51 protein-coding genes (2 of these 51 running past the window's edge) are annotated in these 57552 nt (G+C 72.1%); 25 read left to right on the top strand and 26 right to left on the bottom strand.

Annotated elements, in window-relative coordinates; genetic code table 11:
• From ACIA8F_RS05535 to glgB, 4 genes are all read left to right on the top strand, one after another.
• Positions 1-385: the 3' end of a maltotransferase domain-containing protein gene (locus ACIA8F_RS05535; RefSeq protein ID WP_399376894.1), read on the top strand. The gene continues 1610 nt to the left of window position 1, outside the view; the window shows 385 of its 1995 coding nt (coding positions 1611-1995); its start codon lies beyond the left edge, outside the window; the stop codon is at positions 383-385.
• Positions 382-2076: a maltose alpha-D-glucosyltransferase gene (gene treS / locus ACIA8F_RS05530; protein WP_399376893.1), complete on the top strand. Its 1695-nt coding sequence runs from the start codon at positions 382-384 to the stop codon at positions 2074-2076. The genes ACIA8F_RS05535 and treS overlap by 4 nt, the downstream gene beginning before the upstream one ends.
• A 152-nt stretch (positions 2077-2228) precedes the next feature.
• The gene (locus tag ACIA8F_RS05525; protein WP_399376892.1) at positions 2229-3695 is read left to right on the top strand and encodes a maltokinase; all 1467 of its coding nucleotides are present in this window, start codon (positions 2229-2231) and stop codon (positions 3693-3695) included.
• Entirely contained in the window at positions 3692-6022 is a 2331-nt protein-coding gene (gene glgB, locus ACIA8F_RS05520; protein WP_399376891.1) for a 1,4-alpha-glucan branching enzyme, read from the top strand. The genes ACIA8F_RS05525 and glgB overlap by 4 nt, the downstream gene beginning before the upstream one ends.
• On the opposite strand, the gene ACIA8F_RS05515 is transcribed toward glgB, so the two are convergent.
• Positions 6000-6359 carry a thioredoxin family protein gene (locus tag ACIA8F_RS05515; protein ID WP_399376890.1) on the bottom strand — a complete coding sequence of 120 codons (360 nt, stop codon included), beginning with the start codon at positions 6357-6359 and terminating at the stop codon, positions 6000-6002. The two genes, glgB and ACIA8F_RS05515, sit on opposite strands and share 23 nt — an antisense overlap.
• A gap of 26 nt (positions 6360-6385) precedes the next feature.
• Positions 6386-6811 carry a MerR family transcriptional regulator gene (locus ACIA8F_RS05510; protein ID WP_399376889.1) on the bottom strand — a complete coding sequence of 142 codons (426 nt, stop codon included), beginning with the start codon at positions 6809-6811 and terminating at the stop codon, positions 6386-6388.
• Positions 6812-7223: 412 nt separating this feature from the next.
• Here ACIA8F_RS05510 and ACIA8F_RS05505 point away from each other — a divergent pair, with 412 nt between their 5' ends.
• Entirely contained in the window at positions 7224-7847 is a 624-nt protein-coding gene (locus ACIA8F_RS05505) for a helix-turn-helix domain-containing protein (protein ID WP_399376997.1), read from the top strand.
• A gap of 153 nt (positions 7848-8000) precedes the next feature.
• Here the strand turns inward: ACIA8F_RS05505 and ACIA8F_RS05500 are convergent, their stop codons facing one another.
• Both ACIA8F_RS05500 and ACIA8F_RS05495 read right to left on the bottom strand, forming a co-directional pair.
• A complete protein-coding gene (locus ACIA8F_RS05500) occupies positions 8001-10073 on the bottom strand; it encodes a hypothetical protein (RefSeq protein ID WP_399376888.1) in 2073 nt (690 codons plus the stop codon).
• Between the two features lie 280 nt (positions 10074-10353).
• Positions 10354-11379: an ATP-dependent 6-phosphofructokinase gene (locus ACIA8F_RS05495; RefSeq protein WP_399376887.1), complete on the bottom strand. Its 1026-nt coding sequence runs from the start codon at positions 11377-11379 to the stop codon at positions 10354-10356.
• A 299-nt stretch (positions 11380-11678) separates the two neighbouring features.
• Between ACIA8F_RS05495 and pta the strand changes: the two genes are divergently transcribed.
• From pta to pyk, 3 genes are all read left to right on the top strand, one after another.
• The gene (pta, locus tag ACIA8F_RS05490; protein WP_399376886.1) at positions 11679-13763 is read left to right on the top strand and encodes a phosphate acetyltransferase; all 2085 of its coding nucleotides are present in this window, start codon (positions 11679-11681) and stop codon (positions 13761-13763) included.
• A gap of 43 nt (positions 13764-13806) precedes the next feature.
• The gene (locus tag ACIA8F_RS05485; RefSeq protein ID WP_399376885.1) at positions 13807-15021 is read left to right on the top strand and encodes an acetate/propionate family kinase; all 1215 of its coding nucleotides are present in this window, start codon (positions 13807-13809) and stop codon (positions 15019-15021) included.
• Positions 15022-15084: 63 nt separating this feature from the next.
• On the top strand, positions 15085-16515 hold the full coding sequence (pyk, locus tag ACIA8F_RS05480) for a pyruvate kinase (RefSeq protein ID WP_399376884.1): 1431 nt from the start codon (positions 15085-15087) through the stop codon (positions 16513-16515).
• 135 nt (positions 16516-16650) lie between these two features.
• Here pyk and ACIA8F_RS05475 read toward each other — a convergent pair whose 3' ends face one another.
• The 4 genes from ACIA8F_RS05475 to ACIA8F_RS05460 all read right to left on the bottom strand — a co-directional run bounded on the left by ACIA8F_RS05475 (position 16651) and on the right by ACIA8F_RS05460 (position 20867).
• On the bottom strand, positions 16651-17937 hold the full coding sequence (locus tag ACIA8F_RS05475; protein ID WP_399376883.1) for a hypothetical protein: 1287 nt from the start codon (positions 17935-17937) through the stop codon (positions 16651-16653).
• Entirely contained in the window at positions 17927-18511 is a 585-nt protein-coding gene (locus tag ACIA8F_RS05470) for a DUF6114 domain-containing protein (protein ID WP_399376882.1), read from the bottom strand. Before ACIA8F_RS05470 ends, ACIA8F_RS05475 begins: the two co-directional genes overlap by 11 nt.
• A 115-nt stretch (positions 18512-18626) precedes the next feature.
• Positions 18627-19268 carry a DUF6230 family protein gene (locus ACIA8F_RS05465; protein WP_328300864.1) on the bottom strand — a complete coding sequence of 214 codons (642 nt, stop codon included), beginning with the start codon at positions 19266-19268 and terminating at the stop codon, positions 18627-18629.
• A 591-nt stretch (positions 19269-19859) separates the two neighbouring features.
• Positions 19860-20867, bottom strand: a complete 1008-nt coding sequence (locus ACIA8F_RS05460; RefSeq protein ID WP_399376881.1) for a tetratricopeptide repeat protein — start codon at positions 20865-20867, stop codon at positions 19860-19862.
• Between the two features lie 238 nt (positions 20868-21105).
• Here ACIA8F_RS05460 and ACIA8F_RS05455 point away from each other — a divergent pair, with 238 nt between their 5' ends.
• On the top strand, positions 21106-21768 hold the full coding sequence (locus ACIA8F_RS05455) for a TetR/AcrR family transcriptional regulator (RefSeq protein ID WP_399376880.1): 663 nt from the start codon (positions 21106-21108) through the stop codon (positions 21766-21768).
• Here ACIA8F_RS05455 and ACIA8F_RS05450 read toward each other — a convergent pair.
• The 6 genes from ACIA8F_RS05450 to ACIA8F_RS05425 form a co-directional block, all read right to left on the bottom strand.
• Positions 21710-22261 carry a hypothetical protein gene (locus tag ACIA8F_RS05450; protein ID WP_399376879.1) on the bottom strand — a complete coding sequence of 184 codons (552 nt, stop codon included), beginning with the start codon at positions 22259-22261 and terminating at the stop codon, positions 21710-21712. The genes ACIA8F_RS05455 and ACIA8F_RS05450 overlap by 59 nt on opposite strands.
• 58 nt (positions 22262-22319) lie before the next feature.
• Positions 22320-24020: a methylmalonyl-CoA mutase gene (locus tag ACIA8F_RS05445; protein WP_399376878.1), complete on the bottom strand. Its 1701-nt coding sequence runs from the start codon at positions 24018-24020 to the stop codon at positions 22320-22322.
• Positions 24021-24141: 121 nt separating this feature from the next.
• Positions 24142-24471 carry a DUF3817 domain-containing protein gene (locus tag ACIA8F_RS05440; RefSeq protein WP_399376877.1) on the bottom strand — a complete coding sequence of 110 codons (330 nt, stop codon included), beginning with the start codon at positions 24469-24471 and terminating at the stop codon, positions 24142-24144.
• Positions 24472-24519: 48 nt separating this feature from the next.
• Positions 24520-25581, bottom strand: a complete 1062-nt coding sequence (locus ACIA8F_RS05435) for an MBL fold metallo-hydrolase (protein ID WP_399376876.1) — start codon at positions 25579-25581, stop codon at positions 24520-24522.
• Positions 25582-25732: 151 nt separating this feature from the next.
• Positions 25733-26242 (bottom strand): MarR family winged helix-turn-helix transcriptional regulator, encoded by a 510-nt coding sequence (locus ACIA8F_RS05430; protein ID WP_399376874.1) that lies wholly within the window; start codon positions 26240-26242, stop codon positions 25733-25735.
• Positions 26243-26263: 21 nt separating this feature from the next.
• On the bottom strand, positions 26264-27619 hold the full coding sequence (locus tag ACIA8F_RS05425; protein WP_399376996.1) for an MFS transporter: 1356 nt from the start codon (positions 27617-27619) through the stop codon (positions 26264-26266).
• Positions 27620-28095: 476 nt separating this feature from the next.
• On the opposite strand from ACIA8F_RS05425, the gene ACIA8F_RS05420 reads away from it, so the two are divergent.
• Both ACIA8F_RS05420 and ACIA8F_RS05415 read left to right on the top strand, forming a co-directional pair.
• Positions 28096-29112 (top strand): DUF5937 family protein, encoded by a 1017-nt coding sequence (locus ACIA8F_RS05420; protein ID WP_399376873.1) that lies wholly within the window; start codon positions 28096-28098, stop codon positions 29110-29112.
• Between the two features lie 453 nt (positions 29113-29565).
• On the top strand, positions 29566-30639 hold the full coding sequence (locus tag ACIA8F_RS05415) for a glycoside hydrolase family 6 protein (RefSeq protein WP_399376872.1): 1074 nt from the start codon (positions 29566-29568) through the stop codon (positions 30637-30639).
• Here ACIA8F_RS05415 and ACIA8F_RS05410 read toward each other — a convergent pair.
• The 6 genes from ACIA8F_RS05410 to ACIA8F_RS05385 form a co-directional block, all read right to left on the bottom strand.
• Entirely contained in the window at positions 30636-30764 is a 129-nt protein-coding gene (locus tag ACIA8F_RS05410) for a hypothetical protein (RefSeq protein ID WP_399376871.1), read from the bottom strand. The genes ACIA8F_RS05415 and ACIA8F_RS05410 overlap by 4 nt on opposite strands.
• A 618-nt stretch (positions 30765-31382) precedes the next feature.
• Complete coding sequence (locus ACIA8F_RS05405; RefSeq protein ID WP_399376870.1) at positions 31383-33389, bottom strand: galactose oxidase-like domain-containing protein; 2007 nt, start codon at positions 33387-33389, stop codon at positions 31383-31385.
• A 3-nt stretch (positions 33390-33392) separates the two neighbouring features.
• Positions 33393-35156: a glycosyltransferase family 2 protein gene (locus ACIA8F_RS05400; RefSeq protein ID WP_399376869.1), complete on the bottom strand. Its 1764-nt coding sequence runs from the start codon at positions 35154-35156 to the stop codon at positions 33393-33395.
• Between the two features lie 158 nt (positions 35157-35314).
• Complete coding sequence (locus ACIA8F_RS05395) at positions 35315-35941, bottom strand: C39 family peptidase (protein ID WP_399376868.1); 627 nt, start codon at positions 35939-35941, stop codon at positions 35315-35317.
• A 78-nt stretch (positions 35942-36019) separates the two neighbouring features.
• Positions 36020-36316 (bottom strand): MTH1187 family thiamine-binding protein, encoded by a 297-nt coding sequence (locus ACIA8F_RS05390; RefSeq protein WP_383952579.1) that lies wholly within the window; start codon positions 36314-36316, stop codon positions 36020-36022.
• Positions 36313-36657 (bottom strand): DUF3817 domain-containing protein, encoded by a 345-nt coding sequence (locus tag ACIA8F_RS05385; RefSeq protein ID WP_399376867.1) that lies wholly within the window; start codon positions 36655-36657, stop codon positions 36313-36315. Before ACIA8F_RS05385 ends, ACIA8F_RS05390 begins: the two co-directional genes overlap by 4 nt.
• Before the next feature lie 182 nt (positions 36658-36839).
• Between ACIA8F_RS05385 and ACIA8F_RS05380 the strand changes: the two genes are divergently transcribed.
• From ACIA8F_RS05380 to ACIA8F_RS05360, 5 genes are all read left to right on the top strand, one after another.
• On the top strand, positions 36840-37478 hold the full coding sequence (locus tag ACIA8F_RS05380) for an AIM24 family protein (protein WP_383952575.1): 639 nt from the start codon (positions 36840-36842) through the stop codon (positions 37476-37478).
• On the top strand, positions 37478-38128 hold the full coding sequence (locus tag ACIA8F_RS05375; protein ID WP_399376866.1) for an AIM24 family protein: 651 nt from the start codon (positions 37478-37480) through the stop codon (positions 38126-38128). The genes ACIA8F_RS05380 and ACIA8F_RS05375 overlap by 1 nt, the downstream gene beginning before the upstream one ends.
• A complete protein-coding gene (locus ACIA8F_RS05370) occupies positions 38125-38946 on the top strand; it encodes an AIM24 family protein (protein ID WP_399376865.1) in 822 nt (273 codons plus the stop codon). Before ACIA8F_RS05375 ends, ACIA8F_RS05370 begins: the two co-directional genes overlap by 4 nt.
• Positions 38947-39029: 83 nt before the next feature.
• Complete coding sequence (locus ACIA8F_RS05365) at positions 39030-39506, top strand: MarR family winged helix-turn-helix transcriptional regulator (protein WP_399376995.1); 477 nt, start codon at positions 39030-39032, stop codon at positions 39504-39506.
• Between the two features lie 153 nt (positions 39507-39659).
• On the top strand, positions 39660-40229 hold the full coding sequence (locus ACIA8F_RS05360) for a PepSY domain-containing protein (protein WP_399376864.1): 570 nt from the start codon (positions 39660-39662) through the stop codon (positions 40227-40229).
• A gap of 98 nt (positions 40230-40327) precedes the next feature.
• Here ACIA8F_RS05360 and ACIA8F_RS05355 read toward each other — a convergent pair whose 3' ends face one another.
• The 3 genes from ACIA8F_RS05355 to ACIA8F_RS05345 form a co-directional block, all read right to left on the bottom strand.
• Positions 40328-40402: a 50S ribosomal protein bL37 gene (locus tag ACIA8F_RS05355; RefSeq protein WP_099895366.1), complete on the bottom strand. Its 75-nt coding sequence runs from the start codon at positions 40400-40402 to the stop codon at positions 40328-40330.
• 40 nt (positions 40403-40442) lie between these two features.
• A complete protein-coding gene (meaB, locus tag ACIA8F_RS05350; RefSeq protein ID WP_399376863.1) occupies positions 40443-41438 on the bottom strand; it encodes a methylmalonyl Co-A mutase-associated GTPase MeaB in 996 nt (331 codons plus the stop codon).
• A gap of 88 nt (positions 41439-41526) precedes the next feature.
• A complete protein-coding gene (locus ACIA8F_RS05345; RefSeq protein WP_399376862.1) occupies positions 41527-42723 on the bottom strand; it encodes an acetyl-CoA C-acetyltransferase in 1197 nt (398 codons plus the stop codon).
• Between the two features lie 137 nt (positions 42724-42860).
• Between ACIA8F_RS05345 and mce the strand changes: the two genes are divergently transcribed.
• The 7 genes from mce to ACIA8F_RS05310 all read left to right on the top strand — a co-directional run bounded on the left by mce (position 42861) and on the right by ACIA8F_RS05310 (position 53349).
• Positions 42861-43289: a methylmalonyl-CoA epimerase gene (gene mce / locus ACIA8F_RS05340; RefSeq protein ID WP_274549601.1), complete on the top strand. Its 429-nt coding sequence runs from the start codon at positions 42861-42863 to the stop codon at positions 43287-43289.
• Between the two features lie 181 nt (positions 43290-43470).
• On the top strand, positions 43471-48126 hold the full coding sequence (gene scy / locus ACIA8F_RS05335; protein ID WP_399376861.1) for a polarized growth protein Scy: 4656 nt from the start codon (positions 43471-43473) through the stop codon (positions 48124-48126).
• Between the two features lie 202 nt (positions 48127-48328).
• Positions 48329-49267: a cellulose-binding protein gene (locus tag ACIA8F_RS05330; RefSeq protein WP_399376860.1), complete on the top strand. Its 939-nt coding sequence runs from the start codon at positions 48329-48331 to the stop codon at positions 49265-49267.
• A 116-nt stretch (positions 49268-49383) separates the two neighbouring features.
• A complete protein-coding gene (locus ACIA8F_RS05325; protein WP_399376858.1) occupies positions 49384-50406 on the top strand; it encodes an ABC transporter ATP-binding protein in 1023 nt (340 codons plus the stop codon).
• A gap of 1 nt (position 50407) precedes the next feature.
• A complete protein-coding gene (locus ACIA8F_RS05320) occupies positions 50408-51187 on the top strand; it encodes an ABC transporter permease (protein ID WP_399376856.1) in 780 nt (259 codons plus the stop codon).
• A 135-nt stretch (positions 51188-51322) separates the two neighbouring features.
• On the top strand, positions 51323-52489 hold the full coding sequence (locus tag ACIA8F_RS05315) for an ABC transporter ATP-binding protein (RefSeq protein WP_399376855.1): 1167 nt from the start codon (positions 51323-51325) through the stop codon (positions 52487-52489).
• A complete protein-coding gene (locus ACIA8F_RS05310; RefSeq protein WP_399376854.1) occupies positions 52486-53349 on the top strand; it encodes an ABC transporter permease in 864 nt (287 codons plus the stop codon). The genes ACIA8F_RS05315 and ACIA8F_RS05310 overlap by 4 nt, the downstream gene beginning before the upstream one ends.
• Positions 53350-53373: 24 nt before the next feature.
• On the opposite strand, the gene ACIA8F_RS05305 is transcribed toward ACIA8F_RS05310, so the two are convergent.
• The gene (locus ACIA8F_RS05305; protein ID WP_382970656.1) at positions 53374-53715 is read right to left on the bottom strand and encodes an ATP/GTP-binding protein; all 342 of its coding nucleotides are present in this window, start codon (positions 53713-53715) and stop codon (positions 53374-53376) included.
• A gap of 242 nt (positions 53716-53957) precedes the next feature.
• Here ACIA8F_RS05305 and ACIA8F_RS05300 point away from each other — a divergent pair, with 242 nt between their 5' ends.
• A complete protein-coding gene (locus tag ACIA8F_RS05300) occupies positions 53958-54989 on the top strand; it encodes an LLM class flavin-dependent oxidoreductase (protein WP_399376853.1) in 1032 nt (343 codons plus the stop codon).
• Positions 54990-55140: 151 nt separating this feature from the next.
• Here the strand turns inward: ACIA8F_RS05300 and ACIA8F_RS05295 are convergent, their stop codons facing one another.
• A complete protein-coding gene (locus ACIA8F_RS05295) occupies positions 55141-55533 on the bottom strand; it encodes an SCO5389 family protein (protein ID WP_399376852.1) in 393 nt (130 codons plus the stop codon).
• Between the two features lie 220 nt (positions 55534-55753).
• On the opposite strand from ACIA8F_RS05295, the gene nucS reads away from it, so the two are divergent.
• Positions 55754-56425 (top strand): endonuclease NucS, encoded by a 672-nt coding sequence (gene nucS, locus ACIA8F_RS05290; RefSeq protein ID WP_330298612.1) that lies wholly within the window; start codon positions 55754-55756, stop codon positions 56423-56425.
• A gap of 51 nt (positions 56426-56476) precedes the next feature.
• Here nucS and ACIA8F_RS05285 read toward each other — a convergent pair whose 3' ends face one another.
• On the bottom strand, positions 56477-57552 hold the end of the coding sequence (locus ACIA8F_RS05285) for an ATP-binding protein (protein WP_399376851.1). The gene runs 1987 nt beyond the window's last position; 1076 of the gene's 3063 nt are visible here — the last part of the coding sequence; its start codon lies beyond the right edge, outside the window — the gene reads right to left on this strand; it ends in the stop codon at positions 56477-56479.

Raw genomic sequence — 57552 nt, 5'->3', positions numbered from 1 at the left:
CGAGGGCCGCTCCATCGCCCCGCTGATCACCTCCCTGAACCGGCTGCGCCGGCGCAATCCGGCCCTCCAGCAGTTGCGCGACATCCATTTCCACCCGACCGACAACGAACAGGTGATCGCCTATTCGAAGCACGCGGGGAGCAATTCCGTACTGGTGGTCGTCAACCTCGATCCGCACCACACCCAGGAGGCGACGGTCTCGTTGGACATGCCGGTACTCGGCCTCGACTGGCACGGGTCCCTCGCGGTGCGCGACGAGCTCACCGGCGAGACCTATCACTGGGGCAGGGCCAACTACGTGCGCCTGGAACCGGGCCGCACGCCCGCGCACGTTCTGGCGGCTCTGCGACCGTCCCCGCCCACCGGAGGGTCACCCATCTCATGATGATCAACGATCCCGTCCCCGACACGTTCGAGGACACCCCCGCCAAGGACCGCGACCCCGACTGGTTCAAGCGGGCGGTCTTCTACGAGGTCCTCGTACGGTCCTTCCACGACAGCAACGGCGACGGCGTGGGGGACCTCAAGGGGCTCACCGCCAAGCTGGACTACCTCCAGTGGCTCGGCGTCGACTGCCTGTGGCTGCCGCCGTTCTTCGCCTCCCCCCTGCGCGACGGGGGCTACGACGTCGCCGACTACACCTCAGTGCTGCCCGAATTCGGCGACCTCGCCGACTTCGTGGAGTTCGTGGACGCGGCGCACACCCGCGGCATGCGGGTGATCATCGACTTCGTGATGAACCACACGAGCGATCAGCACGAGTGGTTCCAGCAGTCCCGCAAGGACCCCGACGGGCCCTACGGCGACTACTACATGTGGGCCGACAACGACAAGCAGTTCCAGGACGCCCGCATCATCTTCGTCGACACCGAGACCTCGAACTGGACGTACGACCCGGTCCGCAAGCAGTACTACTGGCACCGGTTCTTCTCCCACCAGCCGGACCTCAACTACGAGAACCCGGCCGTCGTCGAGGAGATCGTCTCCGCGCTCCGCTTCTGGCTCGACCTCGGCATCGACGGCTTCCGCCTCGACGCCGTGCCCTACCTGTACGCCGAGGAGGGCACCAACTGCGAGAACCTGCCGCGCACCCACACCCTCCTGAAGGCGGTCCGCGCCGAGATCGACGCGCACTACCCGGACACCGTGCTGCTCGCCGAGGCCAACCAGTGGCCCGAGGACGTCGTCGACTACTTCGGGGACTTCGAGAAGGGCGGGGACGAGTGCCACATGGCCTTCCACTTCCCCGTCATGCCGCGCATCTTCATGGCGGTGCGAAGAGAGTCCCGCTACCCGGTCTCCGAAATCCTGGCCAAGACCCCGGCGATCCCGGACCGCTGCCAGTGGGGCATCTTCCTGCGCAACCACGACGAGCTCACCCTCGAAATGGTCACGGACGAAGAGCGCGACTACATGTACGCCGAGTACGCCAAGGACCCGCGGATGCGGGCCAACATCGGCATCCGGCGCCGGCTCGCCCCCCTGCTGGACAACGACCGCAACCAGATGGAGCTGTTCACCGCCCTGCTGCTGTCGCTGCCCGGTTCGCCGGTGCTGTACTACGGCGACGAGATCGGCATGGGCGACAACATCTGGCTCGGTGACCGCGACGGCGTGCGCACCCCGATGCAGTGGACCCCGGACCGCAACGCCGGTTTCTCCTCGTGCGATCCGGGCAGGCTGAACCTGCCGGTCATCATGGACCCGGTCCACGGGTACCAGGTGACCAATGTGGAAGCGGCGATGGCCTCACCGTCCTCGCTGCTCCACTGGACCCGCCGGATGATCGAGGTCCGCAAGGCCAATCCGGCCTTCGGACTGGGCTCGTACACCGAACTGCCCTCGACGAACCCGGCGGTACTGGCCTTCCTCCGTGAATACGGGGACGACCTGGTGCTGTGCGTGCACAACTTCTCGCGCTTCGCGCAGCCCACCGAGCTGGACCTGCAGTCGTTCAACGGTCGGGTCCCGGTGGAACTCACCGGCGACGTCCGCTTCCCGCCGATCGGCGAATGGCCGTACCTGCTGACCCTGGCGGGCCACGGCTTCTACTGGTTCCGCCTGCGCGCGGAGTAGGCACCGGCCCGGGGCGGGCGCGGCGAATGGGTCAACCGCCCGCCCCTGTACGGATCATCCTGACCCGACACTCGCACATACCGGAGAAGCAACCAGCGTAATCCGGGACACAATGCGCATTCTTTGACGGCCCGGGGAAAGGACGCGACGCCATGTCGGAGGCTGCATCCGCCCGGGATCGGCTCACCGCCGACCGGGCCACCGGGCTCGGACTCGGAACCGGGTTCGGGCTCGGCCCACTGGAACCGATGCTGCGGGCCTGGCTGCCCGCCCAGCGCTGGTTCGCGGGCAAGGGCCGGGCCATCGGTCGGCTCAGGGCCATCTCGGCGGCCGAACTGCTGCCGCCCGGATCCGCCCCCGGGCTGCTGCACCTGCTGCTGGACGTGGACGGGGACTGCTACCAGCTGCTCCTGGGCATCCGCCCGAGCCCGCTGCCACCGGCCCTCGCACCCGCCCTGATCGGCCGGGCCGAGCAGGGCCCGTACGCCGGCCAGTCGGTCTACGAGGGCCTGGGCGATCCGCGGCTCGCCTCGCTGCTGCTGGAGCGGCTGCGCTCCCCCGGCACCCTCGGCCCGCTCCGCTTCGACCGGGATCCGGCCGCCGTGATCCCCGAGGCGCCCACCCCCCGGCCGCTGTCCGGGGAACAGACCAACTCCTCGCTGATCTACGGGGATTCGTACATCCTGAAGATCTTCAGAAGGGTCGGCCCCGGGGTCAATCCCGACCTGGAGCTGCCCCGGGCCCTGGCCCTGGCCGGCTGTGCCCGGGTGCCCGCGCCGGTCGCCTGGTACGAGGCCGAGCTGCCCGGCTCCGAACCGCTGACCCTGGGGGTGCTCCAGCCCTACCTGCGCGGCTCCGACGACGGCTGGCAGCTCGCGCTGCACCGGCTGCGCACCGGCGCCGACTTCACCGCCGAGGCGCACGCGCTGGGCCGGGCCACCGCCGAGGTGCACGACGCGCTGGCCGCGGCCCTGCCCACCGTCGCCCTGGGCCCGGAGCAGACGGCCCGGCTGGCGGCCGGGATGACGGCCAGGCTCGCCGCCACCGCCCGCGAGGTACCGGCCCTGCGCCCCTACGAGGCGGGGCTGCGCGGAGCCTTCGACGCACTGGCCGCCTCCCGCGGGACCGGGGTGTCCGCCCAGCGGATCCACGGGGACCTGCACCTGGGCCAGACCCTGCGCACCGTCGACGGCAGCTGGGCACTGATCGACTTCGAGGGCGAGCCGGCCCGGCCGCTGGCCGACCGGCGCCGCCCCGAACCGGCGGTGCGGGACATCGCCGGGATACTGCGTTCCTTCGACTACGCGGCCCGCTCCCACCGGCCGTTCGCCCCCGCCTGGGCGGACGACTGCCGGGCGGCGTTCTGCGAGGGCTACGCCCGCACGTCCGGCCGGGACCCGCGCGAGGACCCCGTGCTCCTGCGCGCCTACGAAACCGACAAGGCCGTGTACGAGGCCCGCTACGAGTCCCGGCACCGGCCCGACTGGCTGCACGTGCCGATGGCGGCGATCCGGCGGCTGTCGGAGCCGCAGCGTCCACCCTCCCACCGCACGCATCCCCCCGTCCCCGGACCCGCCACCCCCCACCATCCGAAGCCCCCGAGGAGGCCGCTCGCGTGAGCGCCGCACGACAGCCGTCACCGACCGTCCACGACGAAGCCAAGCCCGTCGTCGACGCTGTCGACACCCCCGCCGCCCCCGCCGAACCGAGTGCGAAGAAGCCCCGGGCCCCCAGGGCCCGGCGGGCGGCCCCGCCGCGCGGGGTCCGGCCGGTGCCTGCGCTGGACGCGGAGGAGCGGGCCCGGCTGCTGGAGGGCCGCCACCACGACCCGCACGGGGTGCTCGGGGCCCGGGCCCAGCGCGGCGGGGTGGCCTTCCGGGTGCTGCGTCCGTACGCGAAAGCGGTCACCATCGTCGCCAAGGGGCTGCGGGCCGAGCTCCTCGACGACGGGGACGGCCTGTTCTCGGGGCTGCTGCCGCTGAGCGGGGTGCCGGACTACCGGCTGCTGGTCACGTACGACAGCGACGAGGTGGAGGTCCACGACCCCTACCGGTTCCTGCCCGCGCTCGGCGAGCTCGACCTGCACCTGATCGGCGAGGGCCGGCACGAGGAGCTGTGGACGGCGCTCGGCTCGGAGCCGATGGTCCACCAGGGCGTGGCGGGCACCCGGTTCACGGTGTGGGCGCCGAACGCGCAGGGGGTGCGGGTCAGCGGGGACTTCTCGTACTGGGACTCCGTCGCCCACCCGATGCGCTCGCTCGGGGCGACCGGCGTGTGGGAGCTGTTCCTGCCCGGCGTCGGCGAGGGCGCCCTGTACAAGTACGACATCACCCGCCCGGACGGCTCGCACACCCTGCGCGCCGACCCGATGGCGAAGCACGCCGAGGTCCCGCCGGCCAACGCCTCGGTGGTGACGGCCTCCTCCTACGTCTGGCAGGACGCGGAGTGGATGGCGAAGCGCGGGGAGCGCCCGCCCCACCAGGCCCCCTTCTCCGTGTACGAGCTGCACCTGGCGTCCTGGCGGCCCGGGCTCTCCTACCGCCAGCTGGCCGAGCAGCTGCCGGCCTACGTGACGGAGCTCGGCTTCACGCACGTGGAGCTGATGCCGGTCGCCGAGCACCCCTTCGGCGGCTCCTGGGGCTACCAGGTCACCGGCTTCTACGCACCGACCTCCCGGATGGGCACCCCGGACGACTTCCGCTTCCTGGTGGACGCGCTGCACCGGGCCGGGATCGGGGTGATCGTCGACTGGGTGCCGGCGCACTTCCCGCGCGACGAGTGGGCGCTCGCCGAGTTCGACGGGCGGCCGCTGTACGAGCACCACGACCCGCAGCGGGCCGCGCACCCGGACTGGGGGACCCTGGAGTTCGACTACGGGCGCCGTGAGGTGCGGAACTTCCTCGTGGCCAACGCCGTGTACTGGTGCCAGGAGTTCCACGTCGACGGGCTGCGCGTGGACGCCGTGGCCTCGATGCTCTACCTCGACTACTCGCGCAAGGACGGCGAGTGGACGCCCAACGAGCACGGCGGGCGGGAGAACTTCGACGCGGTGGCGATGCTCCAGGAGATGAACGCCACGGTCTACCGGCGCTGCCCGGGCGTGGTGACGATCGCCGAGGAGTCCACGGCGTGGCCGGGCGTCACCCAGCCCACCGACGGGGGCGGTCTCGGCTTCGGCCTGAAGTGGAACATGGGCTGGATGCACGACACCCTGCGCTACGCGTCCAAGGATTCCGTGCACCGCAAGTACCACCACCACGACATGACCTTCGGGATGGTCTACGCGTTCAGCGAGAACTACGTACTGCCGATCTCCCACGACGAGGTGGTGCACGGCAAGGGCTCGCTGGTGTCGAAGATGCCCGGCGACTGGTGGCAGCAGCGGGCCATACACCGTGCGTACCTGGGCTTCATGTGGGCCCACCCGGGCAAGCAGCTGCTCTTCATGGGGCAGGAGTTCGCGCAGGGCTCGGAGTGGTCCGAGACGTACGGCCCGGACTGGTGGCTGCTGGACTCCTCGTACGCGGCGGCCGCCGACCACCGGGGCGTACGCAGCCTCGTGGGCGACCTGAACCGCACCTACCGGGCGGCTCCGGCCCTGTGGGAGCGGGACACGGTGCCGGAGGGGTTCGCCTGGGTGGAGGCGGACGCCGCGGAGGACAACGTCTTCGCCTTCCTGCGGTACGCGCAGGACGGCTCGCAGCTGCTGTGCGTCTCGAACTTCTCGCCGGTGGTCCGGCACGGGTACCGGATCGGGGTCCCGGAGGAGGTCCCGCTGTGGCGGGAGGTCCTCAACACCGACCAGCAGCTCTACGGCGGCAGCGGCGTCCACCACACCCAGCCGGTGCGGCCCGAGCCGGTGCCCGCGCAGGGCCGGGCGGCGAGCCTGCGCCTGACCCTGCCGCCGCTGGCGACGGTCTGGTTCAGCCCGATGCCGCGGCGGTAGCGCTCAGCACCCCGTCCAGTTCCTGGAGGAGCCTGCGCTTGGCGCGGGCTCCGACTAGTTGCAGGACGGGTTCGCCGTCGCGGAAGACGAGCAGGGTCGGCATGGACAGCACCCCGTGGCGCACCACGGTCTCGGGGTTGGTGTCCGCGTCGATCTGCACGACCTTGAGGCGGTCGGCCTCCTCCGCGGCGACGGCGGACAGCACGGGTGCGAGCTGACGGCACGGGCCGCACCAGTCGGCGGTGAACTCCACCAGGACGGGCCGGCCGCGCTCGGCGAGCACCTCCGTCTCGAAGTCCGCGTCGGTCACTTCGCTCACGCCGTGGGCCTTGATCATGTGCTTCCCCTCTCGTCCCGGCCGGATCAGCCGGTCATCTCGCATCTGGGCCGTGCCGCTCCGGCTTCGTTCTCGGCGCCGTTCCCGGCTTCGTTCTCGGCTTCGTTCTCGGCTTCGGCGAGCTGGTTCGCGACCTGGTCGCGGACCTCGCCGAGGCGGCCGATCAGGCCGTCCAGTTCGGTGAGCTTGCGCCGGTAGACGGCCAGCGAGGCCGGGCAGGAGTCGCCGGACGGGTGCCCGGCGCGCAGGCATTCCACGAACGGGCGGGTCTCCTCCAGCTCGAAGCCGAAGTCCTGGAGCGTGCGGATCTGGCGGAGCAGCCGCAGGTCTTCCTCGTCGTAGGTGCGGTAGCCGTTGCCGTCGCGCCGGGCGGGCAGCAGGCCCCGCGACTCGTAGTACCTGAGCGTCCGGGTGCTGGTGCCCGCACGCTCGGCCAGTTCGCCGATTCGCATGGCCCCGACGGTAATCCTTGACCCCGGCGTCAAGGCAAGGAGCCGCCGCGGGGAAGGGGCCGGGGAGGCCCTCGCCACCCCCGTGAGCGAGGGCCTCCGCGTCATGGAGCACGAAGGGGCCGGGTGGCCGGTTCGGATCGGTCCGGTCGTGTGAGAGGGATCACGCACGGGGCTATCGCTCGGGGCGGCCGGAAACGTACGCTAGGAAATGGATCACGCTTCACTCCGATTACCGGACAGTCGCAGGGAAAACCGTCCAAAGTCCTTAACTCCATAGGACGTTCCTACGAGTTATGGGCTTGTTTGTTTGGTCTGTAGTCGCCACGCCTCGGCCACTCCTACGGTGTGCCATGTGCACTCCAGCCCCCCCTTCAATGCCCCCGCCGCGCGTCGTCTCCGCGCGGCCCTGGGCATGGCTCCCGGTCATGTCGCCTATGGCCTGCGGGCCCAGTACGGACTCCTCGTCACTCCCGAGACCGTGATGGCGTGGGAGCGTGGCGAGATTTCACCCACCTCCGCCGAGCTCACCGCTCTGGCCGGCGTGCTCTGGTGTTCCCCCGGAGAGCTGTTCGCCGAGCCCGTCACCCTGCGGGAGCACCGCATCGCCCGGGGCCTGGCCGCGGACGACCTGGCCCGCCGGGTCGGGGTGGAGGCGGGTGCCTACCAGAAGATGGAGGACGCCGGCCGCTGGAAGGGCAACGAGCGCCAGTCCGCCGCGCTGGCGACGGCGCTCGGGCTGACCCTGGCCCAGTTCGTGACGGCGACCGGCAAGCACGAGGAGCTGGCCGAACTGCTGCGCAGCGCGGTGACCACCCGCTGGCAGGCGTACGTGAAGCCGCTGGCCAAGCTGCTGCCGGTGCCCAAGGCGCACCTGGAGCGGGTGCTGGAGCAGCTGCACGGCGAGTACCAGTCGCGGATGGTGGCCACCCTGAGCTGGGGCGGCGGCGGGGGCGAGGCGGGCAGCGGCGATTCGGGACGTGAGTACCTCGCCGACATCGTGGAGCGGTTCTGGAGCCTCGCCGGGGGTGCGGCGTAGGACACATTCAGCCCTCGGGCTCCCTACGGGAAAGGCCCCGACCGCGTCCAGACGAGGACGTGATCGGGGCCTTCCGGCGTACGAAGTGGGGGCGGAGGTCCCGCCCCGGGGGCCGGTCGGCAGCCGCCGTCCGGCGGCCCCGGTCCGCGGCCGCTAGCGCGGCGGCAGCGGCGCGTACACCACGGTCGCCTTGATGCCCGCCCGGGAGAGGTCCTTCGTCAGCCGGTCCGCCACCGTCCGGTCGCCGACCAGGACGGTCGGCGCGGCGGGGCCCTCGGCGAGCGCCTTCTTCAGGTGGACCAGCGAGGTGTCGTACAGGCTCGCGAACTCCCGCTTCTGGGTGTCCTTCTCGGTGGGCGGGCCGCCCATCTGGACGTAGAAGATCTCGTACAGCGCCACCATGTCGCCCGCCCGGTGGTTCAGGAGGGCGGCGAGGAAGGTGGACTTCAGGTTCAGGTACGAGTCGTTGGCGTACAGGGCGATCACCGGGCCCGGCCGGTCCTTGAGGTCCCGCCCGACGAGCGCCTCGGCCGGCGGGCCCATGTCGCTCCGGCCCCCGCCCTTGGCCCACTTGATCATCGGGCTCTCGTGGAAGGCCGAGGTGGTGTTCAGCCGCTCCGCGAAGCTGGTCCACCCCGAGGGGATCCCGAACTGCACGCCGCCGAACAGCGCGAGTGCGGTGACCACGGCGAGCGCGGACTGCAGCAGCCGCTCCGCCCGGCGCCGCCGGGGGGAGCCCTGGGTCTGGTGCCCGGGCGTCAGCAGGAGCCCGACCAGGCCCAGCGAGATCAGGCTGATGACGAGTCCGGCGGCGGCCAGCTTCTCGAAGTAGTACGAGAGGTAGCCGATGGTCTTCGTCTGGTAGATGCCGAACAGGGTGAGCAGTGCCATCGCCCCGAGGACCAGGACCAGCACCATCTGCCCGGTGGCGGTGCGCCGGTTCGCCCGCAGGGAGGCGGCCAGCAGGGCCGCCAGGGCGCATCCGATGAGCACCGGGCGGTCGGGGACCACCATCGGGCCGGCGAGGTTGGAGGTCTTGGAGACGTCCAGCTTGGTCAGCACGGAGAAGATGCTGGGCAGTCCCGCGAGCAGCGTGCCGGCCGCGAGGACCGTGAGGAGCAGCCCGCGCCGCGGGGCGAAGCGCCGCCGGTGGACGACGAGGACCGCGGCCAGGCCGAGGCCGAGCAGGGCCCCGTAGAGGTTGTAGACGAAGGTGACGGTCACCAGGCCGGCCACCGCGACGAGGGCGAACTCGGCCCGGCCCATCGCGGGCCGCACGAGCAGCGCCAGTCCGACGGCGAGGAACAGCAGTCCGACGATCTCGGAGTCGAACCCGCGCTCGACGAGGGTCGACATGGAGCCGATCAGCATGACCGCCATCACGGTGGCGCAGACCGCCGCGGCGCGCCAGCCGCGCAGGCGCGGGCCGCCGATCCAGCGGGCGGCCCAGACCAGGAGGGCGCAGAGCAGGGCGTAGGCGCCGATGACGTACAGGAGGTACCGGTTCATCATCTCGGCGGTGGGGCCGCCGTCGGTCGAGGACTTCACGAGGACGTCGGTCCACGCCAGCAGGAAGTGGGTGCCCTGCGGGTAGACGGCCTCCGCGGGGGTCATCATGAACGCCTTGGCGGCCTCCTGGTGGAGGAAGTTGTAGCCGCCCACGTGGTGGATGCCGTCGAAGTACGAGAAGTGCCCCATCCGGTCCTCGGACGTGACGAAGAAGGCCAGCCGCTCGGTGACCGACTTCCCGGCGAGCGGGTGGTGCATGTAGTGCCAGACCACCCCGAAGGTGCCGAGCACCAGGGCATCCGTGCCGCGCAGCCGCAGGGGGATGTGCGGGCGGCGCCCGGACAGCCAGCCGCAGACGGACACGACGGTCAGCAGGAATCCGGCGCCGGGGACCGGGGCCAGCCCCCACGGCCAGACGGAGAAGAGCAGTCCGAAGGCCATGACGGCGCCGCAGAGGACGAAGGCGGAGACGACCAGCCGGTCGAGCAGTCCGCCGCCCACCCGGATCAGGGAGGCGATCGCCAGGACCAGGACGGGGATCAGCACCACGTCCAGGCTCAGCGCGTCCAGGAGCAGCGGCAGGGCCCAGGACAGGGCCAGGGCCGCCGCGAGGACGGGCCACCGTCGCCGGGCGGGTGTCCCGGCCGGGCCGCCGGGCGCTCCCGCCTGCGGGTTCTCGGCGTTCCTACGGGTCAGAAGGGCAGGGCGGGTCGCCACGGGAGACGGGAACCTTCCATCGTGCGCACGGGAGCCGGATGAGGGGCCTGGACTTCGCGGCCCGATCCGGCCATGTGCGGCCCGGCCAATCAATCCCCCAACGGCGGAGTCTTCGGATCATAACGCGGGGAGGGGGCCGAACGAGGTGCGGCCCGCCCCCGTCCCGGTGGGGACGCGGACGGGCCGCAGGGGCCTGGCGGCGGTCCTCGCGGCCCCGGGGGCCGGTGCGGACCGGGTCTTTCGGCGCCGGAATTCGGGACACAAGTCCCGGCCGGGGCGATCAGAAGACGGACTCGGCCTCGTACATGCGGTCCTCGGGGACCGTCTTCAGCTCGGTGACGGCGTCGGCCAGCGGGGCCATGACGATGTCGGTGCCGCGCAGGGCGGTCATGTTGCCGAAATCACCGCGGTGGACGCCCTCGACCGCGTGCCAGCCGAAGCGGGTCGCGAGGACGCGGTCGTAGGCGGTGGGGGTGCCGCCGCGCTGGACGTGGCCGAGGATGACCGGGCGGGCTTCCTTGCCGAGGCGGCGCTCCAGCTCGACGGCGAGGCGGTTGCCGATGCCGGCGAAGCGCTCGTGGCCGTACTGGTCGATGGCACCCTTCTCGTACGGCATGGAGCCCTCGCCTGGGTGCGCGCCTTCGGCCACGCAGATGACGGCGAACTTCTTGCCGCGGGCGAACCGTTCCTCCACCATCTTGACCAGGGCGTCCACCTCGAACGGGCGCTCCGGCAGGCAGATGCCGTGGGCGCCGCCGGCCATGCCGGACTCCAGGGCGATCCAGCCCGCGTGGCGGCCCATGACCTCGACGACCATGACGCGCTGATGCGATTCGGCGGTGGTCTTGAGGCGGTCGATGGCCTCCGTGGCGACCATGACGGCGGTGTCGAAGCCGAAGGTGCGGTCGGTGGAGGAGATGTCGTTGTCGATGGTCTTCGGCACGCCGACGACGGGCATGCCGGCGTCCGACAGCATCCGGGCGGCGGTCAGGGTGCCCTCGCCGCCGATCGGGATCAGCGCGTCGATGCCGTAGCGCTTCGCCAGCTCGGCGGCGTTCTCGGCCGCTTCGTGGAGGCGGGCGCGCTCCATGCGGGCGGATCCGAGGATCGTGCCGCCGCGGGCGAGGATGCCGCTGACCGCGTTGATGTCGAGGGGGCGGAAGTTGCCGTCGAGGAGGCCCTTGAAGCCGTCTTCGAAGCCGATGACCTCGTCCCCGTGCCCGACCACGGCACGGTGTACGACCGACCGGATGACAGCGTTGAGGCCCGGGCAGTCGCCGCCTGCGGTGAGAACTCCGATACGCATCGTGCTGTGTCTCCTGCTCCTGGTCGTATGTGACTGTTCGCGTGCGGGCGATCAGTCGACCGACGTACATATGAGATGCCGTATGAAGGGCGTATTGGTGAAGCCTGTCCGATTGTTCCACGGGCCCGGGGGGGTGCGCGCTCCGTGGTGCGCCACCCGCAGGGCCCCCTCAGGGCCTTTCGGCCCCCTCCGGCAGGCCCTTCTCCCGGCGGGCGTCCTAAGGAATCGCAGGGGTATTGTCAAGAGGTCAAGCCCACATTAACTGGGACAACCGACTCGAATTGGGACGGAGAGCACGCGTGACGCGCAGCGTGTACGTGACGGGGATCGAGCGGGGGGACGGCCGCCAGGTCGTCGAGCTGGGCATCATGGAGCTCCTGACCCGCCAGACCGGCCGGGTGGGCGTGTACCGCCCCCTGCTGCACGACGGGCCCGACCGGCTCTTCGACCTCCTCAAGGGCCGGTACCGGATCGAGCAGGACGCCGCGACGGCCTACGGCATGGAGTACCACGAGGCCTCCGCCATCCTGGCCGAGAAGGGCACCGACGAACTGGTCTCCCAGCTCGTCGGCCGCTACCACGAGGTGGCGCGCGACTACGAGGTCATGCTGGTCCTCGGCACCGACTACGCCGACACCAACCTCCCGGACGAACTGGCCCTCAACGCCCGTCTCGCCAACGAGCTGGGCGCGCTGGTCATCCCCGTCGTGGGCGGCACCAAGCACCCCGCCGAGGCCGTGCGCGCCGAGACCCGCAACGCCTACCGCGCGTACGAGGCCCTGGGCTGCCACGTGGGCGCGATGGTCGTCAACCGGGTGGCCGCAGAGGACCGCGACGTGATAGCCGAGCGCCTCGCCGCCCGGCTCCCCGTGCCCTGCTACGTCCTGCCGGACGACAAGCACCTGTCCGCCCCGACGGTCGCCCAGATCACCCGGGCGCTCGGCGGCGAGGTGCTCCTCGGCGACGAGGCCGGACTGGCCCGCGACGCCGTGGACTTCGTCTTCGGCGGAGCCATGCTGCCGAACTTCCTGAACGCCCTGACCCCCGGCTGCCTGGTCGTCACCCCCGGGGACCGCTCCGACCTGGTCATCGGCGCGCTCGCCGCACACACCTCCGGCACCCCGCCGATCGCGGGTGTGCTGCTGACGCTGAACGAACGCCCGGGCAAGGACATCCTGACGCTGGCCTCCAAGCTGGCCCCGGGCACCCCGGTGGTCTCGGTGGCGGGCAACAGCTTCCCGACGGCCGCCGAACTCTTCGCGCTGCAGAGCCGGCTGAACTCCGCGACCCCGCGCAAGCTGGAGACCGCGCTCGGCCTGTTCGAGCGCCACGTGGACACCGCCGAACTGCGCGAGGTGCTCTCGGTGGCCCGCTCCGAGCGGGTCACCCCGATGATGTTCGAGAACCAGCTGCTCGAGCAGGCCCGCTCCGAGCGCCGCCGCGTGGTCCTCCCCGAGGGCACCGAGGAGCGCGTGCTGCGCGCCGCGGACGTGGTGCTGCGCCGCGGGGTCTGCGACATCACCCTGCTGGGCGAGGAGCAGGCGATCCTGAAGAAGGCCGCCGACCTGGGCATCGACATCTCGGCCGCCCAGCTCATCGACCCGGCGCTCTCCCCGCTGCGGGAACGGTTCGCCGAGTACTACGCCAGGGCCCGCGCCCACAAGGGCATGACGGTCGAGCTGGCCCACGACGTGGTCACCGACGTCAACTACTTCGGCACCCTGATGGTCCAGGAGGGCCTCGCCGACGGCATGGTCTCCGGCTCGGTGCACTCCACCGCCGCCACCATCCGCCCCGCCTTCGAGATCATCAAGACCAAGCCCGACGCCTCCATCGTCTCCTCGGTCTTCTTCATGTGCCTGGCCGACAAGGTCCTCGCGTACGGCGACTGCGCCGTCAACCCGGACCCCAACGCCGAGCAGCTCGCCGACATCGCCGTCCAGTCGGCCACCACCGCCGCCGCGTTCGGCCTGGAGCCGCGGATCGCGATGCTCTCGTACTCCACCGGCACCTCCGGCTCGGGCGCCGACGTGGACAAGGTCCGCAAGGCCACCGAGATCGTCCGCGAGCAGCGCCCCGACCTGCTGATCGAGGGGCCGATCCAGTACGACGCGGCCGTGGAGCCCTCGGTCGCCGCGACCAAGCTGCCCGAGTCCGAGGTGGCCGGCCGCGCGACGGTGCTGATCTTCCCCGACCTCAACACCGGCAACAACACGTACAAGGCCGTGCAGCGATCGGCCGGCGCCGTGGCGGTCGGGCCGGTCCTGCAGGGTCTGCGCAAGCCGGTCAACGACCTCTCGCGCGGCGCCCTGGTCCAGGACATCGTCACCACCGTGGCCATCACCGCGATCCAGGCGCAGGGCGCTCCGGCCCCCACCGCCTGACCCGCCCCTCCGAGCCCCCCACCGCAAAGGAAAGACCCTCATCGTGACCGCATCGCGCGTACTCGTCCTCAACTCCGGCTCCTCGTCGGTGAAGTACCAGCTGCTCGACATGGCGGACTCCTCCCGCCTGGCGGTCGGCCTGGTGGAGCGCATCGGCGAGGAGACCTCCCGGCTCAGTCACGAGCCGCTGACCGGGCCGGGGGCCGCGGGCGGCAAGCGCGTGACCGAGGGTCCGATCGCCGACCACGGGGCGGCGCTGCGGGCCGTCGCGGCGGAGCTCGCCGCCGACGGTCTGGGGCTGGACTCCCCCGAGCTGGCCGCCGTGGGCCACCGGGTGGTGCACGGCGGGACCAAGTTCACCCACCCGACGCTGATCGACGACGCCGTCCTGGCCGAGATCCGCGCCCTGATCCCGCTCGCCCCGCTGCACAACCCGGCGAACGTCACCGGCATCGAGGTGGCGCGCGACCTGCGCCCCGACCTGCCGCAGGTCGCCGTGTTCGACACGGCCTTCCACTCGACCATGCCGGAGCACGTGGCGCGGTACGCGATCGACACCGCGACGGCCGACAAGTACTCCATCCGGCGGTACGGCTTCCACGGCACCTCGCACGCCTACGTCGCCCGGGCCACGGCCCGGCTCCTCGGCAAGGCCGAGGAGGACGTGAACGTGATCGTCCTCCACCTGGGCAACGGCGCCTCGGCCTCGGCCGTGCACGGCGGGGTCTGCGTGGAGACCTCCATGGGGCTGACCCCGCTGGAGGGCCTGGTCATGGGCACCCGTTCGGGCGATCTGGACCCGGCGGTCGTCTTCCACCTGGCACGGGTGGGGGGCATGTCCGTCGACGAGATCGACTCGCTGCTCAACAAGAAGAGCGGTCTGCTGGGTCTGTGCGGCGACAACGACATGCGCGAGGTGCAGCGGCGGGCGGCGGAGGGCGACGCCTCCGCACGCCTGGCACTGGCCTCGTACATCCACCGCCTGAAGAAGTACATCGGCGCCTACTCGGCGGTCCTCGGCCGGGTGGACGCGGTGGCCTTCACCGCGGGCGTGGGCGAAAACTCCTCCGAAATCCGGGAGATGGCCCTGGCCGGTCTGGCCGAACTGGGCCTGGCGCTCGACCTGGAGGCCAACTCGGTGCGGTCCCCCGAGCCGCGCCTGGTGTCCGCGGAGTACGCGCGGGTGGCCGTGGCCGTGGTCCCCACGGACGAGGAACTGGAGATCGCCAGCCAGACGTACGCGCTGGTTACCGGATAGTCACTTTGGACTTTCCGCCAGACGGAATATTCCGCTACGAAACAAACCGATAGGATCTGCTCCATGCGCCGTTCCAAAATCGTCTGCACGCTGGGCCCCGCCGTCGACTCTTACGAGCAGCTGAAAGCTCTCGTAGAGGCCGGTATGAACGTGGCCCGATTCAACTTCAGCCACGGCTCCCAGGCAGAACACCAGGAGCGGTACGACCGCGTCCGGAAGGTCTCCGAGGATACCGGGCGCGCCGTCGGCGTCCTCGCCGACCTCCAGGGCCCGAAGATCCGCCTGGAGACCTTCGCCGAGGGTCCCGTCGAGCTCGTCCGCGGTGACGAGTTCACCATCACCACCGAGGACGTCCCCGGCGACAAGTCGATCTGCGGCACGACCTACAAGGGTCTGCCGGGCGACGTCTCCAAGGGCGACCCGATCCTGATCAACGACGGCAACGTCGAGCTCCGGGTGACCTCGGTCGAGGGTCCCCAGGTCAAGACCATCGTCATCGAGGGCGGTGTCATCTCGGACCACAAGGGCATCAACCTGCCGGGTGCGGCCGTCAACGTCCCCGCCCTGTCGGAGAAGGACATCGACGACCTGCGCTTCGCGCTGCGGATGGGCTGCGACATGGTCGCCCTGTCCTTCGTGCGCGACGCCAACGACGTCAAGGACGTCCACAAGGTCATGGACGAGGAGGGCCGCCGGGTCCCCGTCATCGCCAAGGTCGAGAAGCCGCAGGCCGTCGCCAACATGGAGAGCGTCGTCGACGCCTTCGACGCGGTCATGGTCGCCCGTGGTGACCTGGCCGTCGAGTACCCGCTCGAGAAGGTCCCGATGGTGCAGAAGCGCCTCGTGGAGATGTGCCGCCGCAACGCCAAGCCGGTGATCGTCGCGACCCAGATGATGGAGTCGATGATCACCAACTCGCGCCCGACGCGCGCGGAGGCCTCCGACGTCGCCAACGCGATCCTCGACGGTGCGGACGCGGTCATGCTGTCCGCCGAGTCCTCGGTCGGCGCCTACCCGATCGAGACCGTCAAGACGATGTCGAAGATCGTCGAGGCGGCCGAGGAGGAGCTCCTGTCCAAGGGCCTGCAGCCGCTGGTCCCGGGCAAGAAGCCCCGCACCCAGGGCGGCTCCGTCGCCCGCGCGGCCTGCGAGATCGCGGACTTCCTGGACGGCAAGGCCCTGGTCGCCTTCACGCACTCCGGTGACACCGCCCGCCGCCTGTCGCGCTACCGCGCGAACCAGCCGATCCTGGCCTTCACCACCGACGAGGGCACCCGCAACCAGCTCACCCTGAGCTGGGGCGTCGAGTCCTACGTCGTCCCGCGCGTGGACAACACCGACGCCATGGTCGACCTGGTGGACACGGAGATGCTCAAGCTCCAGCGCTACAACAACGGCGACACCATGATCATCACGGCCGGCTCGCCCCCCGGCGTCCCGGGCACGACCAACATGGTCCGGGTCCACCACCTGGGCAGCGGCGCCCGCGACTGATCTCGCACCCGCCGCACCGCCCCCCGCTCCACCCGTACCGCCTCTGCCGCACAGAGACCGAGGGCGGCACCCCCGATCCGATGAGGATCCGGGGTGCCGCCCTCGGTGCGTGCGGCCGCGCGAGGCCGTACGCGTCTACTCCGCCGGGCCGATGTAGTTCTTGAGGCCCGGGACGGTCAGGGTGCCGCCGAACTGGCCGGCCTGGACGACCGTGACGTTCGTGAAGAACGCGAACGGGACGTTCAGGGGCGGCGGGCTCTTCGGGGTGAACTCGATCGGGATCAGCCCGAAGAGGTTGCCCTTGAGGCTCTCGGTGTACATCGTCACCTTGGCCCCGCGGATCTTCGAGGTGGACCCCGGACGGGACTTCAGGTGGGCGACCTGCTTGCCCTTGCCGACCGTCTGGTAGAGGTCCTTGATGTCCAGCGAGTCCGCGGTGAACTTCAGGACGGTCTTGGTCTTGCCGCCCGCCGTCTTCACCTCGACGATGCCCTCGTAGTCGAGGCCGTAGAGGGTGAGCAGCGAGCTGTCGAGGTACCAGGGCTCGTCCGGGAGCAGCGGGATGCCCTGCTCCAGTTCCGCGGCGGCCAGGGCCTTGGCGTCGTAGGTCGGGCAGGGGAAGGGTTCCTTCCCGTCCTTGCCCTTCGCTCCTTCGCCCTTGGCGTCCTCGCCCTTCGGGTCCTCGTCCTCCGTCGCCGTTTCCGGCACCGGCTTGGGCTTCGGCTTGGTCGCCGTGCCCGTCTCGTCCTTCGGGGTGGTCGCGGTGCCCTTGACCTCCTCGGAGAGCTCCGAGACGGTGACGCCCGCCGTCTTCGCGGCGTCGCGGATCGCGGCCGCGGCCGGATCCGCCGCGGGCGCGGTGGTCGCGGTGGCGGTCGGGGCCGGGGCGCCCGTGAGGGGTTTGCCGAGCTCGTTGACCAGACCCTTGATCGCGTCGCCGACGCCCAGCGGGTCCAGCGGGTTCGACGCCTTGGCCGGGGGGACCGCCGCCGGCCTGAGGCCGGGCTTCTCGACGGGCTTCGACGCGGGCTTGGTGGCCGACGGGCTCACGTTCGGCGAAGGCACCGCAGCGGGCGACTTGCCCGGCGCAGGAGTCGTCCCAGGGGTCTTCGAAGGCGTCTTGGAAGGAGTCTTGGAAGGCGTCTTCGCCGACGGGGAGGCCGATTCCGCGGGCTCGTCGGACCGCGTCACGCACGGTCCGGGCGCGAAGGGGATGTCCTTGTCGTCGGCCACGGCCAGCTTCGGCGCCATGCTCATGCCCACGAAGACCGCGGTCGGCATGGCGGCCAGCGCCATCGTCTTGCCGACGGGTATCTGGATCTTGGTCAGCAGCGACTTCCTGGGCGCCGCGTGGCGCGGGCCCTTCCTCTCACGGGACTCCGCACCCGGAGCCTCGCCCCGTTGCGTTTCGTCACCCCGCACTGTTCCTCCCGCCATCGGCGTGGGCAGTCGTCTCGCTCGCGTATGCCGTCGTTTCCGTGTCGCGCTGTCCCGGGACCCCGTGGGGTCCCGCCATCGCCTCGGCCTTGCCCAGGCTCACGGCGTGCGCCGGGTCTCTGGTGTCCGCCACTGCCGTCTGTGCCGCCGGCTTGCCCGGCACCCAGGACAGGGCGAGACCGCCGCCGACCATGGCGAGGATCAGGCCGATGCCGAAGCCGCCGAGGTTCGAGACCGGCAGGGACACGAGTCCCAGGAGGATCGCGGCGACGCCCGCGAAGATCCGTACGCCCTGCTGGAACCAGAGCGTCAGCCCCAGCGTTGCCAGGAGGACGCCGATGATCAGCGAGCCCGCTCCGGCCGTGGTCGCCATCGCGATGGTGACGTTGCCGAGCCGGACGTCCGCGTACGGGAAGTAGGCGATGGGGAATCCGGCGATGAGCGTGATCAGTCCGGCCCAGAAGGGGCGGTGACCGGTCCACGCATGGAAGCGGTAGTACACCATCGTGAGCCAGGCGTCGTCTTCGGCGCGCACGTAAACCGGGGCCTGGGGGTTCATGGACAACAGCTCCCTGGAAACGGGTGGTACTGAGAACTATGTGGAGCCCGGACGGGCGGACGACGTCGACGGCTGCCGGCGTCGTCCGCCCGCCCGGTTACGCACCGGGGAGCGGTTACTGCCCGTCCGCGTAGCAGGGCTGGTCGCCACCGAGGAGGCGCAGCTTGAGGTCGGGCAGCTTGAAGGTGCCCGCCGTCGTGGCCCACGCCTTCTGGCGCACGTTCGACAGGACCGCGCGGTCCGCGCGCTGCGAGAACGCGTACGGGCTCGCGACCGTGCCGGCCTGCGGCTTGGTCTTGTGGCTCGCGTCGCCGACGGCGACACCGATGTCCAGGTTGGTGAACTCGGCGTCCGTGTCGAGCTCGGCAACATCCAGGTAGATGTTGTCGGCCACGGCCGGCTTGCCCGGCTTGGTGCCGGTCTTCAGCTGCAGCGTGATGTTGCCGAGCGGGGTCGGCGTCACCAGCGACTGGCACATGTTGGTGATCTCGGCGTGGCTGAACCCGGAGATGGTGACCGGGTGGTGAGCCGCGTTGCCCTTGAGGTCGTGACCCTCGGCGACGCCGCCGTACTGGATCAGGTTCGTACCGTCCAGCTTGTCGGCCGACACCTTGAAGTCCTGGCCCGAGACGGCGAAGGAAGCCGCGAGGGCACCCTGCGCCAGACCCACACCGACCACGGCCGTAGCCGCGATGCTCGGCACCATGACGAGCGCGAAGCGCTTCCATCTGGTCCCGCCACGAATCTGAGAACTCATTTTGTTCCTCCTTCTCGGACGTACATCTCCGGTCCGGGCCGTACCCGTCCTGGGATGGGAGAAGTGCTACGTCCTCGGGAAGGAGCGCGAGCGGCCGAGCCGCGGCAATGCCGCGTCCGTACACCGGCGTTCACCCCCGAGCGACAACCACTTGGCCACGCGTTCGCGCAACCTGGAGGACAGGCCCCGCCGTATGACGGAGACCCCCCTGTCCCACGGCCGGTGCCACTGCCACCGGCCGGCCCGGTGGGGACCCTCCACCGCGGCTCCGGATGAGCGGCTCTGCGGGAAGGACCGAGCGTCGCCGATCGTGGTCCATTCACGGCCGGGGCACAAGGGGGTTCGTTACTGGCGGGTAACGGCCAGATAACCCGAGGGAGTCCTGACCATGTCGGGCAGCAACACAGGGTGTCACCAAGGGCCACGACAGATCGGGGGAAGAGTGAACACACCGGACAGTTCACGGGGTTCGATTTACTGCGAGTAACAGCGGCCGCAATTACCAAGTTTTGGCAAAGTGCGGCCGCTGTTTATCTCCGTGTCAACAAATCACCGGTGGTGTGCCGGTGCTGTGTGGGTCCTGTGCCGGTGCTAGAAGAGCACCCGGGCGAGCGCCGTACGCGCCGAGGTGACGAGCGGGTTGTCCGGCCCGACCACTTCGAACATCTCCAGCAGCCGGACGCGCACCGCGTCACGGTCCTCACCGAACGTCACCTTCACGGTGTCCACCAGCCGCCCGAAGGCGTCCGCCACGTGGCCGCCGGCCAGATCCAGGTCGGCCGCGGCGATCTGCGCCGCCGGGTCCTTCGGGTTCTCGGCCGCCGCGGTGCGCACCGCCTGCGGGTCCATGTCCTTGACCCGGACGAACAGCTCGGCCTGGGCGAGGCCCAGCTTGGCGTCGGTGTTGGCCGGATCGGCCGCCAGTACGTTCTTGTAGGCGCGCACCGCCCCGTCCAGGTCGTCGGCGTCCAGCGCCTCGATCGCCTCGTCGAGCAGCGCGTCGTACGGACCGGCCGGCTCCTCGGCCTCGGCCGCGCCCGGACCGGCGGCGCCCGCGCCCTCGGCGGCGGGGTCCACCTCGACGCCGATGACGCCGAAGCGCTCCTCGGCGATCTGGACCAGCTGGGCCAGGACCCCGCGGACCTCGCCCTCGGACGCGAAGTCCTGGAACAGCGGCATCGCCTGGCCGGCGACCACGGCGAAGACCGCCGGGAGGGCCTGGATGCGGAACTCGCGGATCAGGTTCTGGTTGGCGGCGACGTCGAGCGCGGCCAGCGCGAGGCGGCCGTTCGCCTCGATGGTGAGCCGCTCCAGCAGCAGGCTCAGCTCCCGCCCCTGCTCGAAGCCCTCGGCGCGGAAATCGAGGATGACCGGAACCTCGCCCGAGAGCGGGACGACGTGGCTCTCGAAGCGGGTCTCGTCGGTGTCGAAGACGAGCGCGGACGGCGGAACGGCCCCGGCGGGCGCCGGCGCACCGCCCTGAGCGGCCTTCCGGGCCGCCTCGGCGCGGGCCTGCTCGGCCTTGGCCTTGGCCTCGCCGGCCGCCTTCACCGCGGCGAGGTCGACGACGCCGCTCATGGACATGTTTCTGGGCTGCATGCGTACATCCTCCCCCGAGTGCGTGCGCCGACGAAAAAGATCGGCCGAAACGAACCGATCGCGGTACCTGTCATGCTGTGGCGCCGGGTCCCCACCTGGCGCCGGTAGCTCTTCGCGTGGTTGTCGCTCTTACGCTACGAGTCGTAGCGTAACTCGCCCCGCCCGCCCGCGGGTCGTGATCTGAACCACACCTCCGGGGGGCCGATCGGTCCTGCTACTGGCGGGTATGGTCCTGGCCATGCGCAACCCCAGCTCGGACACCGTCTCCCCGCCCGGCCGCACCGGCCGCCCGCGCAGCGCCGCGGCGGACGCCGCGATCCTCGCCGCGACCCGGGACGCGCTGGTGGAGCTGGGCTGGTCGAAGCTGACGATGGGGGACGTCTCGGCGCGGGCCGGGGTCGCGAAGACCACCCTCTACCGGCGCTGGTCGGGCAAGAGCGAACTGGTCGTGGACGCCGTCGCGGAGCTCTTCGATTCCCTCGAACTCCCCGACCGGGGCTCGCTCGAAGCCGACATCGAGTTCGTGGTGCTCCAGTTCGCGGCGCTGCTGCGGCGCCCGGAGGCCCGTACGGCCCTGATGGCGGTCGTCGCCGAGTCCACCCGGGACGAGGCCCTGCGGGACCGGATCCGGTCGGCGATCGTGGACCGGCAGAAACGTCTCGTCGTACTGGGGCGCGAACGGGCGCAGGCGCGGGGCGAACTGCCCTACGAGGAGGACGAGTCCCTCGCCTCCCCCACCACCGACCTGATCTTCGACGTGATCGCGGGCACCGTGGTGCACCGGGCGCTGGTGAGCTCCGAGCCGGTGGACGAGCTGTGGGTGGCCACCTTCACGGCCCTGCTCATGCACGGCCTCCAGGGCTCCGCCGCCGGCCCTTCCGGCCCCGCACCGATGGTGTGACCACCGCGGGCCTGCCCCCGTCCGACAGGGGCAGGAAGTCCGCACACCAGGCCGGGGCCGAAGCCGTCAGCGCCTCCGAGCGCGGATTGTGGCCCGGCCAGGGCCGCGGGCGCCCCGGCCAGTCGGCCCAGCGCAGGCTGTCGGCCTCCTCCGGCGGCAGCAGGCCGGCGGCCACCAGGGCCGCCCGGCCCGCTTCGAGCCCGGCGAGCCGGTAGCCGTACTCCGAGGAGTCCACCTCGTGGACCCGGGCGTCGGTGAGCAGCACCGAGGCCGCCACCCCGTCGAGGCCGCGCACGATGCCCGCCCGCACGCAGGAGGCGTACGCCTCGGGCAGCAGGCGGTGCGCCGGGACGGCGTTCAGGACCTCGGTCAGCCCGTTCCGGCCGGGCGGCTCGAAGTCGGCGGCGATGTACGCGTACGGACCGCAGTTGGTCTGCATGAGCACGCGGACGGTGACCCCGTACACGGGGCCGGGAAGGCGGCGGCCTGTCATGGCCGCCACCCTAGGGGGTTGTCCTGTCGATCAGGACGGCGTCACGGGCGCCGGGCCGTCAGAAGCCCGGCGGCTCCGTGTAGGTGCCCCACTCGTCCCGCAGCAGGTTGCAGATCTCGCCCATCGTGGCCTCGGCGCGCACCGCGTCGAGCATCGCCGGGATCATGTTCGACCCGTCGCGGGCGGCGGCCAGCATGGCGTCCAGTGCCGCCGTCACCTGCGCGTCGTCCCGGCGGGACTTGCGCTCCGCGAGCTCGCGGACCTGGACCTTCTCCACCTCGTGGCTGACCCGCAGGATCTCCAGGTCGCCGGTGACCGAGCCGTGGTGGACGTTGACGCCCACGACCCGCTTGTCGCCCTTCTCCACCGAGCGCTGGTACTGGAAGGCCGACTCGGCGATCTCCCCGGTGAACCAGCCGTCCTCGATGCCCCGCAGGATGCCCGAGGTGATCGGGCCGATCGGGTGCTGCCCGTTCGGGTGGGCGCGCAGGCCGCGCTCCTTGATCTGCTCGAAGATCTTCTCGGCGTCCGCCTCGATGCGGTCGGTGAGCTGCTCGACGAACCAGGAGCCGCCCAGCGGGTCGGCCACGTTGGCCACGCCCGTCTCCTCCATCAGCACCTGCTGCGTGCGCAGGGCGATCTCGGCGGCCTGCTCGCTGGGCAGGGCGAGGGTCTCGTCCAGGGCATTGGTGTGCAGGGAGTTGGTGCCCCCGAGGACGGCCGCGAGGGCCTCCACGGCGGTGCGCACGACGTTGTTGTAGGGCTGCTGGGCGGTGAGGGAGACCCCGGCCGTCTGGGTGTGGAAGCGCAGCCACATCGTCTTCTCGGACTTCGCCCCGTACACCTCCTTCATCCAGCGGGCCCAGATGCGGCGGGCGGCGCGGAACTTGGCGATCTCCTCGAAGAAGTCGAGGTGCGCGTCGAAGAAGAAGGAGAGCCCGGACGCGAAGTGGTCCACGTCCAGCCCGCGCGAGAGGCCGAGCTCCACGTACCCGAAGCCGTCGGCGAGGGTGTAGGCGAGCTCCTGCGCGGCCGTGGCTCCGGCCTCGCGGATGTGGTAGCCGGAGACGGAGAGCGGTTTGTAGGCGGGGATGCCGTTGGCGCAGTACTCCATGAGGTCGCCGATGAGGCGCAGGTGCGGCTCGGGTTCGAAGAGCCACTCCTTCTGGGCGATGTACTCCTTGAAGATGTCGGTCTGGAGCGTCCCGTTCAGGACGGCCGGATCGACGCCCTGCCGTTCGGCGGCCACCAGGTACATGCAGAAGGCGGGCACGGCGGGGCCGCTGATCGTCATGGAGGTGGTGACGTCGCCGAGCGGGATGTCCTTGAAGAGGATCTCCATGTCGGCGGCGGAGTCGATGGCCACCCCGCAGTGGCCGACCTCGCCCAGCGCGCGGGGGTCGTCGGAGTCGCGGCCCATCAGGGTGGGCATGTCGAAGGCGACGGAGAGCCCGCCGCCGCCGGCGGCCAGGATCATCTTGTAGCGCTCGTTGGTCTGCTCGGCGTTGCCGAAGCCGGCGAACTGCCGGATGGTCCAGGTCCGCCCCCGGTAGCCGGTGGCGTGCAGGCCGCGGGTGTACGGGTACTCCCCCGGCCAGCCGATGCGCTCGAAGCCCTCGTACGAGTCGCCGGGCCGGGGTCCGTAGACGGGATCGACGGGGTCGCCGGAGAGCGTGGTGAAATCGGCCTCGCGCGTGCGGGCCTTGTCGTACCGGGCCTGCCAGCGACGGCGGCCTTCCTCAATGGCGTCAGCGTCCATGCCTCTGAATTTACTAGGACGTCCTAGTAAATGTCGATGGCAAACCCCCGGGGACTCGCCCCGGGGGTCGGTGGATCACCGCAGGTGGATCACCGCAGGTGGATCACCTGGGGCCGTGGGGTCAGGCGCGGGCGGCGGCCGGATCGCCGACGACGAGGGGCTCGACCTCGGCCCGGACCTTGCGCTCGACGAAGAACGCGGCGAGCGGGATGGTGCCGGAGAGCAGGACCCACAGGAGCTTGCCGAACGGCCACTTGGCCTTGGAGCCCAGGTCGAAGGCGAACACCAGGTAGATCATGAACAGCACACCGTGCGCCTGCGAGACCGCGAAGGTCAGGTCGGCGCCGGTGTCGAAGCCGTACTTCGCCACCATGCAGGCACAGAGGATGAGGAGCATGACCGCGGTCACGTAGGCCATGACGCGGTAGCGGGTCAGCACGCTTCGTTTCATGCCGTCGAGCCTAGCCGTCCGGTTTGCACGATCTTGACGGGGGCCGGGTCACCGGGGGCCGCGAGACGGGGCGGCCCGCTCCGGATCGCGGAGCGCGGGCCGGGACCAGGGCGCGTCGACGGCGCCGGACTCCGGGCGCAGCCCCAGCTCGCGGAGCTGGTTGACCGCCGACATGGCGGTGAACGGCGCGCTCGGGTTCGCTCCGCCGCCGCCCGCGCCGGCCATCACCTGCGCGTAGCGGGCGGCGAAGGCGCTCGGGACGACCCGCTCCCCGGCCAGTCCCAGCGAGGCCTCCCCCAGGGCGGCGGCCTGCTCCAGCAGACCGTCCAGGTGGGACACCGCTTCGGCGCCCCGGCGTACGGCGAAGGTGTGGCCGTCGGTGAGGAGCGCCGCCTCCCCCGCCTCGACGAGGACGGCCGCGGAACCCAGCACGGTCTGGATCTTGAGCTGGTCCGCGTCGGCCATGGCTCCGCAGGGACCGTTGTCCTCGTCGGACAGGTGCAGGACACCGGGGTCCCGCAGGTGCACGACCACGTGCCCGGCGCAGTGGCCCTGGCTGCGCAGCACGCGGACCGCGCCGTCGGCGAAGGTCCAGCCGGTGAACCGGAGCGGGCCGATGCGGATCTGCTCCGGCGGCCGTTCCTCGTAGGTCCGGGTCGTCTCCCCGAAGGGCCGCATCGGCCGGAAGAGCGCGACCACCCGGGCCGCGGTCCCCGCGGGGTCGGTCAGCGCCGCCGGTCCGGCGGCGCGCTCGAAGGCCCGTACCCAGTAGGCGACCGGATCCCGCATCTGGGGCACGTCGGGGGCGGGTACCCAGTGCGCGGCCGGGACGCCCAGTGCGTCGGCCAGGTCGTCGTTGCCGATGTGGTCGAGGTGGCCGTGCGTGGTCAGCACCAGCGCCCGCGACCAGGGCCCGACCCGGGCGGCCGCTTCCCGCAGCGCCGTGCGGAAGGCCTCGGTGACCCCGGTGTCCACGAGCACCAGGGTGTCGCCGGCCCGGTGCACCAGGGCGTTGGCCACGTCCGGCTGCCCGCGGCCGAGGTCCAGGTCCTGCCCGAGGACCAGGACGGTCCGGTCGTCGATCTCGATCAGGTCACCGAGCGCGGTCATCGGCCCTCCGCGGTGCAGTCCGGGCTCTCCTGCCGAGCGTACGCCGCGGCCGCAGGGGGCGCCGTCGGAGCGGGCACGGGGGGGGCGGGGGGCGTCGGAGCGGGCACGGGGGCCGGCTGCGGCCGGGGCCGCCGGCCGTGTCAGGCGGCGGTCAGTGCTCCTCGAAGTCGGCCGCGGCCACCCGGAGCGGGCGCAGGAGCGCGAAGATCTCCCCGCACTCCTCGGCGTCGTAGGCGCCCAGCCCGAAGTCGATCTCCATCAGCGCCTTCGTGGCCGCCTCGACCACCTCGCGGCCCTTGTCCGTGATCGACGCGAGCGTGCCGCGCCCGTCGTTCGGGTTCGGGCGCCGGGCGACGAGCCCGGACCTCACCAGCCGGTCCACCGTGTTCGTCACCGAGGTCGGGTGCACCATCAGGCGCTCGCCGATCTTCGACATCGGCAGCTCCCCGGCCTTGGAGAAGGTCAGCAGCACCAGCGCCTCGTAGCGGGCGAAGGTCAGACCGTACGGCTTGACGACCGCGTCGACCTCGCCGAGCAGGATCTGGTGCGCCCGCATGATCGAGGTGATCGCGGCCATCGAGGGCACCGGACCCCAGCGCTGCTGCCAGAGTTCGTCGGCGCGGGCGATCGGGTCGAAGGGAAGGCTGAGCGGCTTGGGCACGCATCAGACCCTACCGGGCGGTCATTTGGCGGCGGGATCCGTCTCACGCCTCGGCCCGTCCGTCCGCCGTACCTCCGCGAGCAGCAGCAGGACGACCCCGGTCCCCAGCACCGCGGCCGACGCGACCACCACGTGGACGGGCAGGAACTCCGCCGCGACCCCGGCGAGCGCCATGCCGACGCCCTGAAGGGTCATCAGCCCCGTGCTGAGCAGGGTCATCGCCCGGCCGCGCAGCTCCTCGGGCACGGCCTCGACGTACCACTGGTCGAGCCCGAGGGTGTACGCGTGCGCCAGCCCGGCCAGGACGAGCGTGCCCAGCAGGAGCGGCAGGCCGGGCCGGACGGCGTACGCGAACAGCGGCAGCAGCGAGAGCGCCGCGAGCGGGGCCGTGATCCGCGAACGCGTTCGGGCGGTGAGCGCCGAGCCCGCCCACACCTCCCCCGCGATGGCGCCGGCGGGCATCGCGCACATCAGCAGCCCGAGCCCGGCGGTGGAGATGCCGAGACCGGTGGCGTACGGGGTCAGCAGCGCCTCGGGCACGACCACGAACAGCGGCGGCAGCCAGGACAGCAGGGTGAGGGCCCGCAGCCGGCGATGGCCCAGGACCGCGCGCAGTCCCGCGACCGGGGAGACCCGCGGACCGGCGCCCGCGGACCGGGCGGGCCGGGCCCGCGTGCCCAGGCGCAGCAGGACCGCGGAGCCGAGGAACCCGGCCGCGGTGAGGAGGATGGCCCCGCGCGGGGCCAGCACGGTGAGCAGCAGACCGCCGAGCCCGAAACCGATGAGCTGGGCGCTCTGCGCCACCATGCGCAGCAGCGAGCGCCCCAGGACGTACGCCTCGCCCGCGCCGAGCACGTCGGCGAGGGAGGCGCTGCGGGTGCCCTGGAACAGCGGCGCGACGAAGGCCATCGCGCAGCGCAGCACGAGGAGCAGCGCGACCGGCGTACCGGGCACGGCCATGACCGCCGCGCAGGCCGCGCAGACGAGGTCGCAGCCGACGAGCACGCGCCGGGCGGGCAGCCGGTCGGCGAGCGGCGCGAGGAGGGTGCCGCCGAGGGCGTAGGGGAGGAAGCCGAGGGCGAAGGTGAGCGCGCTCATGAGGGGGGACCCGGTGGCGCGGTACACCAGCACGGTGAGGGAGATCTCGGCGATGACGACGCCGAGCACGGACAACAGGTGCGCGGCAAAGACCGGCCGGAACTCCCGGACCCGAAACACGTCCCGATACCCGCCGGCCCCCGCCACGCCCGCCCCACCCGAGCCAACGGACCGGCCCGTACCCGGCACGGCGCCCGAGCCGGGAGCAGCGCCCGAGCCGGGAGCAGCGCCAGAGCCGGGAGCAGCGACGGACCGGACCTCGCCCGGCCCGGCACCCACAACGGCTGGCCGGCCCGACCCGGGGACGCCGGTGGACCTACCCGGACCGGGGGCGGCGCCGGACCGGACCCGGCCCGGCACGGCGCCCGGGCCCGGCACGGCGCCCGGGCCTGCGGCGGACGCGGAAGCGGCGGCGGCTGACGGGGCCCGGTCCCGCGCGCCCGGGCCGGGGGCGGTGGTCACCGGGGACGGGGACGGATCTGCGGTGGTCATACGGAGCACCCTGACGGGGCCTAGGCTGGGGTACCAGAGATTCGTCCCCACCCGAATCACCCACCTCCGGCCGAAGGGCCGACGGACCGGGCGGCCTGGTGCCGGGCAGCCGGGTCCGGACGGCCGGGTCCGGCACTCGGTGGCACGGCCCGGCGCGCCGGACTCCGGCGCGCCGGACTCCGGCCCGGTGGGCCGGCCGCCCGTCGCCCGGTCCGGCCGTCTCGCCCGACCCAGCCCGTCCCGTCCCACCCCCGGAGGGCCCCGTGCCGTTCCACTTCCGCTTCGGCGCGGCCGACCTGCTGCGCTGCCGGTTCTCGCTCTCGCCCCGCTGGGAGACCCAGGAGGCGGTACGGGTCCTCCTGGACCGGCGCCGGCACGCCTACCACCTGCCCTGGCTGCGCGGGATCCGTGCCGCGGCCGCCGGGCTGGACCTGCGGCCGCTGTGGCTGCTGATGCCGCGCTCGGGACACAATCCGGACTTTCTCAGCCCGCCGCCGACGGGCCCCTCGGTCACCTTCGAGGAGGAGCTCGGGCGGGTCCGGGCCGCCGATCCGCAGGCGGCGCGGGAGGACCTGCGGCGCTCCCTCGTCTGCACCCCGGGCGCCCTGGAGAGCGCGGCCGGGCAGCGGATGCTGGCGGATCCCGAGCGGGCGGTCCAGGAGCTGGCCGACCTCTACGAGCAGGCCTGGCGTGCGCTGGTCGCCCCGCACTGGCCCCGGTTGCGCGCCCTGCTGGAGGCGGACGTCCTGTTCCACTCGCGGCGGCTGGCCGCGGGCGGGCTGGAGGCCCTCTTCGACGGCCTGCACCCGGATCTGAGCTGGTCCGGCAACACCCTCAGCATCGCCCGCCGGGGCCACCACGACCGCTCCCTCGACGGTCAGGGGCTCCTCCTCATGCCGAGCGCCTTCGTCTGGCCGGAGGTGGTGGGCGGCTACGACCCTCCGTGGCAGCCGACACTCGTCTACCCGGCCCGCGGCATCGGCGCCCTGTGGACGGCCCCCGCGGGCCCGGCCCCCCAGGCCCTGGCCCGCCTCTTGGGCCGCGCCCGCGCGGACGTCCTGTGCGCCCTCACCGACCCGGCCTCGACCACCGCCCTGGCCCACCGCCTGTCCCTGGCCCCCTCCACGGTCTCCGCCCACCTCAAAACCCTCCAGGAAGCCGGCCTCCTCATCTCCGCCCGCCACGGCCACCAGATCCTGTACGAACGCACCCCCCTGGCCATCGCCCTGACAGGCGGCGCCGCCGATTCCAGCCCCGATTCCAGCCCCGCCGGCGTTTGAGGCGCGGGGTCTGGGGCGGAGCCCCAGGTGCTCGGGCGCAGCCCGGGCTCGGCGGGTCCGGGCGCAGCCCAGGGGGGCGGGCGCAGCCCAGGGGGGCGGGCGCAGCCCAGGGGGGCGGGCGCAGCCCGCGGCGGGTCCGGGCGGAGCCCAGGGGGGCGGGCGCAGCCCGCGGCGGGTCCGGGCGGAGCCCAGGGGGGCGGGCGCAGCCCGCGGCGGGTCCGGGCGGAGCCCGGGGAACGGGCGAAGGGTGGGTAGGGGACTCCAAGCTCGCGGCTCGGACCCCCGCAGCTGCACCCATACGCACGCGGCGCGGTCGCACCCCTCCCCACCTGCCCCCATGTCACGATGACCCGGCCCTCAGCCGCGCCGCACCGCGCCACCCGCACCGGGCAACCCGCGCCCGCAGCCGAAGCCGCCGCCCGCCCCATCGCCCCATCGCCCCGAGGAAGCCGGATGCCAGCCCCCCGCAGCCGCCCCGCCACCCTCCTCACCGCATCCGGAACCGCATCCGGAGCCACAGCCAGGGCCGCCGCCCTGACCCTGGCCCTGGCCCTGGCCCTCACCGCGACAGCGGCCTGCGCCCCCGCCCCCACCGCCCAGCCGGAATCCGCACCGCCCCACCACCCGGCAGGGCTCGGCCTCGTCGACGAGTCCCCGTTCTGGGTGGACCCGCAGAGCGACGCCGCCCGCCAGGTCACCGCCTGGGAGGCGCAGGGCCGCAACAGCGACGCCCAGGTGCTGCGCCGCATCGCCGACCGGCCGATGGCCCTGTGGGTTCCGGCGGGCGACCCCGGCCCGGAGGTCCGCCGGGCCGGGAAGGGTGCCCGTACGGCCGGCCGCACGCTGGTCCTCGTCGCGTACAACATCCCGTACCGGGACTGCGGGCAGCACTCGGCGGGCGGCGCCCGGGACGCCGCGGCCTACCGGAGCTGGACCGGCGCCCTCGCCGACAACATCGCCGACACGCGGGCCCTGGTGGTGCTGGAGCCGGACGCGGTCCCGCACCTGGTGGACGGCTGCACCCAGGCCGGCCACCGCGAAGAACGGCTGCAGCTGCTCTCGGAGGCCGTCGACCGGCTCAAGCGCAACAAGAACACCAGGGTCTACCTGGACGCCGGCAACCCGGCCTGGATCCCGGACCCGGAGAAGCTGGTCGGTCCCCTCTACAAGGCCGGCCTCGACCGCGCCGACGGCTTCTCCCTCAACGTCTCCAACTTCCAGCCCAGCGCGGCCGGCCGGGAGTACGGCGCCGCCCTGTCCAAGGCCACCAAGGGCAAGCACTTCGTCATCGACACCAGCCGCAACGGCGACGGCCCCCTCCGGGGCGACCCCGGCCAGGCCTGGTGCAACCCGCCGGGCCGGGCCCTGGGCACACCGCCGACCGACGCCACGCAGGACGCGCTCGTGGACGCGTACCTCTGGGTCAAGCGCCCCGGCGAATCGGACGGCACCTGCCGCGGCGGCCCCCCGGCGGGCACCTGGTGGCCGGACTACGCCCTGGGCTTGGCCCGCCGCGCCGCGGACTAGGCCGTCTCGGGGCCGGTCGGGGGCTCGGCCGGCGGCTCCGCGGGAGGCGGGAGGTGGCTGTACACGGCGCGCCGGGCGTTGAACCGGGCGAGGTAGAAGGTGTGCCCGCCGTGTTCCAACTCCATCGGCGGCGGATCGCCGACCGGCGGGAACTGGATCCCGTACGGGTACTCCGGCAGGGCGTGGCCCCCCGTACCCGCACTTCCACCCGGTGTTCGGCGAGCGCGTCGGCCATCTGCTGCGCCTGCTCGCGCGAGGCCCACAGGGGGTACGTCCGGGCCCCGGGTCCGCTCGTGCGGGTCCCTTCCAGGGCGGTGAGCAGGGCCGGGCCGTAGACGCCCTTCACGCGGAAGTTCTCCAGGTGCCGGGTGTGCACCACGACCGACAGGTGGTGCCACCGGTTCTTGCGGCGCCGCCCCGTCGCCCGCATCCGCTCACCGCCGTCGCCCCACATGGGCGGGGTCAGCCAGACCAGCGCGCCGGGCGAGAAGTGCCGCAGGCCGTCGCGGATCTCCAGGCCGCCGTCGCCGTGTGCGGTCTCCCGGCCGACGTTGGCGACCAGGCACCAGGCGAGCGGCTCCACCCCGTCCGCCGGCCCGCCGACCGCATCCGCCCCGCCGACTGCATCCGGCGTCCCGCCGGCCCCCGATGTCGTCACGGCCGCCATTGTGGCGAGGCCGGCCGACCCGCGCGAGGTCGTTTCCCGCCGCTCCCGCCACCGCTCCCGCCCCCGCCGCCACCACCTACTCGCTCAGCCAGCCGTCCCGGGGCTCGCGCCGTACGGGGGCGGGTGCCTCGCGCACCCGGACCCACTTGGCCACCGACGGGGTCCCGTCCGCGTCCGTCACGAACAGCATGTACCAGCCGGGCGGCAGCAGCGTCGGGTCCGCCGGCACGGCGACCGTCACCGTGCCGGCCGTCTTCTCCAGCCCGAGCTCGATCGAGCGCTGCTCTACGTCGGTGGTGTGCGTGACCGCGCTCGGCCGCATCAGCCGGGCCCGCTGGATCCGCTCCGCCCTCGGCGCCCGGAAGGTGGCGCGGCCGCCGAGCCCTAGCTCCTGCGGCCCCTCCCCCAGGACCGGCCGCACCGCCGGGTCCCGGTGCAGGTACGGCGGGCTGTACACCTCCAGCCGGTGTTCGAACCTGCCCAGCCTGGTGTTGTCCTTGTCGGCGAAGAGCGGGTCGGAGCCGAAGGTCGCCACCCGCCCGTCGGGCAGCAGCAGCGCCTCGGAGTGGTAGTTGCGCCCGACCGTCGGGGAGGCGGCGGCCACGAAGGTGTCGGTGCGCGGGTAGTAGAACTGCGCCTTGCGGATGTCGCTGGCGCCGCGGCCCCGGTAGTCGGCGGAGCCGCCGGTGGTGAAGACGGAGTCGTCGGGCAGCAGCACGCTGCTGAGGTAGCGCACCCGCTGCGGCAGCCGGGCCGTCGACCGGAAGACGGGCACCTCCGCCTTGAGGTCCACGATCGCGGTGCGGTCGGTGGAGAGCCTGGATTCGCCGACCCCGCCGCCGCCGAGCACCATCACCTTCTGGTCCTGGGCCGGCGGGAGCAGGACGGACGAGGAGGTCTCCAGCTGGTCGGCGTCGGCCAGCCCTTCGACCTTCCGGTACTGGTTGGCCGCCAGGTCCCATACGCCGGGCTCGCGCCCCTTGCCCTTGGGCCCGTAGCCCGCGTTGGAGCCGGTGTAGAGCAGTTTGCCGCCCTGGGTGAGGAAGAGGGCGGGGTAGGTCGGGAAGTAGCGGAAGGGCCCCTTGGACCACTTCTTGGTCTTCGGGTCGTAGTACTCGTTGTCGCCGGGGACCACGTCGCCCACGTCGTTGAGCCCGGACACCGCGAGGACCCGCCCGTCCTGGAGGCCCACCAGGGTCGGGTACCAGCGGGCGTCCCTCATCGGGTCGACCGGTACGTACTTCTCCGCCAGCGGGTCGAACTCGTAGGCGGACTTGATGCCCTGGAAGTCCTGCTTGTCGGCGCTGAGCCGCTCCGCGAGCCCGTAGACGTTGCGGGCGTCCGCGCCGGTGAGTCCGGACACCGTGTACTGGGCGGCCTGGGTCGTCAGCCCCGCGGCGCCTTCCCGGGCCGCCTCGACGAAGACCCGCGCCTCCGCGGCGACCACCTTCGTCTTCCACGGCATCATCTGCCCGCCGCGCCCGTGGGCGATCTCGAACCGCCGGGTGGCCTTGGGGACGCTGACGGCGAACTTCGACACGTACTCGACCCCGGTGGGAGACCGGAAGACGGTGCCCTTCGGCAGTCTCACCACCTTGTCGGGGCTCTCGTTCTTGACCCGCATGCCGCCGCCGGCCCGGGTGACTTTTCCGCCGAGCACCTCGTAGCGCGCGGTCCCGCCGGCCACCAGGAGCTGCCCGTCGGGCAGTTGGCTGTGGCCCGAGCAGAAGAAGTCCTCCGGGGTCGGGATCTTCTTGAAGCTGTCGTCCGCCGGGTCCCACAGGACGGTGGAGAAGGTGCCCTTGTCGAAGTTGCGCTGGTCGTTGCCGGACCCGGCGATCAGCAGCACCTTGCCGGTGCGCAGCAGCGCCGCGTGCATGGCGTTGATCCGGTACTCCGCGGGGATGCGGGTCAGCCCCCACGAGCCGTACTGGACGCGGTAGCTGGACTGCCCGATCTTGTACGAGTGGTAGCGGTCCCCGGCGAAGGAGAGCGCGGCCGGGGCGTTGAGCGCGAGCAGCACGGCGGCGGCCCCGGCGCCCAGGGCCGTCTTCTTGAACTGCTGCGAAGGCCGGTACGGCATGGCTCAGTTCCCTCCCGCCGTCGTCGCGAACGCCTGCTCCGGCTCCCCGCCCGGCGCGGTGCCCCCGCCGGACGCGGCCCGGTCCGTCCGGGCGCGCAGCTCCGTGACGGCCCACAGGGCCGGCGGGGCGAGGGTGACGGCCAGGGCGAGCACCGCCCAGATGCGCATGGCCGCGTGGGTGTGCTCGTAGCGCACGGAGGCGGCGAGGGAGAGGAGGAGGACGGCGGCCCAGAAGAGGTGGATGCGGAAGGTCGCGGGCCGGTCGGGGCTGGCGGTGCCGCCCTTGGGTGTGACGACGAAGCGGCCCCGGGTCCGCAGGACCGCCGAGCCGAGCGCCCGCAGGTAGACGGGCGCGCAGACGGCGGACATGGCCATGCCGGCGAGGCCGCCGGAGCCGGCGGGCTCGTGGGGGGAGACGTTGTGGCGGCGGTTCCACAGGTACAGGCCGACCTGGAGGGCGGCGGCGTCGGTGTAGAGCATCAGCCAGACCTCGGAGGAGACCTGGGTGCCGGAGGCCCCGAACCACAGGAACAGCACGCAGCTGAGGACGCCCAGCAGCCAGTTGACGGCCGTCATGGGGTAGTAGACGAGCATCAGGGTGTAGTTGAGGCAGCGGCCCGGGGGCATCCGCAGGAAGCCGCGCCAGTACTGCCGCAGGAGGGTCTCGTACGTCCCCCTCGACCAGCGCAGCTGCTGCGTGAAGAAGTCGGTCCAGGTGCTCGGCCCCTCACCCACCGCCAGCACGTCGGGGGTGTAGACGGACCGCCAGAACCGCCCGGTGCCGGGGTTCCTGCTGCGGTGCAGCTCGAAGCCGGTGGCCATGTCCTCGGTGAGGGAGTCGTAGAGCCCGCCGACCTGCCGCAGGGCGCTGATCCGGACGGCGTTGTTGGTGCCGACGAACATGGGGGCGCCGTAGCGGTTGCCCGCGCGCTGGATCAGCGCGTGGAAGAGGTACTGCTGCGACTCGGCGGCCTTGGTGACCGAGGAGGTGTAGTTGCCGTAGACCTGCGGGCCGACGACGAAGGCGATGTCGGGGTCGCGGAAGAAGCCGAGCATCCGCTCCAGGTACTCCGGGAGCGGCACGTGGTCGGTGTCCACGGAGGCGAGGTAGTCGTAGTCCCCGCCGTGCCGGGCCAGCCAGGCGTTGTAGTTGCCGTGCTTTGTCCTCGCCCGGTGCGCCCCCTTCGCCGCGTTCCACTCGGGGACGTTCTTGCGGGTGAAGTGGCGCACGCCGAGCGCCGCGCACAGCTCCTTGGCCCCGGGATCGTCGCCCTCGTCGAGGAGCCAGACGTCGAGCGGCCCGTCGTGGCGGACGGCCACGGCCCCGCGCAGGGTGGCGGCCGCCATGGAGAGCGGTTCCTTGCCGGGGACGTACGTGGTGAGGAAGGCGACGCGGGTGCCGGGTTCGGCGGGGACCGGGACGGGGTCGCGGGCGGCCATCGTGGCGTGGGCGATCGAGACCACGTTGACCACCATGAAGAGCATGATCAGGGCGACGGATCCGAGCATCACGGCATCCAGCCGCACGAGCCAGCCCGCTCCGCCCTCGCGGACCGTGCGGTGCGTGGGCCAGACGAGGTAGAGCAGCAGCCCGACGGCGGCGACGGGGGCGAGCGACATGAGCGCGACGGCCCGTATTCGGGTCCGGAGGTCCTCGCGCGCGAGGAGGGAGCGGTACTCCACCCGGTAGGCGGCGGCGGGATCCGGCTCCTCACAGGGGCCGGCGAGCCGGCTGTGGGTCTCGTAGTCGAAGGCTTCCTGCCGCACGGTTCCTCCAGTGCTCGAAACCGAGGTACGTATCCCCACGAAAGGGGAGATGCCTCGGCCTGTCGAACTGGATGCGCCCGACCGGGCGGTTCCGTTCCGTGTCCTCGCGAGCAGGGCCGAACGGGGCGCCGGGAGCCGGCCGGCCCGGAACGGGCCGCTCAGCCCGGCCGGCCGCCCAGCAGGATGCCGCGTCCGGCGTAGAAGCGGTCCAGGTCGGCCCAGGGGACGGGCGCGTAGCGCTGGGTGCCGTCCGGGAAGCCGGAGGGATTGTGCACCAGGACGGCGTCCTCGGTGGCCCCGACGGCGAGCACCAGGTGACCGCCCCGGGACTCCGGTGCGGCGCCCGGGGTGCGGATCGACCAGTGGACCGACAGCATCGCCAGCCCGCCCCGGGCGAGCACCTCCCGTACGCTCCCGTGGTCCAGCGCGGGCACCGAGCGGGCGTCCAGACCCCAGCGGGCGTTCACGTACGCGGCGAACGGCTGGTAGATCAGCCCCCGCACGCTGTCCCCGTCCCGGACGTACGCCCCGGCCGCGGAGAGCTCCTTCACCAGTTCCACCGACGGCGGCACCGGGAGCTCCAGCCGCCCCAGCACCATCCGCAGACAGGCCACCCCGCACATCCGCGGCGCCCAGAAGGCGTACTCCTGCGGGGAGCCCGCACCGGACCCGGCCCACAGCGGATCCCGGGCCGCATCACCCCCCGCGACGAACCCGGGCACCAGCGCGGCGGACTCCCACTGGGAGTAGTACGGGACGGCGTGCTTGATCACGGAGACACTCATGCCTCCGCAGTCTGCCAGGCCCTACGGGGGCGCAATACGCGTCATACGAGGCCACTGCGGTACACCCGCACGGTCCGGTCAGCCCCCGGCGAGGTGGCGTTCCACCGTTTCCATCTTGGAGGTCATGCCGTCCGTGACGCCGGGGCGGATGTCGGCCTTGAGGATGAAGGAGACGCGGGGGGCGCGCGCTTCCACCGCGGCGACCGCACGCTTGACCACGTCCATCACCTCGTCCCACTCGCCCTCGATGGTGGTGAACATCGCGTCCGTGTGGTTCGGCAGCCCGGACGCACGGACCACGCGGACCGCGTCGGCCACGTACTCGCCGACCTCTTCGCCGACGCCCAGCGGGGTCACCGAGAACGCGATCATCATGCGCGGGCCGCCTCGCGCGCGCGGGCGGCGAGCACGCCGGCCGACTCGTCCCGCTTGAGCACGCGGTCGCCGTAGAGGCCGCCGAAGGGGATCAGCGACAGCAGGAAGAACAGGGCGACCTTCTTCAGGGGCCACTTCGCCTTGAACCAGACGTTCAGCAGGAAGATGCCGTAGAGGACGAACAGGATCCCGTGGATGATGCCGAGCGGCATCATCAGGTAGTCGATGTCCGAGATCCGGCTCAGCACCGAGCCGAAGATCAGCAGCGCCGGGAACGAGAGCGCCTCCGGTACGGAGATGAGGCGCAGCCGGTGCAGGGCGGAAGCGGTCTTGATGTCCACGTGGAACCTTCGGGGTGGATGCCGGGGGTCCGTCCCAGTGTCTCAGCAGCCCCGGGCGATCTTGGCGCGGGGCCCCGCGCTCCCGGCGGACCGGGGCGGACCGGGCGGGACCGTGCCGAACCGTGACGGATATCGGCCAACGGGCTCTGTTCGGTGCCGCCCGCTGCGGATAACGTCTTCCCGTGGCTCAGTTCCGACTCCAAGGCAGCAAGGTGCTCGCCGTCGACCTGACCGGGGACGCCGTGAAAGCGAAGAACGGCGCCATGGTCGCGTACGACGGCCAGATGGCCTTCAAGAAGATGACCGGCGGCGGCGAAGGCCTCCGCGGAATGGTGACCCGGCGGCTCACCGGCGAGCAGATGACCGTGATGGAAGTGCAGGGTCACGGCACCTGCTTCTTCGCCGACCGGGCGAGTGAGATCAATCTGGTCAATCTGCGCGGCGAGAAGCTGTACGTCGAGTCCAGCAACCTGCTGTGCACGGATGCCGGCCTGCGCACCGGCACCACCTTCACCGGCCTGCGCGGTGCGACGACGGGCAACGGCCTGTTCACCACCACCGTCGAGGGCAGCGGGCAGGCGGCGATCATGTCCGACGGCCCGGCGGTGGTACTGCGCGTCAGCTCGCAGTACCCGCTCTCCGTCGACCCGGGGGCGTACATCGCGCACACCGGGAACCTCCAGCAGTCCTTCCAGTCCGGCGTGAACTTCCGCACGCTGATCGGCGAGGGCTCCGGCGAGGCGTTCCAGATCCGCTTCGAGGGCGAGGGCCTGGTGTACGTGCAGCCCAGCGAGCGCAACACCATCGGGGGCGACGTCTGATGCCGTTCCGCGAGATCAACTCGAAGATGGTCGAGGCCCAGGTCGTACCGGGGCAGAAGATGTACAGCCAGCGCGGCGCGATGCTCGCCTACCGCGGCGAGGTCTCCTTCACCCCGAGCCTGACCGGCGGCCAGGGCGGGGTGATGGGCATGATCGGGCGCCGCGTGGCGAACGAGCAGACCCCGCTGATGGAGGTCGAGGGCAGCGGCACCGTGATGTTCGGTCACGGCGGCCACCACATCCAGGTCATCAGCCTCACCGGCGAGACGCTCTACGTGGAGGCCGACCGGCTGCTCGCCTTCGACGGCACCCTCCAGCAGGGCACGATGTTCATGGGCGCGCAGGGCGGGGTCATGGGCATGGTGCGCGGCCAGGTGACCGGCCAGGGCCTGTTCACCACCACCCTCAAGGGCCACGGCTCGGTGGCCGTGATGGCCCACGGCGGGGTCATCGAGCTGCCGATCCACCCGAACCGCCCGGTCCACGTGGACCCGCAGGCCTACGTCGCCCACCACGGCGAGGTCCGCAACAAGCTGTCCACGGCGCTGGGCTGGCGGGACATGGTCGGGCGCGGCTCGGGCGAGGCGTTCCAGCTGGAGCTGTCCGGTCAGGGCGCGGTGTACGTACAGGCCTCGGAGGAGAAGCTGTGAACTTTGGTCCCGTGACCGGCGGACCGGGAGGTCCGACCGTCTTCGACCCGTACACCCTGCCGTCGGACGACAACGTCAACGCCTACACCTTCTGCGTGGAGCTCAAGGGGAGCCAGTGGTTCCTGCAGAAGGGCAAGATGATCGCCTATTACGGGCGCATCGAGTTCAACGGGATCGGCCACGGCCGCTTCGACCGGCTGCTGCGCACCAGCTTCCATTCGCCGCTGCACGCGAGCGACTGGGTGGTGGCCGAGGGCCAGGGCAAGATGCTGCTGGCCGACCGGGCCTTCGACGTGAACTCGTACGACCTGGACAACGGCAACCTGACCATCCGGTCCGGCAACCTGCTCGCCTACCAGCCCTCGCTGGCGCTGAAGCAGTCGATCGTCCCGGGATTCCTCACCCTGATCGGGACCGGGAAGTTCGTGGCGGCCTCCAGCGGCCCGGTGGTGTTCATGGAGCCGCCGCTGCGCGTGGACCCGCAGGCGCTGGTGGGCTGGGCGGACTGCCCCTCCCCGTGCCACCACTACGACCACGGCTACATGTCGGGCGTGATCGGGGGCCTGCGCTCGCTGACGGGCATCGGGGGCTCCTCGGGCGAGGAGCACCAGTTCGAGTTCGTGGGTGCGGGTACCGTGCTCCTCCAGTCCTCGGAGATGCTGATGCCGGACAAGGCGATCGGGGCGGTGGGCCCGGGAGCGGCCACGGGCAACGCGCAGGGCGTCCCCGGCCAGGGGCAGCAGGGTCCGCTGGGGCAGCTCGGGGTGCCGCGGATGCCGGGGCAGCTGGGTGATCTCCAGAGGCGCTTCGGGCTGTGACGCCGAGACTGTAGGAAACCTCTCACCTCGCCGTATTTTTGTACGTAATTCAACTTCTTAGGTAGAGTTCTCTCATGGAGACCATCGAGACCGAGACGGCCACCCCCTGGCTGAGCGACGCCGAGCAGTGCGCCTGGCGCACCCACCTGGACGTCAGCAGACTGCTGTCGCACCAGCTGGAAAAGGACCTCCAGCCGTTCGGGCTCACCAACAACGACTACGAGATCCTCGTGAACCTCTCCGAATCCGATGAACTCCGGATGCGGATGAGCGATCTCGCGACCTCGACGCTGCAGTCCAAGAGCCGGCTCTCCCACCAGATCACCCGCATGGAAGCGGCGGGCCTCGTCCGCCGCGTGAACTGCGAGTCCGACCGCCGCGGGCTCTACGCCGTCCTCACGCCCGAGGGCATGGAGACGATGCGCAAGGTCGCCCCGCACCACGTGGCGTCCGTCCGCCGGCACTTCATCGACCTGCTCCCGCCGGACGCCCTCGCCGCGCTGCGCGCCGCGCTCGGCCCGGTCGCCGAGCACCTGCGCGCGGGCCGCGGCAAGGCCTGAGCCGCCGCGGAGGTCCGGAGCCCCGGCAGGGGCCCCGGGCCGGTCCCCGAGCGGCGGTACCCGGCCGCAGGCCGGAGAATGGGCGGTAACGCTCGCTCGCCGGCCGCCGCCGAGCAACCGTAAGCGCCATGGCCGGCCTGAGGAGGTCACGCCATGAAGCGCACCCTGTACGTCTCGTCGGCCGCGGCCGCCGCGGTCCTGCTGGTCGGGGGACCGGTGGCGGCCGCCGCCGCGTCCACGGCCGAAGCGGCCGCCGGCAGCGTCTCCGCGCCCCTGCGCGCCGCGGTCGATGCCGAGGGGGCCGCCGCGGCGGCCCTCAAGGGCCATCCCGGAGTCGTCGAGTCCCTCGACAAGGACGGCTCCGTCTGGCACGTGAACGTGATCGGCAAGGACGGCAGCAACACGGAGCTGATCGTCACCGCGGCCACCGGAGCGGTCGCCGTCGAGAACACCGACCAGAACGACGACGACGGGAACGAGGACGCCGCCCTGATCGCCGCGAAGGTCACCGCCCAGCAGGCCATGAAGGCCGCGGTCGCCGCCCATCCCGGCCAGGTCTGGTCGGTGCAGTGGGACGACGATGACGACAACGACAGCAAGCCGTACTGGGACGTGGAGATCAAGTCCGGCGGCAAGACGACGAACGTCCACGTGGACCCCACCTCCGGCAAGGCCACCGTCTCCCACGACGACAACGACAACGACGAGAACGACAACGGCTAGGGTCCGGTCCCACCCGGCCCGGCCCGCCCCACCCCGTACGTACGGAAGCCGCACCCCCTGGACGGGGTGCGGCTTCCGTATGTGGTCCGTGCCCACGGTCAGGCGTTGGGACGCTTTCCGTGGTTTGCCTTCTTCTTCTTGCGGGCTCGCTTCTTGTTGCCGCGCTTCGCCATGAAACCTCCCTGCGTCGGGGCATTCCGGGCGTTCGCCAGTCTATGACCGGCCCGCGGGCTCCGCATCCGGTTCCGCAACTTCCACCAGGGTCGCCAGCAGCGCGTCCGAGGCCGCGTACGGGTCCAGCTCCCCCGCCGCCACCCGTCCGGCCAGCGCGTCCAGCCGGGCGTCGCCGTGCACGTCGGCCAGCCGGGCCCGCAGGGCGGTGATCGCGATGGTCTCCACCTCGCGCGCGGCCCGGGCCGTACGACGCTGCGCCAGCACCCCGCGCTCGTCCATCCACGCCCGGTGCTTCTCCAGCGCCTCGACCAGCTCGTCGATGCCCGTACCGCGCGCCGCGACCGTCTTCACGATCGGCGGCCGCCAGTCGCCCTTGCCCCGGGACTCCCCCAGGCTCAGCATGTGGTTCAGCTCCCGGGCGGTGGCGTCGGCGCCGTCCCGGTCGGCCTTGTTCACCACGTAGACGTCGCCGATCTCCAGGATGCCCGCCTTCGCGGCCTGGATCCCGTCGCCCATCCCGGGGGCCAGCAGCACCACCGAGGTGTCGGCCTGCGCCGCGATCTCCACCTCCGACTGCCCGACCCCGACGGTCTCGACCAGGATCACCTCGCAGCCGGCCGCGTCCAGCACCCGGATCGCCTGCGGGGCGGCCCAGGCCAGTCCGCCCAGGTGGCCGCGGGTGGCCATGGAGCGGATGTAGACCCCCGGGTCGGAGGCGTGGTCCGACATCCGCACCCGGTCGCCGAGGAGCGCGCCCCCGCTGAACGGCGAGGACGGGTCGACGGCCAGGACGCCGACCCGCTTGCCGGCCTGCCGGTACGCGGAGACCAGCGCCGAGGTGGTCGTGGACTTGCCGACGCCCGGGGAGCCGGTGAGGCCCACCACGTACGCGTTGCCCGTGAGCGGGGCCAGCGCCGCCATCACCTCGCGCAGCTGCGGGGACGCCCCCTCGACCAGCGAGATCAGCCGGGCGACCGCTCGCGGCCTGCCCTCACGGGCCTGGGCCACCAGCTGGGGGACGTCCACCGCCGTCATTCTTGCTGCGCTCCTTCGTTCTCACGGGTCCCGCGGTTCTCGTACGGGTACGGGTACGGGTACTGGTACTGGTACGGGCAGGCTGCCGCTACGGGACGCGGACGATCAGGGCGTCGCCCTGGCCGCCGCCACCGCACAGGGCGGCCGCGCCGACCCCGCCGCCGCGGCGCTTGAGCTCCAGCGCCAGGTGCAGCACCACGCGCGCGCCGGACATGCCGATCGGGTGACCCAGGGCGATGGCGCCGCCGTTGACGTTCACCTTTTCCGGGGTCACGCCGAGGTCCTTCATCGACTGCACGGCGACCGCCGCGAAGGCCTCGTTGATCTCGATGAGGTCGAGATCCTCGACGCCGAGGCCCTCCTTCTTCAGGGCGTGCAGGATCGCGTTGGACGGCTGCGACTGGAGCGAGTTGTCCGGGCCCGCCACATTGCCGTGGGCGCCGATCTCGGCGAGCCACTCCAGGCCCAGTTCCTCGGCCTTGGCCTTGCTCATCACGACCACGGCGGCGGCGCCGTCGCTGATCTGCGAGGAGGTGCCCGCGGTGATGGTGCCGTCCTTGGCGAAGGCCGGACGCAGCTTGCCGAGGGACTCGACGGTGGTCTCGGCCCGGATGCCCTCGTCCTGCGAGAACACCACCGGGTCGCCCTTGCGCTGCGGGATCTCGACCGGGGTGATCTCGGCCTCGAAGACGCCGTTCTTCTGCGCGGCGGCGGCGCGCTGGTGGGAGGTGGCCGCGAAGGCGTCCTGCGGGGCCCGCTCGATGCCGAGGCGGGTGTTGTGCTTCTCGGTGGACTCGCCCATCGCGATGTTCTCGAAGGCGTCGGTGAGGCCGTCGTAGGCCATCGCGTCGAGCATCTCGATGGCGCCGTACTTGTAGCCCTCACGGGACTTCGGCAGCAGGTGCGGGGCGTTGGTCATGGACTCCTGACCGCCCGCGACCACGATGTCGAACTCCCCGGCGCGGATCAGCTGGTCGGCCAGGGCGATGGCGTCGAGGCCCGACAGGCACACCTTGTTGATGGTCAGCGCGGGCACGTTCATGGGGATCCCGCCCTTGACGGCGGCCTGGCGGGCGGGGATCTGGCCCGCGCCGGCCTGGAGCACCTGGCCCATGATCACGTACTGGACCTGGTCGCCGGAGATCCCGGCCCGTTCCAGCGCGGACTTGATGGCAAAGCCGCCGAGGTCGGCACCCGAGAAGGACTTCAGCGAGCCGAGCAGTCGCCCCATGGGCGTGCGGGCCCCGGCGACGATCACTGACGTGGTGTTGTTCGTTCCGGACATGGAGCACAGCCCCTTGAAGATGAGGAGTGAACGAGGGTTTACCCGAATGTACTGAGCGGTACCCGTGCCGTCACCGGCGCGTGAGTGTGATCGCGCGCACGTTGCGTAACCGCCTCCGGTAGCGCTGCACTGTGTCCATGCTGACAAGAATCGACCACATCGGGATCGCCTGCTTCGACCTGGACAAGACGGTTGAGTTCTACCGTGCCACGTACGGCTTCGAGGTGTTCCACTCCGAGGTCAACGAGGAGCAGGGCGTCCGCGAGGCCATGCTGAAGATCAACGAGACCTCGGACGGCGGAGCCTCGTACCTCCAGCTCCTGGAGCCCACCCGCGAGGACTCGGCGGTCGGCAAGTGGCTGGCCAAGAACGGCGAGGGCGTGCACCACATCGCCTTCGGCACCGAGGACGTCCAGGGCGACTCGGAAGCCATCCGCGGCAAGGGCGTCCGCGTCCTCTACGACCAGCCCCGCACCGGCTCGATGGGCTCCTCGATCACCTTCCTCCACCCCAAGGACTGCCACGGCGTCCTCACCGAACTGGTCACGAGCAACCCCGACCACTGATGTCCCGTTTCCCCGGCCGGTAGAGTGGCTTTGGCTCGGCCGGGGTTCGGTGCGGAGACGGGGTCGGGGCCTGTATCGACCGACCCGGGATCTGACACCATTCCCCGGGGGCGTCGTTCAGCGGGCGGACGGTGCTCATTCGGTAGTGAGCTTGCGACCAGGGGACGGATGGGACCGCGCTGTGCGGGGCTACGAAAGCCAGGAGAGCCATCAGGCCGAGGCCGACCATCTCTCGCGCTTCGAAGCCGAGATGGAGCGGCTGAAGAAGGAACGCGGGAAGGCCGTCCAGCACGCCGATGACCTGGGGTACCAGGTCGAGGTGCTGCGCGCCAAGCTCCACGAGGTACGCCGCAACCTGGCGTCCCGCCCCGCCTACGACGGCGCGGACATGGGGTACCAGGCGGAGCAGCTGCTCCGTAATGCCCAGATCCAGGCCGACCAGATGCGTTCCGACGCCGAGCGCGAACTGCGCGACGTCCGGGCGCAGACGCAGCGCATCCTCCAGGAGCACGCCGAGCACCAGGCGCGGCTCCAGGCCGAGCTGCACGCCGAGGCCGTCAACCGCCGCCAGCGCCTGGACCAGGAACTGAGCGAGCGCCGCCAGACGGTGGAAGCCCACGTCAACGAGAACGTCGCCTGGGCCGAGCAGTTGCGCGCCCGTACCGAGGCCCAGGCCCGCCGGCTCATGGACGAGTCCCGCGTCGAGGCCGAGCAGACCCTGAACACCGCGCGCGCCGAGGCCGCCCGGGTCGCCTCCGAGGCCACCCGCAGGCTGGCCTCCGAGAACGAATCCGCCCGCGCCGAGGCCGAGTCGACGCTGCTGCGCGCCCGCAAGGAGGCCGAGCGGCTGCTGACCGCCGCCTCCGCGCAGGCCCAGGAGGCCACCGAGCACGCGGAGCGGCTGCGCTCCACCACCTCCGCCGAGGCCGAGCAGACCCGTCGCCAGACGATGGACCTGGGCCGGGTCGCCGAGCAGCGCACCCAGGAGGCCGAAGGGGCCCTGCGCGAGGCGCGGGCGGCCGCGGAGAAGCTGCTCGCGGAGGCCAAGGAGAGCGCCGCACGGCAGCTCGCCTCGGCGGAGTCCGTCAACGAGCAGCGCACCCGTACGGCCAAGGAGCAGGTGGCCCGCCTGGTCGGCGAGGCCAACAAGGAGGCCGAGACCCTCAAGGCCGAGGCCGAGCAGGCGCTCGCCGATGCCCGCGCGGAGACCGACCGGCTGCGCAAGGAGGCCGGCGAGCAGGCCCGTACGGCGGCGGCCGAGGACACGGCGGCCCAGCTGGCGAAGGCGGCCCGCACCGCCGAGGAGGTCCTGAACAAGGCCTCGGAGGACGCCCGCGCCACCACCCGGGCGGCATCCGAGGAGGCCGAGCGGATCCGCGGCGAGGCCGAGGCGGAGGCCGAGCGGCTGCGCGCCCAGGCGGCGGCCACGGCCGATGAGCTCAAGGGCGCCGCGAAGGACGACACGGAGGAGTACCGGGCCCGTACGGTCGAGCTCCAGGAGGAGGCCCGCCGGCTGCGCGGCGAGGCCGAGCAGCTGCGCGCGGAGGCCGTCGCCGAGGGCGAGCGGATCCGCGGCGAGGCCCGCCGGGAGGCGGTCCAGCAGATCGAGGAGGCGGCCCGCACCGCCGAAGAGCTGCTGGGCAAGTCCCGGGCCGACGCCGACGAGGTGCGCGCCGGGGCGAACACCGAGAGCGAGCGGGTCCGCGGCGAGGCCGTCGAGCGGGCCACCACCCTGCGCAAGCAGGCCGAGGAGACCCTGGAGCGGACCCGCGCCGAGGCCGAGCGGCTGCGCGCGGAGGCCGAGGAGCAGGCGGAGTCGGTACGGGCCGAGGCGGACGCCGCGGCGGCCGTGCGGCGCGAGGAGACCGAGCGGGCCCTGTCGGCTAAGCGGGCGGAGGCCGACGAGGAGCTCGTCCGGCTGCACGCCGACGCCGAGGGACGCCTGGCGACCGCCGAGCAGACGCTGCGCGATGCCCGGGTGGCCGCCGAGAACATCCGCAAGGAGACCACCGAGGAGAGCGACCGGCTCCGCGCGGAGTCCGCGGAGCGGATCCGCACGCTGCAGGCGCAGTCGGAGGCGGAGGCGGAGCAGCTGCGCACCGAGGCCGCCGAGGACGCCGGCCGGGCCCGCGCGGAGGCCGAGCAGGCCGCCGTACGGCTGACCGGCGAGGCCGAGGCGGAGGCGGAGCGGCTGCGCTCCGAGGCGCAGGAGACCGCGGACCGGCTGCGCGCGGAGGCCAAGGCCGCCGCCGAGCGGGTCGCGCAGGAGGCTGCCGAGGCGCTGGCCGCGGCCCAGGAGGAGGCCGCGAGGCGCCGCCGGGAGTCCGAGGAGACGCTGGCTTCGGCGCGTACGGACGCGGAGAGCGAGCGGGCGCAGGCCCGGGAGGAGAGCGAGGAGCTCCTCGCCCAGGCCCGCAAGCGTTCCGAGGAGGCAACGGCCGAGGCCGTCTGGCTCACCGAGGAGGCCGAGCGGCGCGCGTCCGAGGTGGTCGCGGCGGCCGAGGCCACCGCCCAGCAGGTGCGCGACGCCGTGGCCGGGCTGCACGAGCAGGCCGAGGAAGAGGTCGCGGGGCTGCGCAGCGCGGCCGAGCACGCGGCGGAACGTACGAGGACGGAGGCCGAGGAGGAGTCCGGCCGGGTCCGCGACGACGCGTACGCGGAGCGGGAGCGGGCCACCGAGGACGCCAACCGGATCCGCACCGAGGCGCGCACCGAGACGGACGCGGCGAAGGAACTGGCCGCCCGCACGGTCGGCGACGCGATCGCCGAGGCCGAGCGGCTGCGCACGGAGACCGCGGCGGAGGCCGAGCGGCTGCGCACGGAGACCGCGGCCGAGGCCGAGCAGCTGCGCGCGGACACGGCGGAGTACGCGCAGCGGGTGCGCACGGAGGCCACCGACGCGCTGGCCGCCTCCGAGCGCGATGCGGCCCGTACGAAGGCCGACGCCCGGGACGATGCCAACCGGATCCGCGGCGAGGCCGCGGAGGCCCTGGAGGCCGCCCGCGCCGAGGGCGGCCGGATCGTCGCGGAGGCCACGGCCGCGGCGGAGCGGCTCACCGAGGAGACCCGCGCGGCCAACGAGGCCGCGGTCACCGCGGCCGCGGCGGAGGCGGCACGGCTCACGGCCGAGGCCGAGGCCGCCGCCGAGGCGACCCGTACGGAGGCCGCGGGCACGCTGGACGAGGCCCGCTCCGAGGCGAACCGGCTGCGCACGGAGGCGGCCGAGCAGGCGGACCGCCTGATCACCGAGGCCGCCTCGGAGGCGGAGCGGCTCACCGAGGAGACCCGTGCGGCCAATGCGCTGACCGTCGGCGAGGCCGAGGCCGCGGCCGAGGCGCTGCGGGCCGAGGCGGCCGCCGCTCTGGACGCGGCGAAGGCGAAGGCCGAGCAGCTCACGGCGCAGGCCGCGCAGACGCTGGCCGGGGCCGAGCGGGACGCGACGGGGATCCTCGTCGATGCGCGCACCGAGGGCGACCGGCTCGTCGAGGAGACGCGCACGGCCAACGAGGCCACCGTCGGCGAAGCCGCGGCGGAGGCCGACCGGCTGCGTGCCGAGGCGGCGCGCACCCTGGACGACGCACGCGCGGAGGGCGGCCGGATCATCGGCGAGGCCACCGCGGAGGCGGACCGGGTCACGGTCGCGGCGAACGAGACGCTGGCGGGCGCCGAGCGGGAGTCCGAGCGGACCCTGGACGAGGCGCGCGCCGAGGCGGGCCGGATCCGTACCGAGGCCGCCGAGCAGGCGGACCACCTGGTCGGCGAGGCCGTCGCGGAGGCGGACCGGCTCACCGAGCAGACCCGCAAGGACACCGAGCGCACGGTCGGCGAGGCGGCGAACGAGGCTGAGCGGCTGCGGTCCGAGGCCGCCGAGGCACTGTCCTCGGCGCAGGAGCACGCGACGCGCACCCGGTCCGAGGCCGAGCGGGTCAAGGCCGAGGCCGCCACCGACGCCGAGCGGATCCGTACCGAGGCGCGCAGCGAGTCGGAGCGGGTGCTGGACGAGGCCCGTGAAGAGGCCAACAAGCGCCGCAGCGAGGCCGCTACGCAGGTCGACCGGCTCATCACGGAGGCTTCCTCGGAGGCCGAGAAGCTCACCGGGGACGCGCAGAAGCAGGCCCTGGCCGCCACGACGGCGGCCGAGGAGCAGGCGGACGCGATGGTCGACGCGGCCCGCAAGGAGGCCGCGCGGATCAGCTCGGAGGCGACCGTGGAGGGCAACTCCCTGGTGGAGAAGGCCCGTACGGACGCCGATGAACTGCTGGTCGGGGCGCGCAGTGATGCCGCGGCCATAAGGGATCGGGCGGAGGAGCTGCGCGGCCGCGTCGAGGCGGAGGTCGAGGAGCTGCACGAGCGGGCCCGCCGGGAGTCGGCCGAGCAGATGAAGTCGGCCGGCGAGCGCGTGGACAAGCTGGTGCGGGCGGCGACCGAGCAGAGCGTCGAGGCCGATGCGAAGGCCAAGGCGCTGGTGTCGGACGCGAGCAGCGAGGCGAGCAAGGTCCGCATCGCCGCGGTGCGCAAGGCGGAGGCGCTGCTCAAGGAGGCCGAGCAGAAGAAGGCCGAACTGGTCCGGGCCGCCGAGGGCAAGCTCGCGGAGGCCACGGCGGAGGCCGAGCGGCTCGTCGAGGAGGGCCGGCGCGAGCTGGAGGTCCTCGTGCGCAGGCGCGAGGACATTCAGGCGGAGATCTCCCGTGTCCAGGACGTTCTTGAGGCGTTGGAATCATTCGAGGCGCCTTCGGGTGGCGGAAAGACCGGGGTCGGCGGCCAGGGCGCGGGGGGCGTGAAGGCCGGTGCGACAGCGGGTTCCACTCGTTCGGGTGGCAAGACGTCAGAGGGCTAGTCAGCTCGCTCGACTCTGTGCTCCTGATGGAGGTTCAGGCGAACGAGTGACAAGCATTCTGTCGCCTTGCCACTCAAAAGGGGTGTCATTGTCCAGATCAAACGGGGATTGACTCGATGACACGCCGTCCTGGCGCCTAGGATTCCCCTTAACACCTAACACCTCGCGTAGCACCTCATCGGTCTCATTCGACAGGAACCCCATGAGCGACACATCCTCCCCCTTCGGCTTCGAGCTCGTGCGGCGTGGTTACGACCGCGGTCAGGTGGACGACCGCATCACCAAGCTGGTCTCCGACCGTGACAGCGCCCTCGGACGTATCAACTCTCTGGAAAAGCGGATCGAGGAGTTGCACCTCGAGACGCAGAACGCCCAGGCTCAGGTGAACGACGCCGAGCCGTCGTACGCCGGTCTCGGCGCCCGGGTCGAGAAGATCCTGCGCCTGGCCGAGGAGGAGGCGAAGGACCTCCGTGAGGAGGCCCGTCGCGCGGCCGAGCAGCACCGCGAGCTCGCCGAGTCGGCCGCCCAGCAGGTGCGCAACGACGCCGAGTCGTTCGCCGCCGACCGCAAGTCGACGGCCGAGGACGAGGGTGTCCGGATCGTCGAGAAGGCCAAGGGCGACGCCGCTTCGCTGCGCACCGAGGCCCAGAAGGACGCGGCCTCCAAGCGCGAGGAGGCCGACGCGCTCTTCGAGGAGACCCGCGCCAAGGCCGCCCAGGCCGCCGCGGACTTCGAGACCAACCTGGCCAAGCGCCGCGAGCAGTCCGAGCGCGACCTGGCCGGCCGTCAGGCCAAGGCCGAGAAGCGCCTCGCGGAGATCGAGCACCGCGCGGAGCAGCTGCGCCTGGAGGCTGAGAAGCTCCGTACGGACGCCGAGCGCCGCGCCCGCCAGACCGTGGAGACCGCGCAGCGCCAGGCCGAGGACATCGTGGCCGACGCGAACGCCAAGGCCGACCGGATCCGCAGCGAGTCCGAGCGCGAGCTGGCGGCGCTCACCAACCGCCGCGACTCGATCAACGCGCAGCTCACCAACGTCCGCGAGATGCTGGCGACGCTGACGGGTGCCGCGGTCGCGGCCGCCTCCACGCCGATCGACGACGAGCCGGTCACCCGCGGCGTTCCGGCGCAGCAGAGCCGCTAGTCGTCGGAAGGCTTCCTGCGCCAGTGCGCGGAAGCCAACAATCCGCTTCGACACCGAGGGCCCTTCGTCACCTGTGAGAGGTGGCGTAGGGCCCTCGGGCGTTCTAGCGTGGCGGAATGATCGAGCTCGAGGGCCTTACCAAACGATTCGGCGCGAAGACCGCCGTGGACAACCTCAGCTTCCAGGTCAGACCGGGGGTGGTCACCGGCTTCCTCGGCCCCAACGGGGCGGGCAAGTCCACGACCATGCGCATGATGCTCGACCTCGACAATCCGACCAGCGGTACGGTCCGGATCGACGGGAAGCGCTACCGGGACCTGCCGGAGCCGCTCAAGTACATCGGCGCGCTGCTGGACGCGAAGGCCATGCACGGCGGCCGCAGCGCGTACAACAACCTTCTCTGCCTCGCCCAGTCGAACCGGATCCCGCGCAGCCGGGTCTCCGAAGTGCTGGACCTGGTCGGTCTGACGGCCGTGGCGAACAAGAAGTCGAAGGGATTCTCCCTGGGCATGGGCCAGCGGCTCGGCATCGCCTCCGCGCTGCTCGGCGACCCCGAGATCCTGATGTTCGACGAACCCGTCAATGGTCTGGACCCGGAGGGAATTCTCTGGATCCGCAATCTGATGAAGGGGCTCGCGGCAGAGGGAAGGACGATCTTCGTTTCTTCCCACCTGATGAGCGAAATGGCCCTGACCGCAGAGCATTTGGTCGTCATCGGACAGGGAAAGCTGCTCGCCGACCTGTCCATGGCCGATTTCATCCAGCAGAACTCCCGCAGCTACGTGCGCGTGCGCACCCCGCAGCAGGAACGGCTCAAGGACGTCCTGCACGAGGCCGGGATCGACGCGATCAGCGTCCCCGCCACCGGCGCGCTGGAGATCGACGGCGTGGCGTCGGAGCAGCTCGGCGAGCTGGCCGCCCAGCACCAGATCGTGCTGCACGAACTCAGCCCGCAGCGGGCTTCACTGGAGGAAGCGTTCATGCGCATGACGGCGGACTCCGTCGAGTACCACGCCCACGCACCGGGGGTGCCCGGGTTCCCGGCCGGTCCGGGGATGGCCGCGGACAACCCGGCCCGGCCCGCCGACGTACCCGCCTGGGGCGCCGGCTTCGATGCTCAGCGCAAGGGCGGTAAGTGACATGTCCGCCTTCCCCGCCGTTCTCCAGTCCGAGTGGACCAAGATCCGCTCGGTCGCCTCGACCGTCTGGACCCTGGCCTCGGCCGCCATCGTCACCGTCGGCATCAGCTCCCTGCTCTGCATCTTCATCAAGTCCTCCTTCAAGGACATGCCCCCGCAGGAGCAGGCCACCTTCGACCCGACCCTCGCCAGCTTCGCCGGCATGTCCCTCGGCCAGCTCGCGATGATCGTGTTCGGCGTGCTGGTCGTGGGCACCGAGTACAGCTCGGGCATGATCCGCACCTCGCTCGCGGCCGTGCCCCGGCGCGGCGGCTTCCTGGCCGGCAAGCTCCTCGTCGCCACGGGGCTCGCGCTGGTCGTGGGCCTGATCACCAGCTTCGCGTCCTTCTTCATCGGACAGGCGATCCTGGGCGAGCGCAGCATCGGCATCGACGAGCCGAACGTGCTGCGCGCCGTCTTCGGGGCCGGGCTCTACATGGCGATGCTCGCGCTGTTCTCCATGGGCGTGGCCACCATGCTGCGCAGCTCGATGCTCTCGCTCGGCATCCTGATGCCGTTCTTCCTCCTGGTCTCGAACATCCTCGGGGCGGTCCCGGCGACCCGCAAGGTGGCCCAGTACTTCCCCGACCAGGCCGGTTCCAAGATCATGCAGGTGATCCCAGGGGCGATGGGCAGCGAGAAGGTCCCCTACGGCCCCTGGGGCGGTTTCGGGATCATGGCCCTGTGGGTGCTGGCGGCCGTGCTCGGCGGCTACCTCGTCCTCAAGAAGAGGGACGCCTGACGTAGTACGGGAGATCCCCGGGTCGGTTCTCAGGGGTAGCTCAGGGTCGGGGACGGCGTGGAACCGCAAGGGACTGGATATCCTCTTAACCCTTACGCGGGCGAGAGTCGTCCCGGCCTGGCAAGGGGCAGCAAGATGATCGAGGCAGTCGGCCTGACCAAGCGCTTCGGCGCGAAGACCGCTGTCGACGACCTTTCCTTCCAGGTCAAGCCCGGTCACGTGACGGGATTCCTGGGGCCCAACGGCTCCGGGAAGTCCACCACGATGCGCATGATCGTCGGCCTGGACCGGCCCACCGCCGGCCGGGTCACGATCAACGGCCGGCCCTTCCGGGAGCTCCCGAACGCCCAGCGGCACGTCGGCGCCCTGCTCGACGCCAAGGCCGTCCACGGCGGCCGCCGGGCCCGCACCCACCTGCTGTCCATCGCCCAGCTCTCCGGGATCCCCGAGAAGCGGGTGGACGAGGTGCTGGGCGTCGTGGGCCTGCAGGACGTGGCCCGGCAGCGCGCCCGGGGCTTCTCGCTCGGCATGGGCCAGCGGCTCGGCATCGCGACCGCCCTGCTCGGCGACCCCCAGGTGCTGCTCTTCGACGAGCCGGTCAACGGTCTCGACCCCGAGGGCATCCTCTGGGTCCGCAATCTGATGCGCCGGCTCGCCTCCGAGGGCCGCACCGTCTTCGTCTCCTCGCACCTCATGAGCGAGATGGCGCTGACCGCCGACCACCTGATCGTGATCGGCCGGGGCCGGCTGCTCGCCGACATGAGCACCCAGGACTTCATCACCCACAATTCGGCCGGATTCGCCCGGGTCCGCACGGCCGACACCGATCCGGGCGGCTGGGACACCCTCGGTTCGGTCCTCACCAAGGCCGGCGGCCGGGTCCTGCGGGAGCCCGACGGGGCGCTGCGGGTGACCGGGCTGGAGCTGCCGCGGATTTCCGACCTCGCGCACGCTTCCGGCGTACGGCTGTGGGAGCTGTCGCCGCACCGGGCCTCGCTGGAGGAGGCGTACATGCGGATGACCCAGTCCTCCGTCGAGTACACCTCCACCGAGGACCCCCGCAACGAGCTCTGGGAGCCCGAGCCGCTGAGCGTCCCGAAATGGGAGGAAGAGGAGGCGGCCGAGGCCCTCCAGGTCCCGCAGGCGGGCTTCTTCGCGCCCCCGCCGCCCGGGACCGGCGGCCGGCCGTTCCTGATGCCCGGCAGCCCCGGCGAGCTGGCCGGGGCCGAGGCCGAAACCGGCGCCACGCACTCCCCCGACCCCGTGCACACCCCCGCGCAGAAGCCCGAGGACTCCCGATGACCGCCCCGACGACCGCGACCGCCGGGGACCAGGGCCCGGCGGGCTACACCTCGCCCCTGCCGACCCCCAGGCCGCACCTGGGGCACGCGCTGGCCTCGGAGTGGACGAAGCTGATCTCGGTGCGCTCCACGATGTGGACGCTCGGCTCGCTGGTGCTGCTCGTCGTCGGCATCGGCGGCACGGTCATCGTGCAGACCGGGGACGTGGACTACGAGCAGATGCCGTTCATCGCCCCCGCCCTCTTCGGACTGCTGGTCGGGCAGCTCGCGGTGATGGTGCTCGGGGTGCTGACGATCACCTCCGAGCACGGCACCGGCCTGATCCGCACCACCTTCACGGCGGCCCCCGACCGGTACCGGGTGCTCACCGCGAAGTACCTCGTCTTCGGCCTCACCGCGTTCCTCACCACGGCCGGGTCGGTCTGCCTGGTCGGGCTCACCGCCTCGATCCTGCGCGACGGCCCCGGCGCCGGACCGCATCCGGCGTCCGAGTGGGCCTCCGGCCTGGTGGGCAGCTTCTACGTCACCCTGCTCGGCGTGCTGGCCCTGGCGGTCGGGGCTCTGGTGCGGCATTCGGCGGGGGCGATCGCCGTGATGCTCGGCGTCGTCACGCTGCCGCCGGTCATAGGGGCGGTGCTCAGCATCTGGGAGGCCGTCGCCCCGGTCGGCCGGGCCCTGCTCCAGTACAACGTGCCGGTGGCGATGATGGAGCTGTTCGGCATCCCGACCAATGCCGCGGACCCGTCGTCGGGCGACAGCATGACGCTCCCGGGCAGCCTGCACCACATGGCGCTGATCCTGCTGGTGACGGGCGCCGCGGTCGCCGCCTCGTACGTGGTGGTCGGCCGCCGGGACGTCTAGGGCTGTGGCGTCCTGGTACGGACGTTAGTACTTGGGAGCGTTGCGGGACCGCTGCACCTTGGAGGTGCGGCGGTCCTTCGCGTTCCAGCAGGCCTTGTGCCAGTGCCGGCGGTCGTCGACCCCGCCGTACTCGGGCCAGGCCACCAGGTGCGGGGTGCCCGAGGGGATCTCCTGGTCGCAGCCGGGGCAGCGGTAGCGCTTGCCCGCGGCGCTCGCGCCCGCGACGTGCCGGACCTTCCACTCCTCGCCCTGGTACTCCTCCGTGCGCTCCAGGCCGTACCGGTCCAGGCCGCCGGGGCCCGAGCCCTGGTCCGAACGATCGGCTGGATTCTCGCCGCCCCTGGGGCGGTTGTGGCGCGGTGACACGTATACCTCACGGATGGGCGGACGGCAGTGACTTTCTCCCAGACTACGCGCAGCGAGACCGGGTAACCGCAGGGTGGCCGAAGGACGACCACCGCACTCGGCGGCCGGTCGCCGCGACTGGCCTGACAATCCCAATAACTTTCCGGTCAGGCCGTGCCTTTGGCACGTGTCAGACGTTGTTGCCGATGAGGAAACCGGTCCGCCTGGGGGAGGCCGCGTCAGCCGCGAGGAGGCTAAAGGCGATGCGCGTAGGAGCATTTGTACTGGCAGCCCAGTTCCCGGGCCAGGGACAGGGCGAGGCACTGCACCGGGCGGTACGGACCGCCGAGGTGGCCGAGGAGGCCGGCCTCGACTCGGTCTGGCTCGCGGAACACCACTTCGTCCCGTACGGGGTCTGCCCGTCGGCGGTGACCCTGGCGGCCCTGATGCTGGGCCGTACCCGGCGGCTGCGGGTGGGCACCGCGGTGAGCGTGCTGCCGAACGTCCACCCGGTGGCCCTGGGCGAGCAGGCGGCCCTGCTGCACCTGGCCTCGGAGGGGCGCTTCACCCTGGGGGTGGGCCGGGGCGGTCCCTGGGTGGACCTGGAGGTCTTCGGCGGTGGGCTCGACGCGTACGAGAACCGCTTTCCGGAGGACCTGGACCTGCTGCGCCGCTGGCTGGCCGAGCCGAGCGTGGGGGCCCCGGCGGCGAAGGCCGGCGGCCGGGACGGCTTCCGCGAAGTGGCCGTCGTACCGCGTGCGTCGGAGGCGCTGGACGGGGACGGGACTGGGCCGGAACTGATCGTCGCCTGCACCTCTCCCCGCTCGGTTCGGCTGGCCGCGGAGCGCGGACTGCCGATGCTGCTGGGCATGCACTGCGGGGACGAGGACAAGGCCGCCATGGTCGAGCTGTGGCGGCGCACGGCGCGGGCCGCGGGGCGCTCGCCGGAGGCGGGCCACGTGTCGGCCGGGGTCTGTCAGCTGGCGGACCGGACGGCTGACGCCCGCGAAACGCTGCTGAAGGCGATGCCGGGCTGGCTCAAGCAGGGCCTGGACGCGCACGTCACGGTGGACGGACGGCAGCGGGCGATGCGCGACCCGGTGGCGTACACCGAGCTCCTGTGCGAGCTGCATCCGGTGGGCACGCCCGAGCTGGCGGCCGACCGGCTGGCGGCCACGTCGGAGCGTACGGGCATCACGCGGTTCGCCCTGCTGACGGAGGGATCGGGCGATCTCGCCTCCACCGAGGAGAACCTCCGGCGCCTCGGCGCCGAGGTGCTGCCCCGGCTCGGCTGAGACCAGGGCTGCCGCTCCGTTGGCACCGGAGCGGCAGCGAGGTACCGGTCGTGCGGCGATGCGGTCGTACGGCGGTGCGGTGTGCGGTCGTACGGTGGTGCGCTTTACGGCGGTGCGGTCCTGCGGCGGTGCGGTCGTGCGGAACTTCCTGCTAACAGTCGCGCATTTCGGGCGACTGGTTGAGCAGCTGACCACGGATCGAAGTGAACTTGGCCAGCCGGTCGTCCACCGCGGAGTCCAGCGGGAAGACCGCTACCCGGTGGCAGTTCTGGAAAGCCAGGCGCACTCCGAAGTGGCGCTGCAGCGCACCCCGTATCGCGTCACTCGCAAGGGCACGCAGCAGCTGGCCACGCGCCTGCTCGTCGGGCGGCGGCGTCTGGTTGTCGGCGAACTGTCCGCCGTCCACCTGGAGCTGGGCCACCAGCGAGCTGATCATCTCCCATGCGTAGGGCAGGGAGGTCCGGACGCAGTCGACGAAAGCCGCTTCGTCGACCTCGCCTCGCTCGGCCTGTTCGAGTAGGGCCGGTGAGACGTCGAGCGACATGGGTTCTCCTCTCGCGACTCCGGCCGATTGGGTTGCCGGAGCCTTACGGGCAGGGAGGGAGATCGCGACGCAGTGTGCACGCTTCGCAACCTCCCGCTCACCACGGTAGGCGCCCGGTGGGGACCGCACCAGGAGAATGCGCATACAACGCGCCATCCTCGAAGGGGGCTTTCGGGGGCGAATCGCGTGCAGGCCTTCTCGTCGAGTAGCGTTGCCGACCATGCGTCTCGTCATTGCCCGCTGCTCCGTCGATTACGCGGGCCGGCTCACCGCCCATCTGCCCTCGGCACCCCGTCTGATCCTCGTGAAGGCCGACGGCAGTGTCTCGATCCACGCGGACGACCGAGCGTACAAACCGCTCAACTGGATGTCCCCGCCCTGCACCCTCAAGGAGGGGAGCGGCGACGACGCCGGCGTCTGGACCGTCGTCAACAAGGCGGGCGAGAAGCTCATCATCACCATGGAGGAAGTCCTCCACGACTCCTCGCACGAGCTGGGCACCGACCCGGGTCTGATCAAGGACGGGGTCGAGGCGCACCTGCAGGAGCTGCTGGCCGACCGGATCGAGACCCTCGGCGAGGGCTACACGCTGATCCGCCGCGAGTACATGACCGCGATCGGACCGGTCGACATCCTGTGCCGGGACGCCTCCGGCGGGACGGTGGCGGTGGAGATCAAGCGCCGCGGCGAGATCGACGGCGTCGAACAGCTCACCCGGTACCTGGAGCTCCTGAACCGGGACCCGCACCTGGCGCCCGTCAAGGGCATCTTCGCGGCCCAGGAGATCAAGCCCCAGGCGCGCGTCCTGGCGAACGACCGCGGCATGGACTGCGTCGTCCTCGACTACAACGCGATGCGCGGCATCGAGGACGACAAGCTCCGCCTGTTCTAGGCAGGAGCACGACGTACGCCGCTGCGACGGCGGGCCCGGCAGGGCCTGCCGTCAGGGAGCGGCGTTCTGCGTTCCGCCCGTCTCCGTTACCGGGGGCTTCGGCTGGTCGGTCGGATCCGTGTGCGTGGGGCTCGGCGACGAGGTCAGGGTCGGGCTCGGGGAAGCCGGCGGGGTGCTCACGGGCGGGGCCGAGCTCGACACCGGCGGCGAGGCCGGGCTCGTCGGGGTCGACGACGACGGACTCGGCGTCGGAGTCGGCTTGCCCGAGGGGGACTTGCGCGGCGACGGGGTCGTGCCCGGCGCCTGTGCGGTCGGGGACGAGGCTCCCGGCTCCGGCGAGGGATCGGTTCCGCTCGGACCCGGGGTACTCGGCTGCGACTCCTCCTCCGAGGTCGGCGCCGTGGAGACCGCGGGCGCCTGCGCCGGGGGCTCCTCGTCGGTGTTCATCGCCAGTGCCACCACCGTGCCCAGCACCACGGCGCCCACCGCCCCGGCCGCGGCCAGCAGCAACGGCTTGCGGCGCGGCTTCGGCTTCTGCGCGGGCAGCGGCTTGGGCGCGGGGGCCGGCTCGGGGGTGAGGGGGAAGGCGTCCTCGAACACCTCGGCCAGGGTCGCGGGCGCGACGGAGCCGGGCGGCGCCACCGCGGGCACGACCGTCGTGAAGGCCTCCGGGGGCCGCGGCGCAACGCGCTCGGGCACCGAGGCGGCCCCGGGGCCCGCGCCGGGCAGGGCCGCGAGGGCCTTCGACAGGGTCGCCGGAGTCACCGGAGCCACGGGCGCCACCGGAACCCCGGCAGCGGACGGCGTCCCGGGAGCACCGGGGACACCGGGAGCACCGGAAGCACCGGAAGCACCGGGGACACCTGGAACCGACGGCGTCCCGGCAGCAGCACCGGCAGCCAGCGAGGTCCCCGCAGCAGCCGCAGCAGCCGCAGCACCCGCGGCACCCGCGGCACCCGCGGCACCCGCGGCACCCGCAGCCAACGGAGTCCCCGCGGCACCGGGAACGCCCGGACCGCTGCGAACCTCGGGGAACGGCATGGTCCCGGCAGGCCTGGCGGCCGCGGCACCTCCGGGTACCGGAGGGAACTGCGCAGCAGTGGCAGCTCCGGGAAGCCCCGGAGCAG

The sequence above is a fragment of the Streptomyces sp. NPDC051563 genome (assembly GCF_044454225.1).
GTDB lineage: Bacteria > Actinomycetota > Actinomycetes > Streptomycetales > Streptomycetaceae > Streptomyces.
The sequence above is the reverse complement of the archived record's forward strand: the minus strand, read 5'-3'. Positions and strand labels throughout refer to the sequence as shown.

Coding starts and splice junctions, on each gene's coding strand:
- treS (WP_399376893.1), top strand. CDS start 382: ATGATGATCAACGATCCCGTCCCCGACACGTTCGAGGACACCCCCGCC.
- ACIA8F_RS05525 (WP_399376892.1), top strand. CDS start 2,229: ATGTCGGAGGCTGCATCCGCCCGGGATCGGCTCACCGCCGACCGGGCC.
- ACIA8F_RS05515 (WP_399376890.1), bottom strand. CDS start 6,359: ATGATCAAGGCCCACGGCGTGAGCGAAGTGACCGACGCGGACTTCGAG.
- ACIA8F_RS05510 (WP_399376889.1), bottom strand. CDS start 6,811: ATGCGAATCGGCGAACTGGCCGAGCGTGCGGGCACCAGCACCCGGACG.
- ACIA8F_RS05505 (WP_399376997.1), top strand. CDS start 7,224: ATGGCTCCCGGTCATGTCGCCTATGGCCTGCGGGCCCAGTACGGACTC.
- ACIA8F_RS05495 (WP_399376887.1), bottom strand. CDS start 11,379: ATGCGTATCGGAGTTCTCACCGCAGGCGGCGACTGCCCGGGCCTCAAC.
- pyk (WP_399376884.1), top strand. CDS start 15,085: ATGCGCCGTTCCAAAATCGTCTGCACGCTGGGCCCCGCCGTCGACTCT.
- ACIA8F_RS05470 (WP_399376882.1), bottom strand. CDS start 18,511: ATGAACCCCCAGGCCCCGGTTTACGTGCGCGCCGAAGACGACGCCTGG.
- ACIA8F_RS05465 (WP_328300864.1), bottom strand. CDS start 19,268: ATGAGTTCTCAGATTCGTGGCGGGACCAGATGGAAGCGCTTCGCGCTC.
- ACIA8F_RS05460 (WP_399376881.1), bottom strand. CDS start 20,867: ATGCAGCCCAGAAACATGTCCATGAGCGGCGTCGTCGACCTCGCCGCG.
- ACIA8F_RS05455 (WP_399376880.1), top strand. CDS start 21,106: ATGCGCAACCCCAGCTCGGACACCGTCTCCCCGCCCGGCCGCACCGGC.
- ACIA8F_RS05450 (WP_399376879.1), bottom strand. CDS start 22,261: ATGACAGGCCGCCGCCTTCCCGGCCCCGTGTACGGGGTCACCGTCCGC.
- ACIA8F_RS05445 (WP_399376878.1), bottom strand. CDS start 24,020: ATGGACGCTGACGCCATTGAGGAAGGCCGCCGTCGCTGGCAGGCCCGG.
- ACIA8F_RS05440 (WP_399376877.1), bottom strand. CDS start 24,471: ATGAAACGAAGCGTGCTGACCCGCTACCGCGTCATGGCCTACGTGACC.
- ACIA8F_RS05435 (WP_399376876.1), bottom strand. CDS start 25,581: ATGACCGCGCTCGGTGACCTGATCGAGATCGACGACCGGACCGTCCTG.
- ACIA8F_RS05415 (WP_399376872.1), top strand. CDS start 29,566: ATGCCAGCCCCCCGCAGCCGCCCCGCCACCCTCCTCACCGCATCCGGA.
- ACIA8F_RS05410 (WP_399376871.1), bottom strand. CDS start 30,764: ATGGAGTTGGAACACGGCGGGCACACCTTCTACCTCGCCCGGTTCAAC.
- ACIA8F_RS05405 (WP_399376870.1), bottom strand. CDS start 33,389: ATGCCGTACCGGCCTTCGCAGCAGTTCAAGAAGACGGCCCTGGGCGCC.
- ACIA8F_RS05395 (WP_399376868.1), bottom strand. CDS start 35,941: ATGAGTGTCTCCGTGATCAAGCACGCCGTCCCGTACTACTCCCAGTGG.
- ACIA8F_RS05390 (WP_383952579.1), bottom strand. CDS start 36,316: ATGATGATCGCGTTCTCGGTGACCCCGCTGGGCGTCGGCGAAGAGGTC.
- ACIA8F_RS05375 (WP_399376866.1), top strand. CDS start 37,478: ATGCCGTTCCGCGAGATCAACTCGAAGATGGTCGAGGCCCAGGTCGTA.
- ACIA8F_RS05360 (WP_399376864.1), top strand. CDS start 39,660: ATGAAGCGCACCCTGTACGTCTCGTCGGCCGCGGCCGCCGCGGTCCTG.
- meaB (WP_399376863.1), bottom strand. CDS start 41,438: ATGACGGCGGTGGACGTCCCCCAGCTGGTGGCCCAGGCCCGTGAGGGC.
- ACIA8F_RS05345 (WP_399376862.1), bottom strand. CDS start 42,723: ATGTCCGGAACGAACAACACCACGTCAGTGATCGTCGCCGGGGCCCGC.
- mce (WP_274549601.1), top strand. CDS start 42,861: ATGCTGACAAGAATCGACCACATCGGGATCGCCTGCTTCGACCTGGAC.
- ACIA8F_RS05330 (WP_399376860.1), top strand. CDS start 48,329: ATGAGCGACACATCCTCCCCCTTCGGCTTCGAGCTCGTGCGGCGTGGT.
- ACIA8F_RS05325 (WP_399376858.1), top strand. CDS start 49,384: ATGATCGAGCTCGAGGGCCTTACCAAACGATTCGGCGCGAAGACCGCC.
- ACIA8F_RS05320 (WP_399376856.1), top strand. CDS start 50,408: ATGTCCGCCTTCCCCGCCGTTCTCCAGTCCGAGTGGACCAAGATCCGC.
- ACIA8F_RS05315 (WP_399376855.1), top strand. CDS start 51,323: ATGATCGAGGCAGTCGGCCTGACCAAGCGCTTCGGCGCGAAGACCGCT.
- ACIA8F_RS05310 (WP_399376854.1), top strand. CDS start 52,486: ATGACCGCCCCGACGACCGCGACCGCCGGGGACCAGGGCCCGGCGGGC.
- ACIA8F_RS05300 (WP_399376853.1), top strand. CDS start 53,958: ATGCGCGTAGGAGCATTTGTACTGGCAGCCCAGTTCCCGGGCCAGGGA.
- ACIA8F_RS05295 (WP_399376852.1), bottom strand. CDS start 55,533: ATGTCGCTCGACGTCTCACCGGCCCTACTCGAACAGGCCGAGCGAGGC.
- nucS (WP_330298612.1), top strand. CDS start 55,754: ATGCGTCTCGTCATTGCCCGCTGCTCCGTCGATTACGCGGGCCGGCTC.